This window comes from Streptomyces sp. NPDC026377, assembly GCF_055567715.1.
In genome coordinates this window covers 1-56,960 of the sequence record NZ_JBVHPV010000020.1, presented here as the reverse complement: position 1 = coordinate 56,960, position 56,960 = coordinate 1, and the positions used below count along the sequence as shown (strand labels likewise).

The 56,960-nt window shown below is 69.9% G+C and carries 56 protein-coding genes; 12 read left to right on the top strand and 44 right to left on the bottom strand.

Annotated elements, in window-relative coordinates; genetic code table 11:
• The first annotated feature begins 90 nt into the window (after positions 1–90).
• The 8 genes from ACZ4MU_RS30545 (at position 91) to ACZ4MU_RS30510 (ending at position 8,027) form a co-directional block, all read left to right on the top strand.
• Complete coding sequence (locus ACZ4MU_RS30545; RefSeq protein ID WP_467882845.1) at positions 91–369, top strand: DUF4326 domain-containing protein; 279 nt, start codon at positions 91–93, stop codon at positions 367–369.
• 374 nt (positions 370–743) lie between these two features.
• On the top strand, positions 744–1,484 hold the full coding sequence (locus tag ACZ4MU_RS30540) for a hypothetical protein (RefSeq protein WP_467882704.1): 741 nt from the start codon (positions 744–746) through the stop codon (positions 1,482–1,484).
• A 36-nt stretch (positions 1,485–1,520) separates the two neighbouring features.
• Positions 1,521–1,943, top strand: coding sequence for a hypothetical protein (locus ACZ4MU_RS30535; protein ID WP_467882702.1), 423 nt, complete (start codon positions 1,521–1,523; stop codon positions 1,941–1,943).
• Between the two features lie 29 nt (positions 1,944–1,972).
• Entirely contained in the window at positions 1,973–2,380 is a 408-nt protein-coding gene (locus ACZ4MU_RS30530; RefSeq protein WP_467882700.1) for a RapZ C-terminal domain-containing protein, read from the top strand.
• A gap of 527 nt (positions 2,381–2,907) precedes the next feature.
• The gene (locus ACZ4MU_RS30525) at positions 2,908–4,275 is read left to right on the top strand and encodes a ParB/RepB/Spo0J family partition protein (protein WP_467882698.1); all 1,368 of its coding nucleotides are present in this window, start codon (positions 2,908–2,910) and stop codon (positions 4,273–4,275) included.
• 95 nt (positions 4,276–4,370) lie between these two features.
• Positions 4,371–5,276 carry a ParA family protein gene (locus ACZ4MU_RS30520; protein WP_467882697.1) on the top strand — a complete coding sequence of 302 codons (906 nt, stop codon included), beginning with the start codon at positions 4,371–4,373 and terminating at the stop codon, positions 5,274–5,276.
• 249 nt (positions 5,277–5,525) lie between these two features.
• On the top strand, positions 5,526–7,409 hold the full coding sequence (locus ACZ4MU_RS30515) for a DUF2637 domain-containing protein (protein WP_467882694.1): 1,884 nt from the start codon (positions 5,526–5,528) through the stop codon (positions 7,407–7,409).
• 177 nt (positions 7,410–7,586) lie between these two features.
• Positions 7,587–8,027, top strand: coding sequence for a hypothetical protein (locus ACZ4MU_RS30510; RefSeq protein ID WP_467882692.1), 441 nt, complete (start codon positions 7,587–7,589; stop codon positions 8,025–8,027).
• A gap of 27 nt (positions 8,028–8,054) precedes the next feature.
• Here ACZ4MU_RS30510 and ACZ4MU_RS30505 read toward each other — a convergent pair whose 3' ends face one another.
• From ACZ4MU_RS30505 to ACZ4MU_RS30400, 22 genes are all read right to left on the bottom strand, one after another.
• The gene (locus ACZ4MU_RS30505; RefSeq protein WP_467882689.1) at positions 8,055–11,522 is read right to left on the bottom strand and encodes a LysM peptidoglycan-binding domain-containing protein; all 3,468 of its coding nucleotides are present in this window, start codon (positions 11,520–11,522) and stop codon (positions 8,055–8,057) included.
• The gene (locus ACZ4MU_RS30500) at positions 11,522–11,974 is read right to left on the bottom strand and encodes a TadE/TadG family type IV pilus assembly protein (protein WP_467882686.1); all 453 of its coding nucleotides are present in this window, start codon (positions 11,972–11,974) and stop codon (positions 11,522–11,524) included. The genes ACZ4MU_RS30505 and ACZ4MU_RS30500 overlap by 1 nt, the downstream gene beginning before the upstream one ends.
• Positions 11,971–12,453: a TadE/TadG family type IV pilus assembly protein gene (locus ACZ4MU_RS30495; RefSeq protein WP_467882683.1), complete on the bottom strand. Its 483-nt coding sequence runs from the start codon at positions 12,451–12,453 to the stop codon at positions 11,971–11,973. The genes ACZ4MU_RS30500 and ACZ4MU_RS30495 overlap by 4 nt, the downstream gene beginning before the upstream one ends.
• Positions 12,432–12,857, bottom strand: coding sequence for a TadE/TadG family type IV pilus assembly protein (locus tag ACZ4MU_RS30490; protein ID WP_467882681.1), 426 nt, complete (start codon positions 12,855–12,857; stop codon positions 12,432–12,434). Before ACZ4MU_RS30490 ends, ACZ4MU_RS30495 begins: the two co-directional genes overlap by 22 nt.
• Positions 12,857–13,036 carry a hypothetical protein gene (locus ACZ4MU_RS30485; RefSeq protein ID WP_467882844.1) on the bottom strand — a complete coding sequence of 60 codons (180 nt, stop codon included), beginning with the start codon at positions 13,034–13,036 and terminating at the stop codon, positions 12,857–12,859. The genes ACZ4MU_RS30490 and ACZ4MU_RS30485 overlap by 1 nt, the downstream gene beginning before the upstream one ends.
• A gap of 183 nt (positions 13,037–13,219) precedes the next feature.
• A complete protein-coding gene (locus ACZ4MU_RS30480; RefSeq protein WP_467882679.1) occupies positions 13,220–14,104 on the bottom strand; it encodes a type II secretion system F family protein in 885 nt (294 codons plus the stop codon).
• A complete protein-coding gene (locus ACZ4MU_RS30475; RefSeq protein WP_467882677.1) occupies positions 14,101–15,048 on the bottom strand; it encodes a type II secretion system F family protein in 948 nt (315 codons plus the stop codon). The genes ACZ4MU_RS30480 and ACZ4MU_RS30475 overlap by 4 nt, the downstream gene beginning before the upstream one ends.
• Positions 15,045–16,532 carry a CpaF family protein gene (locus tag ACZ4MU_RS30470; RefSeq protein ID WP_467882675.1) on the bottom strand — a complete coding sequence of 496 codons (1,488 nt, stop codon included), beginning with the start codon at positions 16,530–16,532 and terminating at the stop codon, positions 15,045–15,047. The genes ACZ4MU_RS30475 and ACZ4MU_RS30470 overlap by 4 nt, the downstream gene beginning before the upstream one ends.
• Positions 16,522–17,349 carry a hypothetical protein gene (locus ACZ4MU_RS30465; protein ID WP_467882673.1) on the bottom strand — a complete coding sequence of 276 codons (828 nt, stop codon included), beginning with the start codon at positions 17,347–17,349 and terminating at the stop codon, positions 16,522–16,524. Before ACZ4MU_RS30465 ends, ACZ4MU_RS30470 begins: the two co-directional genes overlap by 11 nt.
• Positions 17,349–17,939 (bottom strand): SAF domain-containing protein, encoded by a 591-nt coding sequence (locus tag ACZ4MU_RS30460; RefSeq protein WP_467882842.1) that lies wholly within the window; start codon positions 17,937–17,939, stop codon positions 17,349–17,351. The genes ACZ4MU_RS30465 and ACZ4MU_RS30460 overlap by 1 nt, the downstream gene beginning before the upstream one ends.
• 138 nt (positions 17,940–18,077) lie before the next feature.
• The gene (locus tag ACZ4MU_RS30455) at positions 18,078–18,977 is read right to left on the bottom strand and encodes an ATP/GTP-binding protein (protein ID WP_467882671.1); all 900 of its coding nucleotides are present in this window, start codon (positions 18,975–18,977) and stop codon (positions 18,078–18,080) included.
• Positions 18,923–19,522 (bottom strand): hypothetical protein, encoded by a 600-nt coding sequence (locus ACZ4MU_RS30450; protein WP_467882668.1) that lies wholly within the window; start codon positions 19,520–19,522, stop codon positions 18,923–18,925. Before ACZ4MU_RS30450 ends, ACZ4MU_RS30455 begins: the two co-directional genes overlap by 55 nt.
• A 321-nt stretch (positions 19,523–19,843) precedes the next feature.
• A complete protein-coding gene (locus tag ACZ4MU_RS30445) occupies positions 19,844–20,758 on the bottom strand; it encodes a replication-relaxation family protein (RefSeq protein ID WP_467882665.1) in 915 nt (304 codons plus the stop codon).
• Positions 20,755–23,370, bottom strand: a complete 2,616-nt coding sequence (locus tag ACZ4MU_RS30440; protein ID WP_467882663.1) for an ATP/GTP-binding protein — start codon at positions 23,368–23,370, stop codon at positions 20,755–20,757. Before ACZ4MU_RS30440 ends, ACZ4MU_RS30445 begins: the two co-directional genes overlap by 4 nt.
• Entirely contained in the window at positions 23,346–23,987 is a 642-nt protein-coding gene (locus ACZ4MU_RS30435) for a hypothetical protein (RefSeq protein WP_467882661.1), read from the bottom strand. Before ACZ4MU_RS30435 ends, ACZ4MU_RS30440 begins: the two co-directional genes overlap by 25 nt.
• Positions 23,984–25,093 (bottom strand): C40 family peptidase, encoded by a 1,110-nt coding sequence (locus ACZ4MU_RS30430; RefSeq protein WP_467882659.1) that lies wholly within the window; start codon positions 25,091–25,093, stop codon positions 23,984–23,986. The genes ACZ4MU_RS30435 and ACZ4MU_RS30430 overlap by 4 nt, the downstream gene beginning before the upstream one ends.
• A gap of 38 nt (positions 25,094–25,131) precedes the next feature.
• The gene (locus tag ACZ4MU_RS30425; protein WP_467882657.1) at positions 25,132–27,867 is read right to left on the bottom strand and encodes a hypothetical protein; all 2,736 of its coding nucleotides are present in this window, start codon (positions 27,865–27,867) and stop codon (positions 25,132–25,134) included.
• A gap of 1 nt (position 27,868) precedes the next feature.
• Positions 27,869–28,207: a hypothetical protein gene (locus ACZ4MU_RS30420; protein WP_467882655.1), complete on the bottom strand. Its 339-nt coding sequence runs from the start codon at positions 28,205–28,207 to the stop codon at positions 27,869–27,871.
• Positions 28,207–30,897: an ATP-binding protein gene (locus ACZ4MU_RS30415; RefSeq protein WP_467882652.1), complete on the bottom strand. Its 2,691-nt coding sequence runs from the start codon at positions 30,895–30,897 to the stop codon at positions 28,207–28,209. Before ACZ4MU_RS30415 ends, ACZ4MU_RS30420 begins: the two co-directional genes overlap by 1 nt.
• Positions 30,894–31,475 carry a hypothetical protein gene (locus ACZ4MU_RS30410; protein WP_467882650.1) on the bottom strand — a complete coding sequence of 194 codons (582 nt, stop codon included), beginning with the start codon at positions 31,473–31,475 and terminating at the stop codon, positions 30,894–30,896. Before ACZ4MU_RS30410 ends, ACZ4MU_RS30415 begins: the two co-directional genes overlap by 4 nt.
• On the bottom strand, positions 31,472–31,813 hold the full coding sequence (locus ACZ4MU_RS30405) for a hypothetical protein (protein WP_467882647.1): 342 nt from the start codon (positions 31,811–31,813) through the stop codon (positions 31,472–31,474). The genes ACZ4MU_RS30410 and ACZ4MU_RS30405 overlap by 4 nt, the downstream gene beginning before the upstream one ends.
• Complete coding sequence (locus ACZ4MU_RS30400) at positions 31,810–32,742, bottom strand: conjugal transfer protein (RefSeq protein WP_467882646.1); 933 nt, start codon at positions 32,740–32,742, stop codon at positions 31,810–31,812. The genes ACZ4MU_RS30405 and ACZ4MU_RS30400 overlap by 4 nt, the downstream gene beginning before the upstream one ends.
• Positions 32,743–33,453: 711 nt before the next feature.
• Between ACZ4MU_RS30400 and ACZ4MU_RS30395 the strand changes: the two genes are divergently transcribed.
• From ACZ4MU_RS30395 to ACZ4MU_RS30385, 3 genes are all read left to right on the top strand, one after another.
• Positions 33,454–34,896: a hypothetical protein gene (locus ACZ4MU_RS30395; protein WP_467882840.1), complete on the top strand. Its 1,443-nt coding sequence runs from the start codon at positions 33,454–33,456 to the stop codon at positions 34,894–34,896.
• Positions 34,893–36,380: a hypothetical protein gene (locus ACZ4MU_RS30390; RefSeq protein WP_467882643.1), complete on the top strand. Its 1,488-nt coding sequence runs from the start codon at positions 34,893–34,895 to the stop codon at positions 36,378–36,380. Before ACZ4MU_RS30395 ends, ACZ4MU_RS30390 begins: the two co-directional genes overlap by 4 nt.
• A gap of 162 nt (positions 36,381–36,542) precedes the next feature.
• On the top strand, positions 36,543–36,743 hold the full coding sequence (locus ACZ4MU_RS30385; protein WP_467882641.1) for a hypothetical protein: 201 nt from the start codon (positions 36,543–36,545) through the stop codon (positions 36,741–36,743).
• 266 nt (positions 36,744–37,009) lie between these two features.
• Here the strand turns inward: ACZ4MU_RS30385 and ACZ4MU_RS30380 are convergent, their stop codons facing one another.
• From ACZ4MU_RS30380 to ACZ4MU_RS30340, 9 genes are all read right to left on the bottom strand, one after another.
• Positions 37,010–37,915 (bottom strand): helix-turn-helix transcriptional regulator, encoded by a 906-nt coding sequence (locus tag ACZ4MU_RS30380; protein WP_467882638.1) that lies wholly within the window; start codon positions 37,913–37,915, stop codon positions 37,010–37,012.
• Between the two features lie 111 nt (positions 37,916–38,026).
• Positions 38,027–38,395 carry a hypothetical protein gene (locus ACZ4MU_RS30375; protein WP_467882636.1) on the bottom strand — a complete coding sequence of 123 codons (369 nt, stop codon included), beginning with the start codon at positions 38,393–38,395 and terminating at the stop codon, positions 38,027–38,029.
• A gap of 47 nt (positions 38,396–38,442) precedes the next feature.
• On the bottom strand, positions 38,443–39,477 hold the full coding sequence (locus ACZ4MU_RS30370; RefSeq protein WP_467882634.1) for a phosphoadenosine phosphosulfate reductase: 1,035 nt from the start codon (positions 39,475–39,477) through the stop codon (positions 38,443–38,445).
• A 234-nt stretch (positions 39,478–39,711) separates the two neighbouring features.
• Entirely contained in the window at positions 39,712–40,113 is a 402-nt protein-coding gene (locus ACZ4MU_RS30365; RefSeq protein WP_467882632.1) for a DUF6248 family natural product biosynthesis protein, read from the bottom strand.
• A complete protein-coding gene (locus ACZ4MU_RS30360) occupies positions 40,110–40,769 on the bottom strand; it encodes a hypothetical protein (RefSeq protein ID WP_467882631.1) in 660 nt (219 codons plus the stop codon). Before ACZ4MU_RS30360 ends, ACZ4MU_RS30365 begins: the two co-directional genes overlap by 4 nt.
• A gap of 61 nt (positions 40,770–40,830) precedes the next feature.
• Entirely contained in the window at positions 40,831–42,051 is a 1,221-nt protein-coding gene (locus ACZ4MU_RS30355) for a hypothetical protein (protein ID WP_467882628.1), read from the bottom strand.
• Positions 42,052–42,118: 67 nt separating this feature from the next.
• Positions 42,119–42,964 (bottom strand): DNA-processing protein DprA, encoded by an 846-nt coding sequence (locus ACZ4MU_RS30350; RefSeq protein ID WP_467882626.1) that lies wholly within the window; start codon positions 42,962–42,964, stop codon positions 42,119–42,121.
• A gap of 77 nt (positions 42,965–43,041) precedes the next feature.
• On the bottom strand, positions 43,042–43,560 hold the full coding sequence (locus ACZ4MU_RS30345; protein ID WP_467882624.1) for a single stranded DNA-binding domain-containing protein: 519 nt from the start codon (positions 43,558–43,560) through the stop codon (positions 43,042–43,044).
• A gap of 140 nt (positions 43,561–43,700) precedes the next feature.
• Entirely contained in the window at positions 43,701–44,657 is a 957-nt protein-coding gene (locus tag ACZ4MU_RS30340) for a hypothetical protein (RefSeq protein ID WP_467882623.1), read from the bottom strand.
• A 388-nt stretch (positions 44,658–45,045) separates the two neighbouring features.
• Between ACZ4MU_RS30340 and ACZ4MU_RS30335 the strand changes: the two genes are divergently transcribed.
• Complete coding sequence (locus tag ACZ4MU_RS30335) at positions 45,046–45,249, top strand: hypothetical protein (RefSeq protein ID WP_467882620.1); 204 nt, start codon at positions 45,046–45,048, stop codon at positions 45,247–45,249.
• A gap of 44 nt (positions 45,250–45,293) precedes the next feature.
• Here the strand turns inward: ACZ4MU_RS30335 and ACZ4MU_RS30330 are convergent, their stop codons facing one another.
• The 13 genes from ACZ4MU_RS30330 to ACZ4MU_RS30270 all read right to left on the bottom strand — a co-directional run bounded on the left by ACZ4MU_RS30330 (position 45,294) and on the right by ACZ4MU_RS30270 (position 56,088).
• Positions 45,294–45,794: a hypothetical protein gene (locus ACZ4MU_RS30330; protein WP_467882618.1), complete on the bottom strand. Its 501-nt coding sequence runs from the start codon at positions 45,792–45,794 to the stop codon at positions 45,294–45,296.
• A gap of 85 nt (positions 45,795–45,879) precedes the next feature.
• A complete protein-coding gene (locus ACZ4MU_RS30325; protein ID WP_467882617.1) occupies positions 45,880–46,257 on the bottom strand; it encodes a hypothetical protein in 378 nt (125 codons plus the stop codon).
• A gap of 126 nt (positions 46,258–46,383) precedes the next feature.
• Positions 46,384–46,707, bottom strand: a complete 324-nt coding sequence (locus tag ACZ4MU_RS30320) for a hypothetical protein (protein ID WP_467882615.1) — start codon at positions 46,705–46,707, stop codon at positions 46,384–46,386.
• A gap of 82 nt (positions 46,708–46,789) precedes the next feature.
• Entirely contained in the window at positions 46,790–48,334 is a 1,545-nt protein-coding gene (locus tag ACZ4MU_RS30315; RefSeq protein WP_467882613.1) for a ParB/RepB/Spo0J family partition protein, read from the bottom strand.
• A gap of 555 nt (positions 48,335–48,889) precedes the next feature.
• Positions 48,890–50,131, bottom strand: a complete 1,242-nt coding sequence (locus ACZ4MU_RS30310; RefSeq protein ID WP_467882611.1) for a DUF3560 domain-containing protein — start codon at positions 50,129–50,131, stop codon at positions 48,890–48,892.
• Positions 50,132–50,502: 371 nt separating this feature from the next.
• Positions 50,503–50,958: a hypothetical protein gene (locus ACZ4MU_RS30305; protein ID WP_467882609.1), complete on the bottom strand. Its 456-nt coding sequence runs from the start codon at positions 50,956–50,958 to the stop codon at positions 50,503–50,505.
• A gap of 13 nt (positions 50,959–50,971) precedes the next feature.
• Positions 50,972–52,162, bottom strand: coding sequence for a hypothetical protein (locus tag ACZ4MU_RS30300; RefSeq protein WP_467882607.1), 1,191 nt, complete (start codon positions 52,160–52,162; stop codon positions 50,972–50,974).
• A gap of 64 nt (positions 52,163–52,226) precedes the next feature.
• Positions 52,227–52,691: a hypothetical protein gene (locus ACZ4MU_RS30295; RefSeq protein ID WP_467882605.1), complete on the bottom strand. Its 465-nt coding sequence runs from the start codon at positions 52,689–52,691 to the stop codon at positions 52,227–52,229.
• A complete protein-coding gene (locus ACZ4MU_RS30290; protein ID WP_467882604.1) occupies positions 52,684–53,376 on the bottom strand; it encodes a hypothetical protein in 693 nt (230 codons plus the stop codon). The genes ACZ4MU_RS30295 and ACZ4MU_RS30290 overlap by 8 nt, the downstream gene beginning before the upstream one ends.
• Before the next feature lie 280 nt (positions 53,377–53,656).
• The gene (locus ACZ4MU_RS30285; protein WP_467882602.1) at positions 53,657–54,661 is read right to left on the bottom strand and encodes a DUF932 domain-containing protein; all 1,005 of its coding nucleotides are present in this window, start codon (positions 54,659–54,661) and stop codon (positions 53,657–53,659) included.
• A gap of 180 nt (positions 54,662–54,841) precedes the next feature.
• A complete protein-coding gene (locus ACZ4MU_RS30280) occupies positions 54,842–55,144 on the bottom strand; it encodes a hypothetical protein (protein ID WP_467882600.1) in 303 nt (100 codons plus the stop codon).
• 2 nt (positions 55,145–55,146) lie between these two features.
• A complete protein-coding gene (locus ACZ4MU_RS30275) occupies positions 55,147–55,659 on the bottom strand; it encodes a hypothetical protein (RefSeq protein WP_467882599.1) in 513 nt (170 codons plus the stop codon).
• Between the two features lie 81 nt (positions 55,660–55,740).
• Positions 55,741–56,088: a hypothetical protein gene (locus ACZ4MU_RS30270; protein WP_467882596.1), complete on the bottom strand. Its 348-nt coding sequence runs from the start codon at positions 56,086–56,088 to the stop codon at positions 55,741–55,743.
• Positions 56,089–56,960: the final 872 nt, after the last annotated feature.

Genomic DNA, 56,960 nt, shown 5'->3' with positions numbered 1-56,960 from the left:
GCGCACAAAAAATTGGCGCGCCGGAAGCGCGATGATCGTCGACCGAAGCAGCCGCTACGAAACCCCTGGCGCGTCTAAAACAGCCCCGTCATCGCACTGGACGGCACCGCCCGGGAACTGGGCGCACCCGCTGTCGCCCGCGAGCACGCCAGCACCTGCTACCGGGCCTGGCTGCACGGCGAGGGCCCCGACACCTACGCCGTCGGCCGAAGGAAGTTCGACTGGCGCCGCATCCTCACCGGACTGAGCCGCCTGCAGGGCCGTGACCTGGCCTGCACCTGCCCACTGCCCAGCGCAGGCGAGCCCGACCACTGCCACGCGACCGTTCTCCTGGAACTGGCCGCACACCCCGAAAGGACCACCACGTGAATGCCTCCCCAACGGCGCCGCCGCCGCGCGGCCACCCTCGTACACCCCCAACGGTCGGTGTTCTGCGACTGCGAGGCATGGCGCGCGGAAGCCGCCCGGATCGTTGCCCCCACCACCACCGTGGCTTCCAGTGAGCAGCACGACAGACGCCCGCACCTGGCGGCCCAACGGGCCCGGCTCGTTCCAAGCACCCGCCCATGTACAAGCGGTCCTCGACCGGCACGGCCGTCTGTGGACCCGCGGCCCCACCCGGTGGACCCGTACCGGAGCACAGTGGATCCGGTGGCGGGTCCTCGTAGCCGAGCACGGCCCGGTAACAGAGACGCCCATCCCCTGAGCACAGCCCACCAGACAGCCCCAAGGAGGGCCTCTCCATGACGGACAGCACCCCCCAGCTCACCCGCTTGCGCACCCGCATGCTCTCCACCGCCTACACCAACGCCGACATCTGGACCCGCGACAGCGCCTACCTCACCGACCAGGCGCTCGCCGCACTCACCCGCAGCGACCCCGGTGCAGCCGAAAGCCTCGCTAAGTCCTTACTGGCCTCGGAGTTCCTCAACGACGCCCGCATCCTGGGCGCAGCTGGAGAAGCCGGCATCGACACCACCGGCTGGGAGGAGCGCCGCGAGAAGATCCGCGCCTACGCCCGCGAGGCCTACGAGCTATCCCCCAAGACCGATCCGGCCGACGAAGCCGGCCGGATCTGGGCATCGCTCTACGACCACTACCCGCAGATCGCGGCTGCCCTGGCCGACTTCCTCCGCGCCATGCCGGACACCTGGCGTGAGGACTTGTTCACCATCCGCTCCCCCGCCGCCATCCCTCAGACGAGGGAACTCCCCGGACCGGAGACCGCGCCGTATGACCCGCAGGACTGGGAGGACTGCCCGGCCTGCGTCGAAGCCCAGGACTCCTGCCGCTACCACCGCGGCATCTACGAGGGAGTGGAGTACCAGCGCGACCTGATCACCACCGCCCTGACCGACCCCACGGCCATGGACCAGCTCCGGCATCGCCACGCCGAACTCGACGCCCAACGCGCCCGGCAGGTGACCTCCTCCGCCACCAGCACCCCGTCGGCCGACCCCGCCACCCCGGCGGCCACGACCTGACGACGGCCGCCGCGAACTATGGCAACGAGAGGAACCATGACCACCAACCTTCCTACCCCGAGCACTCCGGCCTCCGACGCGGCCGCCGCCCTACTGGCCGCCCACCCCAACCTCTCCGCGAAGTCGATGCCCGCCGCCGACGTGAAGGGCCTCGGACCGTCAGCCCTGATCCAGGTCGAAGACAGGACAGCCTTACAGGCCTGGGCACTGGCACTGAACACGGCCGCCCACCGGACCGGCGCCAGCGCCTACGGCATCACCGAGCCAGGACGGCATGCCGGGCTTGCTCTGGTGGCGGATGACATTCATCGACACCATCGTCGACCAGACGCCCATCCGGCTGTGGCCGCTGGAAACGTCCGACTAGCCCCGCGTCCTGGCCACGCTCCTCGCCTCCACCGCACAGGCCACCAACTGCTCGCGCGGGCGGCCCGCTTCCCGCTTCCGGCCGCCCGCTGATCCCCTACCTCCGCGAAGGGACGCTCCACATGTCTGAGCGCAGCATCAAACTCACGTCGTTCGGATACCTCCACCTCGACCAGGACGCGGAAGGCCGCCCGGTCCCGCCACAGGCCGACCGCATCGAGGACGTCCGCGACCGCCTCCGCGATCCGGCTGCCGCCCGCGACATCCTGGACCTCGACGGCCTCAACCCCCGCGTGCAGGACGTCGTCCTGGCCACCCCCGGCGCCCGCGAGCTCCTCGACAACCTCACCGCCTACGCCCAGCTGCCCGCCGGGCCCCGACACATAGCCATCGGGTGCGCGGGTGGACGCCACCGTGCCAGCGGCCTCACCGAACTCCTCGCGCGAAACCTGCGCGAACGAGGCCTGACGGTTGAGGTCGAACACCTCCACGCCCACCTGCCCCGCGTCCTCAACACGCCCCCCGGCTGACCTGAACCAGATGCCAGCCCGACGGACCACGCCTCGAACCGCGCGTGGGACACCGGATACGAAGAAGCCGCCCGCGTCTGGAAGAGGGCCTGCATCGCGTACACCCCCCCCTCCTCGGCTCCGTGGAAGCCGGATAACCGCGGCAGCCACAGGCGGCCGCCTGTGGCTGCCGATAGACCGTGACCATGAGCCCCGCACCCCGGACACACGTCCGGGGTGCGGGGCCGTTCGTGTTTGTTGATCTCTCTGCGAGCCGTAGCCGAACTCCGGCGCGGCCGTCGCTGGCGCCCAGCGCTAGGGAAGTCATCCGGTCGAGTATTCCGACGGAATATCAGTCCTCCCAGGCCGATGCACGGCAGCATGCTGGACGCGAGGACACAACGAGACGAGAGCTAACAAAGCGGGCGTATGGATCGCTCCGAAGTCTCGGATATTCCGACGGAATACCGCCCCGTTGGTGAGGACCGGGTCACCAGCCCGCTAGGGTCACCTGCAGTTAGCACCCTTTCGTCTCAGGAGTACCACTCATGGCCGCTGGAGCCTCCGGGCCCACGATGACCTTCGGCAGGAAGAAGAAGACCCGAAGCATCTGGGACGACCCAGATGCCGTTGAGGTCATCGAAATCTCCCTTGAGCAACTCCACCCCAACCCCTTCAATCCCCGCCTCGTCTACCGGGACGAGGACATCGACGACCTCACCGAATCGATCAAGGCAGAAGGCGGAGTCCTGCAGGACCTGTCGGTTGCTGAGGTCGAAGGGTTCCTCGAGTACTGGCGTGCCCGCCTTGCTGAGACGCAGCCGGAGAAGCTCGACGAGCTGGAAGACAGACTGGGGTCGGTCCCGGCGGGGGACTACGTCACCCTGATCGGACACAACAGGGCGATCTCGCTGGCCCGGGCCGGCCACGACACTGCTCCCTGCAAAGTCACGAACTCGAAAATCCCCAGGGCCCGACTCCTTGGCCTGCCCGAGAACATGCGGCGGATCCCCCTCAACCCCATCGAAGAGGCCTTGGGCTTTCAAGGAGCGCTCGACGACGGGATGCTTCAAGCGGAGGTTGCCGCCCAGACGGGTTGCAAGCAGCCTCACATCTCGCGCCGGATCAAGCTCCTGAAGCTGCCCACTGAAGTACAGAAGGCCGTCATGGACGGACTCGCTGTCAGTGAAGCAGAGATCCTGCTCGATAGGCTCACTACTCGGGAGCAGATGCTACGGGCCTGGCTGGTCATGGAGGAGGAGGGCATCAAGGCCGCCTTCGCCGCCGCCAGGGTTCTGTCACCGCCCACACCCTCCAAGGCCAAGACCAAGCCGGCTCCCCCTGTCCCGCAGCAGCAGAAGCACTCCCCCGACGAGCCAGAACCTGAGGGAGCCCCGGCAACGGGTGCCAATCGTGAAGAGACCAGGCCAAGCAACTCTGAACTCGGCTCCTCCGACCAGCAGACTGAGCGGACCAATCTCGAGGAGCAGAGCGAACCACAACCCGATCCCAGTGCCGAAGCGGCACAACTGCGAGTGCAGGCCTGTCGCACCGTCCTGGAATTGGGTGTGCCCTCGAACCCCCGGGAGACCCTGCGCCTCCTCGCCCCCGCCCTTCTCGCTGCCCCGAGCAAGGCCGCTCGGGAGACGGCCCACGAGTGGCTCCGCTCAAGCGCCAAACCCATTGGGCCTGATGCGGCGAAGCCGGACAAATACTTCGCGGAGGTGTCCGCATCCGGCGAAGCAAAGCTGACCGCTCACGTGGCCCTGGCCGTCGCCCTGGCCGTCGCCGAACAGCGCGCCTCGCTTACCAGCCGCCCCTGGGACGCCCAGGACCGTGACTACCTCGCCCACCTCAAGTCCGCCGTCAACTATCAGCCCACCGAGTGGGAACAGGACCGCCTCGGCGGCAAGTGAGGCAGGCTCGTATTCCGTCGGAATACCGCGCTTACTGAGGCAGCGATATTCCGACGGAATACGAGGGCGCCCCAGCACGACCCTCAGGAGAACCATTGCCAACCTCTAGGACCATCCAGGCACCCGAAGAGCCCCGCATCTTCGCCTGCTCTGTCATCGCCGGTGGCGCTGGCAAGACTCAGGACGTCATCAACCTCGCCGTTGAGGCGGCCGGGCGAGGGCACTCCGTAGCCGTCGCCGACTTCGACCCCCAGCGCACCGCGTCCCACATCCTCGGCTACCAGGACCCACCCGAGGGCCAGCCGACCATCTTCGATGTCCTCCAGGGGAAGAACCGGCTTGAGGAAGCCGTCGTGCCGGCCCGCTACCGCATCGGTGAAGGCGAAGACAACAACGCGTTCCGCCGTATCCCCAACCTTGACCTCATCCTTGGGACGCCTGAGATGGCGGATGCGGAAGTCAACCTTGGCCTCGACCCTGCCGGTGTGCTGTGGCTGCAGAACGTCCTGGACGAGCAGCTGCCCCCAGGCCGCTGGAGCATCCTGTTCTTCGACTGCGGTCCGACACTCGGCATTCTTCTGCTGTCGATCGCTATGGTCGGACCTGAGGTCATCGGATGCGTCGCTGACGAGTTCAAGTACATCATCGGCCTGCAAGACCTCGAAGACACCCTGGACAAGGGGGCGCGCAAGTTCCGCCGCTTCGGCTTCAAGACCGAGGTGCAGCACATCCTCGCCACCAACATCCCCTTGGACGCCCAAGGAAACATCCGTCGCAGCGGCGGAGCTGTCGCAGAAGATGCCATCAAGGCCATCCGCAGCAATCCGGACTGGAACACCAAGCTGCTGCCCATCATCCGCCGCAAGCAGCGCTTCAAGGACACCATCGTCACGCAGCGCCCGCTGCGATTCCTTGATCCCCGCAACGAGGCACTCCAGGACATCGCTGCTGTTGCAGACGCCCTCGGCATCCAACGTCTTAACTCCACGCGGAAGCGATGAGCTTATTCCGACGGAATGCGTGCACACGCGGCGCCTGACCCCTCCGCATGGGGACAGGCGCCGCACCGTTGTCGGCTAAGCCCGACAGCACAGACCTCGAGCTCCTACTGCAGACCGCCGCAGATGGCCCTCAATGATCACTCTTCGCGGACGATCCGCCCAGAGCCGATCCCGAAAGGCCTCAACCCGACCCGCACCGTGGGAGTGTGAGAGCTGCTTAGTTGTGAGGCTTGGATAGGGGAGTGGGAAGTGGCTGCGGGGAAGAGCGAGATACCCCAGCTGACCCGAGCGCATCGGGTCCTGATCGGCGTGGTCATCACCGGCGCCGTCGTCATCGCCGGTATCGGCTTCGCGGGCTCGTACGCGGCCGTCCGTGAGCTGGCCATCCAGAAGGGCTTCGGGAACTTCTCCTACGTCTTCCCGATCGGCATCGACGCGGGTATCTGTGTCCTGCTCGCCCTAGACCTCCTGTTGACGTGGCTCCGGATTCCGTTCCCGCTGCTACGCCAGACCGCATGGCTGCTGACGGCGGCGACGATCGCTTTCAACGGAGCTGCTGCCTGGCCGGACCCGCTGGGCGTGGGCATGCACGGTGTGATCCCGACCTTGTTCATCGTTGCTGTCGAGGCCGCGCGGCACGCGATCGGCCGGATCGCCGACATCACCGCCGACAAGCACATGGATGGCGTCCGTCTCACCCGCTGGCTCCTCTCGCCCGTGCCCACGTTCCTGCTCTGGCGCCGCATGAAACTGTGGGAGCTCCGCTCCTACGAACAAGTCATCAAGCTGGAGCAGGAGCGTCTGGTCTACCAGGCCAGCCTCCGCTCCCGTTTCGGCCGAGCCTGGCGGCGGAAGGCCCCCGTCGAGGCCTTGATGCCGTTGCGGCTCGCCCGGTACGGCGTCCCGCTCGCCGAGACCGCACTCGCTGGTCTCGCCGCCGCAGGCATCGAGGAGCCGCCGATCCAGTTCACCGTCGAGCGGGTCCCCGCAGCGGCCCCGGCAACAGACACCGTCCTCGAGACCGCGGCGCCGCGGGAGCTGGGAGCGGCCGAGCTGGAGAGCGCAGTCCCGAAGCCGGTCCAGGACACCGTCCCAGCCCCTGTGTCCATGCGCCCGGCCGAGCGGCGGGAATCGACTGAGGACGCGGCCGATCAGCTCGCCGAGGCCTACCAGGCGTTCCTCGCTCAGTTCCGGGCCGAGCCGTCCCCGACGCAGTGGTCCGCCTGGCTCCGCGACACCTACGGCATCTCCATGGGATCCGGGACCCCGCTCTCCGAGGACCAGGTGCAGCCCCTGCTCAGGGTCCTGCAGGAACGCTATGCGCTCGTTGACCACGAGCCCGCTGAAAGCGACGGAGCGGAGCCAGCCGACCAGTGGTACGACTACTTCCACAGCGCCTGGCGCAACTACGCGCAGGAGTTCGGCACCTATCCGAATGACGCCGCTCTTGCCGCGTACGTGTACGAGCGGGACGCCATCACCGGAGAGGGGGGCCAGCCGATCACCGGCGAGGACCTGGCAGCCTTCGTAACGAGCTTCGAGGAGCGTGAGGTCGGCAGCAACGCACCCGCCGCCGGAGATGCAGCCGCCGACCCGGACGAGCCGGCTGCCGACGAGGTCCCTCCGTTTGAAGAGGAGCCCGAAGTGGCGCCCGCAGGCGCGGGCGCCCAGGCCGCCAAGGAGCAACGCACCCCGCGGGTGAGCGCCGCCATCGATGACCAGTCTCCGGACGAAGACGCTGTCGCGGGGCGACCTGTCGCCCTCACCACCGTCGACCGCTACTACCTGGCGTGGATGGAGTACCAGGCCGAAACCGGTGCTGAACCGGAGAAGGCCGAGCAGCTGTCCGAGTTCCTGGCCCGCAAAGGCTTTTACGGCCGTGGCGGGAAGCCTGTGAGTGCTTCCACCTTGCGGCGCTACCTGCTGCCGTTCCGGGTCTACAGCCTTTGGGCCGAGCACCGGGTGCGCAGTGACAAGCCGACCTTCGATGTCGTTGCGCAGGAGTGCGCAGCCCATGGGATCACTGCGCAGTACAACAAGCCCATCACCGCCGACTACGTCGCCGAGAATGCCGCCGACTTCGAACGCCGCTGGCAGGCACTCATCGGTCACCATTCCGAAGCGCGCCAGTAGGACCGTCACCATGCGCCGACTGGCTACCCGGTTTGCCGTTCATGCCCAGCAGGCTGTGCATTCAGAAGAAACACCAGGTCAGCACTGCATTGCGCAGACATCGCGATCATTGCGCAGCCGTGCGCACCGCACCCTTGCGCATTGCGCAGCCCACCCGTGAACCGACGAGGAGGACCCATGTACGCCCTGCGCATCGACCCGGACGCCACGGTCACGGACCTGAATCTGCTCGCTGCCAGTGCGCATACCGCGATCCGGGAACACGTCGGATCCGACGCCGTCGACCAGGGGGTCTACCACCGGCGGGCCGTTCTGCACATTCACGGCGACGGCGTGAGGCTCGGATTTCCCCAGAACCTGGCGGCATGGGCCCTGGCCAGTGCCTGGCGCGGTATGCCCCTGTACCCGCTGGCCGGTCCCATCGTCATCACGGGCCGAACCACAAGCGGGGACACGGCGGCACTCGACAACGTTCTTGCGCAGCACGCCAAGGCCGTCGCGAAGACCGTCCGTGACACGCTGACGGAATGGCGTGAACGCCCTCCGGCCTCCAACGAGGCAGCCATCAAGGAACTCCTGGCGTACGCGGTCCGCGACGTCGCCGCCGGTGGGCAGTGACGGGCTGCGCATCCGCAGAACCACCGGCTAGAGGGCCTTGCGCACGGCCGTGCCCGAGCCGTTGAGGAGCTCGTTGATGAGCTGCGTCGTCTCCGTCTCCAGTGAGCAGTCGAGCGCCCGGTTGACCAGCTGCACGCGGGAGACGGCCATGTGCAGCCCCTGCCGGTTCCCGGCCGCATACTCGATCCTGAGCCAGTCCCGATACAGGAGCTCAGCCGTGTCGTCTACGTCGAGACCGGTCGCGACGGCCTGACGCGCGACACTGAGGTCGTGATGCGGGCCCGCAGGCGTGCGGTAGGTGGCCACTGCGTGTGCCACGTCGATGATGCGCGTGACCATTTCCTGCTGGTAGGGCTCAGCCCACGGCAGGGGCCGGCCGCCGAAGGGCCTGCCGCGCACGAGTGTCAGCGCCTTCTCCAGGTCCATCAGGCCGGAGGGACCCAACGGCAGCGCCCGTTCGACGAGCTGCAGGAAGCGACTCCAGTCACAGCGCACCCCGGGGGCGAGCCGGTATGGGTCCTCACCGGAACTACGGCGCGGCACGTAAGGGTTGCCGGCGGGGTCGTTGCCCATGGAGCGACGCAGACCCTGCAAACGGGCGTTGAGGGTGCTCGGCGACCAGGGGCTGACGGGGTCCATGTCGGAGCACAGTACGTCTGCACTCCGGCCGGGCCGGAAGAAGAGCAATGCGGCGAGCTGCGCCATCCGCGGACCGTGGCCGGTGCTGTCCACGCCGGTCACCTCAACCGGGCCCAGCACCCTGATCTCCGGCGCGTGCAGGTCATGCGCCTCGCACTCCTCCGCCTCCGGCGCTTGGCGTTCCTCGAGCGAGGTCTCAGCGGCGTCGGCCTCCGGTGCCTCGTCGTCGGCAGTGGTCTCCGCCGCGGCCGGGGGAAGGGGAGCTGGGGGCGATGGCACTGCCTCGGTGCCCGGGCCGGGATCGTCGCCAGCCGCAGTTGCGGGCGTGGCGGTGGCTAGGAGCCGCAGTCCGGACGGATCGGCGCTCGCGGCCAGCAGCGCCGGGAACATGCCGCTGCCCGCGTCGGATGCCGCCGCCAGCGAAACGCTCGGGACGGCGGCGGCCGCGGCCGCCGCCGGCTCCTTGGGTGCGGTCTGCTCGGGCTGCTGTACGTGGGCGGGTTCGTCCGGGACGTCTTGCCAGGGCCCCTCGGCCGGGTGGGGTGCCTGCCCGGACACCTTCAGTGCCGTGGTGATCTGCAGGTAGGCGGCGTGCTCCAGGCGCTGCACCGTGATGTCGACGCCGGCGTAGTTGAGGTTCTGCGGTTCGTGGAGGGAGGCGTTGAGGATTTCTGCCTCGGGGAAGTTCGTGGCCGCCGTACTCGCGGGGGCGACCAGAGTGACGGGCACCATGCCCGCCTTGTCGATGACATCGGCGAACTGCCAGGCGAGGTCCGCGTCCAGAGCAGACGCACACAGCAGCAGATACGGCTGATGCTCGGTTTCTGGCATCTGGTGCGCCTCCAGCAGCCGTTCGCTCAGATCGCGCAGGGCATGCGCGGCCTGGCGCATGTGGGCGATCCGCGCGGTGGGCAGCAGCTGCGGCAAGTCCTCACCGAACCCGATGGTGACCACCTCCAGTTCGCTGGCCCACGGGCTCATGCCGAGTTCCAGCGCGAGCGAGGTGCACACCTCGGTGATGTGGACGGGGTTGCCGTCCAGCAGCAGCGCGGTCAGCCCGGTGAGGTTGAGCAGCAGGAGATCGCCCGTCTCGGTGCTGCCGATCGTGACCAGCCCCGGATACGGTGCTGGCACCTCGCGGGCGGCGTCCTGGTCAAGGAGGACGGCATCGGAGGGCAGGGTCCACCATCCGCCCTGCCCGGCCACGAAGGGCGCCGCAGGGTCCGCGGTGAGATCCTCGGGCAATACCTCCACCGTGCGGGTTCCGATTCGCGCCGCCCGCAGCGGCGGCAGGACCGCGTCCTCCTCCTGGGCCGCCTGGTGGGCCAGCGTTCGCAGCGCCACGTCCAGGCGGGCAGCGCCGCCCGGCTCGGCTGCCGCCGCCAACTGGGCCTCGGCCGTAGACGTCTCCGACGCGATGGCGATCTTCTCGCCGGGCTTACGGCGGCGGCGCTGCAGCGTACGGCGCAGGGCGAGAGCACCGGTGATGGCGGCCGCCAGCAACGCCCCGGCACCCAGAACGGTACGAAGGTTCAACGGGCTGCTGGCCGGAGCCGTCGCCGGGTTTTCAGACGCCGTGGCGGCGGGGGAGGAGGCAGCAGCGGAGCCGGACGCTTCAGCCGACGCCGACGCCGACGGCGAGGCGGCAGAGGCCGATTCGCTGGTGCTGGGCCGCGGGGTCGCAGAGGCCGTTGCCGACGGCGATGCCTGATCCTGTCCGGGCTGCTCGGCAGGGCGACTGGACGGTCCGTTGGGGGCCAACGACTGGGGTGCGGGCGTGGTGGTCTGGCTCGGCGCGGGCCTCTGCTCAGTGCCCGCGCCCGGCTTCTGGCTGGTCGGGGGAGTGGTCTCCTGGCTGCCCGCCTCATCACCCTGGTCACGGCCCTGGGAGGACTGGGAGGGCTGGGCGCCGGGCACGGTGACCTGCTGCCCCGCATAGATGACGTCCGGGTCGGTGATCGCGGGCAGACCATGCGGCTGTTCCTGGCCCCGGCTGGCCGTGAACAGAACGGGCCATGCGTCGGCGTCGCCGAGTTCCTTCTCTGCGATCTTCGAAAGGTAGTCGCCCGACTGGACCGTGACGACGTGCTCACCCTTCTCGCCGCCAGCCGGCGCAGCCGTACCCAACTGCGTGCGAAGGCCTCCCCCTCCCGTGGACGTGTCGGGCATCTCCAACTGCCAGCCGGGTTGCAGAAAGCTGGTCGCGCGGAACGTCGTGCCGTCGACCATGGTGTGGCCCTCGTTGAGGGCGGCGATCTCCCGCCACCGCTCACCGTCACCCAACTCCCGTTCAGCGATGCCCCACAGGCTCTCCGCCGGCCGTGTCTCGCGCACCGTGTACGACGTACTCAACGCCGCGGTGCTCGCCGAGGACCTGGAATCCTGCTCGGTCCCAGCGTCATGCCGGGCCTGGGGCCGGCCCGAGATGGGGGACGCCGTGGCGGCCGGGGCGGCCTGGGCGTCGGAGGCCAGAGCCGAACTCGTTGGCAGCAGCACCAGGATGCTGCCGATCAGGAGAGCCGCGGCGCGCTGGGAGGCACCGAGCCCTCGCGGGGCGTGCCAGGTCCGGCCCCGCATCTGTGCGATCAGCTCGCGCACGGCGCAGAACGCGAACTGGGCCCACCCGATCCAGCCCACCGCGACGAGCAGCAGCAGGAACGCCGCACCCGTGTCCTGCCGGTCCAGCAGGTGCGCGAAGTCGTCGTGGGTGGAAGCCCAGATGACCGGGGTGACCCAGGCCAGCAGCAGCGGCAGCCCGGCGACAGCGGCGGTCAGCACCACCAGGCTCAGGACTGCTTTGAGGAGCTGGCCCAGGGTGCTCCAGGCCGCTGCGGCGGGGGAGGGGGTGGTGCTCATCAGTTTCCTTCGGGAGCGGTGACGCCATGCAGGAGGGTGGCCTTGCCATGGCCGGTCACCGACAGAGAGCCGATTCCAACCACCGACAAAAACTTCGTGTCGTAGGTGCTGGTGACGACGACGGTGAGGGTCTTGCCGTCGCCGGACATGCTGACCGTGCCGGTGGCGCCAGCGGAGCGCAAGTACGCCTGGGCTGCGGCCTGCGCGTCCTGCGGATTCACCGTGATCGCGGTGCCGTTGATGGCCTCGGCGGGGTCGATGGCCTGCCCGCCTGCCCGCGCGGCTTCACCGGCGACGTAGTCGGCGCGTTCCGTGGCCCGCATTTTGCTGCCGCCGTCGACGGCGACGCCGATGATCCCGATCAGTGCGATGACGCACACGGCGACGAACACGGTGACGCCTCCCTGGTCCTCCGACAGCGTTCCGCGCAGGCCCCTCTGGCGGAAGATCATCCATCCCCCCGCTGCCGGTACTGATCCACTACTGAGGTGGCGGTCGACGTGAGCGTCCTGGTTCCTGGCACGCCCGGGAGCAAGAGATCGGAGAGGCTGACCGTGCAGGTCACGGTCGCGGTGACCGTCCCTACCTGCCCCACCGGCACGCTAAGACCACCCGTGTTGATGGTGACCGTGGTGGACGAGCACTTGATGCCCTGGTCATTCAGGGACTGCGCGGCCGCCGCCTGCGCGGCGCTCTGCGCGGACCCTGCGGTGCGGTGAATGGAGGCCTCCCGTGCCGCGTCCTCGGCCGCGGCGTCGATCTTTGCTCCGGAGGTGACGATGCGGCCGCCGGCGATGGCCATACAGATGAACATGATCAGCGCAGGGAGGACGATGGCGGCCTCGATCGCCGCGCTGCCCTCATCGCTGCGGAGTCTGCGAGCCCACCGGGCCGTGTTTCGCACGTGGTTCACCCTCCCGGAACGGTCCATCTCTCCACGGGGCCGGACGCGGACTGGGTGACGTGAAGACCCGCAACGCCAGGGATCATCGACATGGCGGTGCCGGACACCTGAACCTGCACCCGCTGTCCGTTGCTGCTGACCGAGACGCTGTAGCCGCTCAGGCTGTCCCCCGCGGTGCGGCCCAGCAGGTCTCGTGCCTGGGCCGCACCGGCGGCGGGGCTGGACTGGTAGGCGCGGGCCGCGGTGAGGCCCTCGCGGGCCGCGGTCAGGGCGATCTGCCGGGCGTAGTACCACATAGAGACCTGGATCACGGCAACCGTGGCGAGCAGCACGAACGGAAAGATGATCGCCATCTGGATGGCGGTGTCACCGCGGTCGTCGCGCCATCTTCGACCCTGCCACCAGTCCTTCAGCCGCTCGGGAGCAGACATCACAGTCCGCTGAGCTTGCCGTTGTACTTGGCGATTACGACGGCGATGGTGCCCGCGATCAGGACGGCGCCGGTGACGGCGGCGACCCAGATGATGACGGTGGTGGTGGAGATGTCGCCGCGGTCCGGACGGCGGGTGGCCTCCTCCAGACCCTCCTGCAGACGCGTGCTCAGGCGGATCGCTGCACGGTTGGCGCGTCCGATGACGCGGGAGCCTCGGCTGCCGTGGGCGGGCCGGTGGGAAGCCTTGTCCGGGCTGGCGTAGGGGTGGGTGGTCAGCCGGGTCACAGCACGGCGCGTGCGGGCTGCGGTGTACCTCATGTTCTTGACCTCTCTGGAGCGTTGTACGAGTCGTGGTTGGTCTCAGACGGTCAGCATGCGGATCACTGCGGGGAAGGCCATCAAGAGCATGACCAAGACGGCGAGCAGGGCTCCGGGCGCGGTCATCTTCTCGCTGGCCGTGTTCGCTTCGGCGGCCTGATCGGCCAGCAACTCGGCGTTGAGCGCCGCGGTACGGGCCCGGAGGGCCTTGTAGACGGCGGCGCCGTCGGTGGCTGAGCCGCGCATGATGTCGGCGACGTCATCCAGGACGGGCAGGTCGTACTCGTGGGCGAGTTCCGTGAGCGCTTGATATGGCGGGATCTTCTCCAGCCGGGCCCGGCGCAGCGCGCCTTGAAGATAGAGGAAGGGCCAGCCCTCGCCGACCTCGGCGGCCTTCTCCAGCGCCTCGGCGGGGCCGGCGTCCGCGGCCCGCTTGAGGGCGACCAGGTCGAGATAGGCGGACAGGGCGTGCGCGAACTCCTCCCTCGCCCGCTTGGCCTGGTCGCGCACGGCGAGATCGGGCGTGATGAACAGCAGGCCGGCGATGATGAGCCCGACGACCGAAGGCACGTAGAACGGCAGGCCCACGCCAGCGATGAGCCACGGAATCGTCGCGATCACCGGGCAGAGCAGACCCAGAGCAGCGAACGCGACCTTCTTCAGCATGAACTGGCCGGGCCCCTGCCCGAGCAGGGCCAGGTTCACGGTGGGGACCTTCACGCCCGGGAGCCGCTCGAGGCGGGCCAGCAGCCACCGGCCCCACACCTCGTCGCGGTCCAGCTCCCGCTCGGGCATCGTCAACGTAGCCGGGGTACTGCGCCTGAGGGCCGGGCCCAGCGCGGGCTGGGGCTGCAGGAATTCCCGGATCAGCAAGGCGAAGCCGGCACCGACGGTGCCGCCGGATACAACAACGGGGAGCAGGTTCACGACGCGGCTCCTTCCGGTTCGCGTGCGGTGATCGGCGGGTCCGGCGCGGGCGCGGGCAGCCGGACGGTGCTGGCCGGGTCGGTGACCAGGAAGCGCGGGATGCGCCGGAAGTTACCGAGCTGCCGCATCAGGGCGAGGACGCCGATGAAGGCGGTCGTCAGGAAGGCCAGCACGAGCTGTCCCAGCAGCGTGGAGTACGGCTTGGTGTAGGACGGCACGAAGAACCCGGCCACCACGACGCCCACGGTGATGATGGTCATCCACCGCACGGTCGTCCTGGGCTTGGCGCGGTCCGCCTCGATGGCTCGCTTCTTGGCGACCTCTTCGCGAACGGTGCCCGACAGATCCTCCAGTGCCTGCGCCAGGCCCGGGCCGCGGTCGTTGACCGACAGAATGAGGGCGGCGACCACCTTGTCCGCGGTGACATCGTCCAGTTCCTCGGCGAACGCGCGCAGCGCTCCGTCCGGCCGCCACCCCAGGCGCAGCCGATCGGACAGGTTGATGATCTGCGGGGCGAGTTCGTCCGGCGCCCCCTGACGGCTGGTGATCATCGCCTGCTCCAGGCCCATGCCGAGGCGCAGCAGCCCCGCCAGCCGCTGCGTCCACTCGCTCAGCGCCTCCAGCTGGCCGATGCGGTCCTGTGCCATCTGCGCCGGGCTGATCAGCCAGGGCACGCCGATGACGGCCGCGCCGAGCAGCACACCCCCGACGAAGTTCCCCGAGACCAGCCACACGGCCACGAAGACCACGACGGACGCGACCATGAGGGTCCGCCGCCGCATCCGTGCGTCCTCGCTCTGGTTGTTCCCCCCGCGCAAGCCTGCCTGCCAGCGCTGGAGCAGCGGGGCCCGGCGCGGCGCAGTCGTGCCTACGGCACCCGCCACGACGCCGATCAGGCCGCCGACCACAGCCATCCCGGACAACAGCGCCCACACAAGGATCATCGGCCCGCCCCCACCTTCAGCGGCAGCGGCGCCGACCAGGCACCAGACGGCTCCTGCAGGAGGCTGGAGTCGAAGCCGACGCGGCGCAGGTCATCGATGCAGCCCGGGTCCATCCGCGGCACCGCCCGCAGCTCCCCCCACTCGCGGCCGGGGGAGAAGACCTCATTGGTGGCGGGCCGGCCGTTCTCGCCGATCCCGGTCAGTTCCAGGACGTGGGAGACGTAGCGGTGGCGGCGGCCGCCGATTTGCGTCTCGTCCGTCATGTCGACGTACACGATGAAGTCCAGACCGTTGGCAGTCTGCCGGTAGGCCAGCTGCTCGGAGAGGTTCTCCTGGGCGAGCGCGTACAGCTCGGCGATCCGGTCGAAGATGATGTCCGGGCGCCGGGCGTGGATGGTGCACAGGTTGCCGCCAGAGCCGTTGGTCAACGCCTGCATCATGGCGACGACTTCGGGGCCGCGGACCTCGCCGACCACGATCCGCTCCAGCGACATCCGCAGCGCGGGATGCATGAGGTCCAACAGCGAGACCTCGCCGGCGCCGCGGCCGGTGACGTCCTTCTCCCCGTTGGACTCCCGCCCAATCAGGGACACGACCTGCCTGTGATAGCCGTTTTGGTGGGCGAACAGTTCGTCCTCGGTCTGGATGGTCGCGAACCGGCACTCCGGGTCGAACTCCTTCAGCATCGCCCGCATCAAGGTCGTTTTCCCGGCCTTCTGCTTCCCCGCGATCATGATGTTCTTCTCGGCGCGCACGGCGGCGCCGAGGAACTGGCGCAGGATCGGGTCGATCGTGCCCAGCCGCACCAGGTCGTCAAGATCCGCGTGGGAGACCCGGTGCCGGCGGATGACCGCATAGGTCATCGGCCCAAGCCCCGTGATGGCCTGGAGGCGGGAGCCGTCCTGCAGGGACAGCGCGAGGGTAGGGTTCGCGGTCGAGATGGTGCGCTCGCTATGCCCAGATCCTCGGGCCAGCTCACGCAGCAGCTCCAGCAGTTCTTCTTCCGAGTCCGCGATCGGGCCGACCCGGCGGCGTTCGCCGTCGCCGTAGTCGAGCCACACCTCGTGCGGGCCCTGGATGATGATGTCCTCAACCCGGTCATCGTCCAGGTACGGCTGGAGCCGGCCAGCCCGGAAGAGGAGGTCATACACGGCGCGGCGCAGCGCCTCATCCTCCTGCGGCGTCATCGCCTGGGCATCCGACCACAGCGCGACCGCCTCAGCGATCCAGGTCAGGCAACGCTGCTCTTCACTGGCCCGGTCCATGGCGGGCTTCGTTTTGATCAGTTCCTCGCGCTGCTTGGCGACCTGGGACGCGATGTCCCGGGCCACCCGGTAGTCGACGTTGATCTGCGGAACCGCCGTACCGAGCGCCTGCGAACTGGAGGCAGTACCAGCAACGGCCGGTACTGCGTTGATCTGCTGCCCCCGCTCCTGGGGCACCGGTGCCACCGAGGGGTCGTGGTGCAGAGGCCTAGCGCGCATGGGTTACCTCCCCGCCTGCAGCACGGGCACCGCGGGGATCGAGCCGGGCCCGGCGCATGGCAGCCCGCTGGACCAGCAGCGTGCTGCTGGTGCGGGCGGCCTTCATCAGCGGCGACTTGGGGAAGTGGCGCGGCTGTTCGGCGCCGTCGGACAGCACGCCGGCGTCCTTCGGCGCGTACGGCAGCGTGGCGATCACCGGCACCTGCAGCACGCGCTGTACCTCGCCCGCGGGATACGGACCCTCGTTGATCATCAGCACGCTGACGTCGCCGACGCGCTCCTGCAGCGCGCGCACCCGGCCCTCTGCTGCTTGCAGGCAGCGAAGGGTATTGCGGACGACCACAAACGTGGCGTCGGCCTGGTCGGCCAGTACGCCGGAGGGCCCGTAGGCCCCGCGGCGTCCGAGGTCGATGAGGACGTCGTGGCCGCTCTCGGCCTCGATGCCGCGGAACATCTGCGCGAGGACCTGCCAGACCTGACCCAGGCTCGCCGACTGCGAGGCATCGGTGATGCCGGGAAGCAGCAGCCGGTCGCGCGGGGAGTCCTGCTTGCCGTCCTCACTGCTGAGGTCGATCAGCTGCCGCCAGAAGGCTTCGCTGAACTCGCCCTTGCGGGCGGCGACCGAGAGGTTGCGCAAGCCGTAGCGGTCGCCGAGCGTGCCCTGCAGCAGCCCGTGCAGCACGGCTCCGCCATCTGGGTCGCACTCGGCCAGGATCATCCGTCGGCCCGCCGGAAGCGGCCACGACAGCAGCAGTGCCAGGGCGCTCGTGGTCACTCCGGGCGCGCCGCTGCACCCGGCGAGGGCGATGACGGCCATCAGCTACCGTCCGGGGCAGCGAGGACCAGGCGCAGGGTGCCGGTCGCCTCCCACGCGGCGGCCTTGGGGCCCTCGGTGGCGGAGGTGGCCACGTCGACGACCACGATCCCGGTGCCGGGGGCGGCGCCGGAGGCTCGCACGACCCGACCGTCGATGGTCCGCGGCGCGGCGTCGGACGTCTTGCCGGTGTCCGTCGTTCCCTGGGCCGGGACGTGCACCAGCTGCACCTTCTGTCCCGGCACGAGAGCGGTGGCCGGGATCTGCTTGGGTTCCAGGCCGATCGGCACCAGTTGCTCGCCGGCCTTCACCAGGTTTTCCTTCGTCACCTGCGACGGGGCGAGCAGGGAGCCGGGCTTGAGCTCCACGGCTGCCCGCTTGCCCACCACCGATTTCAGGCTGTCGGCGCGTACCGCCTTGACGGCCGGGTCCAGGGCGACGGAGGCCTTGCCCAGGTCGTTCTCGGTGAGGACCTGGCCGACCTGCACATCGCGAACCACGGTGACCACGTCCGTGCGGTTGCCGACCTGCAGGAGCAGGACGGCAACTCCGGCGCCACCGGCGGCGATCAGCGCCACAGACAAGGCGATGATCCCCGGCCGCCGTCTGCGCGCCGACACCCGCGGCGGGGCCACCGGCCCGGCAGCCCGTCCCTGCTGGGGAACTCCGTTCGAGCGGACGGTATCTGCACGTTCTTGGGTCTTGCTCACCGTTCTGTCCTTCCGGCTGCGTTACCTGACGACCTGTACTTCGCCGACCGCCACCTGCACGTCGGTCTGCCTGACCTCGGTGAGCTGGCCGGCCTGTCCGCCGCCCTGCCAGTTGATCGTCCACGTCGAGGTCGCGGTCACCGGGAACTTGCCACTCTGTGCACGGGCTGAGGTTTTGGAGTACAGGTGTCCGCACGTGGGGGACTGGGCCATGCCCTGGGAGGAGGCGTAGGGCGTGCCGGGGCCGTTGCAGGTCACGGTAGAGCCGTCGCCCATCGCCCACACGATCCTCGACACCTTCGCGGTCGCGGTGACGGTGACCCCGCCTGCCGTGGCCGACGCGGTGTTCGGTCCATAGGTCGTGGCGCTCTGGTTGACCCACATCCACATCGGGACGCCCACCGTGTATTTCCCGGCCGCGCGCGGGCTGGCGATGTCCGGACCGAGCAGGGTCATGGAGTCCACGGCACGCTGAGCCAGCACCCGCGGATCGACCTGCGGTGCCGGAGGCTGCCCCAGGGGCGCGACAACGAAGCCGTCCGGGTTGTCCTGGCCGCCGTCCGTGCACCCGTAGAAGTACACGTCGTTCTTCGTGGGGTCGGCGCCCTTCCACCCCGGCCACGCGGCGGGAGGCTTCGGATCGACCTTCTGGTACGTGCACTCCGCCTTGCTGTCGCCCTTCCCGCCGCCGCCTTGTGAGCCACCCGCCTGCCCGCCGCTGCCGCCGGTTTCTTCACCAACACCGACATCGACGCAGAACTTGATGACCTGGCACTTGCCCGCACCGACGTCCGGATCATCGTCGGCTTGCGCGATCCCTGCTGAGGCCAGTGCAAAGAGGCCGATCAGTGCAGCGAGGCGGCGGGCTAGCAGGCTTGCTCTTGAGCGGTCAGCTTTGTGACCATCCACGTCTTCCCCCACTTTTCAAGCGTTGCGGTGCTGACGTATTTGATGAGCCGCGTCGTGGGCAGCGGGACCGGCTTCTTCGAGACCTTGTCGATCAGGATCCAGTGCGTCGTGTCGATGCAGTCCGTGACCGTGGCCGTGGGGATCTTGGCGTCGCTCACCTTCACGACCTTTGGACTGATCACCGGCTTTCCCGTGGTGACCTGCCCGGCCTTCCGCATGACCTCGAGGTCGTGCTCGATATCGAACAGCGCGCGCAAGGTGGTGTTCTTCTTCAGATCGGTGCCTGCGTCGGAGGCCTTGCTGTAGGCCTCGACCTGCGCGTCCCAGGAACTGTTGTACGCCGCAAGGGCAGCGGCGCCCTCCGCGCCCGCAGCGGCGCTGACGGACGGCGAGACAGCAGCGGGAGTAGTGCTGGGCGTCGACGACGGCGCGTCCGAGTCGCTGTCGCTGCAGCTGGCCAGCGTCAGCAGGGCGCCGGCAACGAGCAGAGCGGTTACGTGCCTCCGGGCGCGAACCGCAGCGCTGAGGCCCGATGAACGTGGTCGTGCAGCTGTCACGTTGACTCCCCGTGCGACGCGATGCGATGGGCCGGTGCAGCCGGCCTTCGGCATCCGTGGGCCTGCAACCGCGGCCCGTTCCAGCCAAGGCGGTCCGTTTGCGTGACCGCAAGATTACGCATATGCCAGCCCCATTCCCAGCTTGATATTGAAGTCCCCTCGTACAACTCGGGGCGTATCTGGTCACTTCCGCCATTGGATGTCGACTTGTAGCTCCGTGCCTTTGCTGCGCCGGGTCGGATCGACTGTGCACGTCCGCTGCGCGCACGAAGGAGATACCGACGCGTCGGTTCTTCGGGGTGGTGACGCCGGCGATGGGTGTCACAGCTGGGTCCACGGCCGTGAACCACCGCCCGTCAGTGGTACCCAGACCTCACTCGTGGGCCCCTGCTCTTCGAGGTCGTCCAGGATCGCGGCGCCCATCGGCACCTGTCGGGCCAGCGCGTCCACCAATGGGTGCTGGGCGGCCATGGCCTGCAGGTCACTGATCCGGTGGTCCAGGACGTACCGGGAGGCGCCGGTCAGGACGAACAACACCCTGGGGAACAGGGGGTACCAGCGCAGCCACACCGCCCCGAGAGCGGCTTGCGGCCGTGAGCGGGGCCGGCCGACGGGCTGCGGCTCGTAGGACCACAGCCGGGCGTACTCGATCAGCTTGGAGGCGAGCCGCTCACTGCCCATGGTCGCCCGGTCGACTTCGACGAACGCCCGCAGCTTGGTGCGCTCCTCACCCTCGATGAGGGTGTAGTGCATGACCGCGTCTGCGATGACCCGTTCGCCGTCGCTCAGCGGGTGGGCGACCTCCGGTGTCCAGTCCAGGTGGCCGTGCTCGTCGCCCCGCTCACGGGCGTCGGCGACGAACGCGAGGTGGGTGCGGAGCACCGTCAGAGTGTGGGGCGTCTTCAGGGAGGCTGCTGTGGCTGAGCTGATGGGGTAGGCGGGACGGCCGCGCAGGGCGGGGAAGTCCCGGGTCAGCCGGGCACCTTCGCTCGTCAGGTACCAGGCGCGGGACCGGTTGGACTGCGGCAGCACGGTGTAGTCCACCAGGCCGTCGCGGCGCAGCTGGTTCAGCGGCGCGGAGACGGTCTGCCGTGCTGCGCCGGGCCGCAGCAGGTCGTGGAGCTGATGCGTAGTGGCCATCCGGTGCTGGCCGAGCACGGCCAGGAGCTGATGCGGCAGCGGTTCGACCGGGCTGGGCTTATGGGCGGAGGGCCTGGTCTCGAAGGCGGTGCTCACTTGTAGCCCTTCTTCTGTAGATGGACGGCTGACGTGGAGGAGTGCTGGGTGAGGAAGTCGTGGACGCGGGGGAGCTGGTTTTCAGCCCGGTCGGTGAGCTGGTCCAGCGGGGCGGCGCCTGCGGTGGCTCGGGCGGCGCGCTCCAGTGCGGCGGCCTGGCCTGGGCGGGCGTAGTCGGCGAACACCTCGTCGAGGTGGGGGCCGGTGATCCGGACGGGACCGACACGGCGGCCCTCCACGGTCAGCGACATGTAGTGATCGAAGCGGTCCAGGGCGGCCACGACGTCCGGGCCGGGGCGGTCGCCCCACTCCGCGGTGATCGGGGCGATGGCGGACTGCGAGCCCGCAGTCGACGCCAAGCTCGAGGCGTTCTGCACCAGCGACAGCCTCACTGGCATGGGAAGGCGGCCCAGCAGCTGGGTCATCCCGTGGACGTGAACACGGTATTTGCGGAAGTCCTCGAACATCGCGGCGATCGTCTCGGGGGCGGCGCCGGTGAGGGTGATCAGCTCGTCGAAGTAGGCGCGGAATGGCACCCGCTGGTCTTCGGGGGTGTCGCGGCGCGAGCGGACCGCCCGCAGCAGATCCCGGGCCAGCAGCGCGGTGATGAGCCGGTCGGTGGGCCCGTTCCCGCCCGGGCACACCCACACGATCATCCGTGAGTCCATTGCGGCCCGGATGTTGTAGACGCCGGCGGGCTGTCCGAGGAAGGCCCGGGTGACGGGGTTGGCAGCGAGGCGGGCGATCGGGTTGAGGACGACGGCGAACGCGTCGGTGGGGAGCGTCGGGAACACTGTCCGCCACCACGAGCGGGTCTCCTCGTCCAGGCGCGTCTCCACCGCGGTGAGCGCCGCCGTACGGAAGACCGGGTCGGTCAGCAGAGACCGCAGGTGAAAGACGGTGGTCTGATCCTCGGGCCGCCCGGCCTGGCAGGCGGCCTGGTTGACAGCCACCAGCACCGCAAGCGCCGCGGTGAAGATGGTCAGCGCACGAGGGGCGCTGGCGTCGTCCCAGCCGAGAACGGACGCGTAAGCGTCGGCGGTCGCCTCGACTACTTCGTGCGCGACCTGGCCCTGGTGCATGCCGATCGGGTTCCAGCAACCGAGCTGCGGAGATGGGCCGTTGGCGTTGAGGTCGATGAGCGCGATCCGCTCCATGAGGTGGTCGTGGGCGAGGAACGGCAGGGCACGCGGCCACGAGTCGCGGTGCGGGTCGACGAACATCAGCCCGCCGGCAGCATGCGCCCAGCCGATCGCCTGGGCGAGGGCGCGCTCTGTCTTGCCGCCGCCCGCCTTGCCCACCCCGACCTCGAACAGCGTCTCTTTGGCGTAGGTGGCGACCAGGCGCCGGCGGCCGTCCGGGCTGCGGTAGATCCCCTGCAGCAACAGCTCGGGATCCCCGTGCGTGAACGTCGGCAGGTCGCCGGCAAGCAGCGGCATGCGGCAGTGCGCCGTGGGCGGCTTGAGCAGGCCGGTCAGCTCTTCCAGGCGGGCCCAGTTCGGACGGGGGGGCTGGCATTGCCCCAGAGCCCAGCGGCGTTCGAAGCCGCGGCGGCTGGGCCAGCGGTCCGCCCCGAACCGCCAGGGGCCTACCCGCCAGCCTCGCATCGCCCAGCGCGAACCGCCGCCGAACACATCCAGGGCGGCCTGGAGCTGCGCAAGCCTGGCCTGGGCGCGGCCCTCGGTGTTGGACGCGCACATCACCAGCAGCTGCACCCGCACCAGGTGGTCGTCCTCGGCGAGTTTGCCCAGTGCCTCCTGCGGGTCCACCCGGCGTGGGACGGGCGGCATGACCAGTCGGCGCCCGCCTGCGCCCTTGCCGGTTGCCAGTTGCTGCAGTTGCCAGGTGAGCGAGTCCTCGATGCTGGTGGCGTCCTGCCGTACCCACCGGGCGGCGCGCTGGGCCTCTTGTCGCTCCGCGCGACGTGCGTTGCTCATCAGCTGCCACCGGCGTGCCCGCAGTTCCCACTTGGGGGCGCGCTGGATGTCGAGCCGGATTTCGGCGAGATCCCCCAGTTCGGCCCGCAGGTCCGAGACGGCGTCGACCAGCGGCTGCAACGGGTCGGGGTCCAACGGGACCTCGCGCAGGGGTGCGGTCGGCTTACCCCGCAGGATGAACTCCGCCCGCACCACGTGGGTGCGGGGCTTGTCGGCGAGGGGACGAGCCCGGTTCACGGTGACAGCCGGACCGAACGGCGTGATCGACAGCAGGCGTTCGCCGCCTGCTGGTCCTTCGATGCGGTAGCGCAGCGGGCTGGAGCCGTCGGCGCGCAGTCTGACCTGCACCGCCTTCGACCGGCGCGGCGCCCACCACGGCATGCTCGTCGAGGCCCGGGCGAGCTGAACGCCTCGGCGGAAGATCTCCTCCAGACCAGGGTCGAAGTGCCGCGAGGGTACGAGCTCCAGTGCCATGCGTTCAGCTGAGGCCTTGCGTGCCAGGCGGCGCACCACTGCCTCGCCCCCGGCCCAGACCGCGACGGCGGCGAGAGCCGCAGCCCACCAGTAGGTGATCAACCAGCCTGCGGCATGGACGATGCCGAGGACGAGGCTGAGCAACTGCCCGGATGCCAATGCGGAGCTCTGCCCGGTTACGAACGGGGCTGCGGAGTCCACGTGGACGCCTCCTTCTGTGTGGTGCTACGGGCGAAGTGCCAGTCGGTAATACGGCCGTCGGCGAAGGTGCCGCCGCGGTCGGTGCCGGCCCACACCAGGTGCACCACGGCCTTGTCCGGGCTGCCATCGCGACGCGCGATCACCGCCTGGATCCGGAACCGGGCGCTGGCGAACGCTGGTGCGAGGCCCGGCGAGGCGGGGAAAAGCGCAGGCCACTGCGCGCGGCCGATCCCGGTAGCGTCGGCGCGCAGGAGGGCGCGTCCTGCGGCCAGCAGTTCGCGTGCATCGCTGTCGGGAAGATCGGAGGGCCACGCGGCCTCCAACGCCCGCTGGACGGCCGTGTCGCTGGCCGTGCCGTCGCCGTGCGGCGGCAGTGCGAACTCATCGGCCGCCGGTGTCAACGGGGTGGGCGCCGAAGCCGGCGCACCGCGGGCCGGCGCGTCCGTAGTCGCAGAAGAGGCCTGAGGTGAGGGATCTGTGGTGGCGGGAGCAGCGGGGGATGCCGCCGGTGCCAGTGGCTGCTGACCCTGAGGAAGGCCGAGCAGGGCGACGCCGGCGACGGCGAGCACGGCTGTGCTCAGCACCAGCAGACGAGAAGAACGCGGTGTGGCGGTCACAGCAGCCGGGCACCTCCCGCGTAGCCGGACATGGCGGTGACCGCGTCCAGGCGTACCACGGTCCCCGGGCGGGCCGCGTTGACCATCTGCCCGCCGCCCACATAGATCCCGACGTGGTAGATCGTCGCGTCGCGGCCGGGAGCGTAGGCGTAGAAGACCAGGTCCCCGGGGCGCAGTGCGCTGGTGCCCAGGCTTGCGGAGATCCGCTTGCCCACCGCGGCCTGTCCGGCTGCGGTGCGTGGAAGGCGCATCCCCACCCTGGCATAGGCATACAGGGTGAGCCCGGAGCAGTCGAAGCCCTTGATGCCGGTGCCGCTTTTGCCGCTGGGAGTGCAGCAGATCCCGTAGGTGGGGCCGCCGGCATCGCCGCCGCCCCAGGAGTACGGCACCCCCTTCTGGGCGAGTGCGGCCTCGATGACGGTGCGGACCGTGCCGGTCAGGTGGTTCGTCGCTGGGCCGGTGGCGGCCGCGGTGTACTGGTCGATCCAGCCCAGCACCTCGCTCACGTACGTGGTGGAGTGGTTGTACTGCAAGATTGCCGCCTGGAGCTGTGAGCGCTGCGTCAGATCGCGCCCGTTGCCACAGAGATAGAGCGCGGCACCGAAGGCGGCGTCGTCTGCGTTGTGCGGATCAGCCGTCCCGTCGCCATTGGCGTCCTTGCCTGTCGACTCCCAGGTGGAGGGCAGGAACTGGAAGGGCCCGACGGCGCGCTCGCCGCCTGCGGTGCCATCCCACCTGCCGCCATCGGTATCGGGAACGGGGGTGATGTTGCCGCCCTGCCCGGAGCCGTTGAGGAGTACCCCGTAGATCTTCGGGCGGATGTCGCCGTTGTCGGCGATGTTCCTGCCCATAGCGTGGTTGGACTCGATCTTGGCGATCCCGGCGAGGACGGGCCAGCGCATGCCCTGACACTTCGGCGCGTCCTTCCCGACCTGCTGGACGGCCCTCTTGTAGGCGGCCAACATCCGGGGAGGGATGTCAGCGGCGCTGCCCCCTTCGGTGATCCCGCCGTCATCCTGCGCACCCGTCCTCAGCGCGACGTAGGCGCTGAGCGCCTGTCCCGTCGGTACGGCACAGCACACTGCGGCGAACATCAGCAGCGCCACCAGACATCCCCACCGCCGGACGCGGCGTCCAGAACGTGTCACTCCTGCTCACCGCCATCGTCCTGCGGCGGCTGCGCCCGCTGCTGACGCAGGCGGTCGGCTTCGGGAGCGGTCCTGCGCATCAGCTCCCGCATCCGGGCCCGCGCCTCCTGGCGCGCCTGGCCGCTGGCGCTCCCGCCGCCGGGAAGTACGGACTGGTGCAGACCGGGACGGGAGCGGGGCCCAGGACTGTCCGGGCGTGACGGCTGCGCTGAGGCAGGTGCGGTTGTGGAAGGGGCACCCGTTGCTTGGGCGGTCCCTCCGGCGGGGGCCGGAGGGACCGGGGGACGGCCGGTGGACGCTGGCCGTGCCGGGGTTACCGGGCGGGAGGTGACGGTCGATGTGCCTGCGGTGGGCAGGCGGCGGCTGGGGAAGGGGCCGGGGCCGCCGCGGTCGTTGGTGTTCTCCCCTACGACATGGGAGGCGTGCCGTGCGATGTCGTGCCAGGCACGGCCGTCTTCGCGCACGGTATTGCCCCACACCCGCACCTGCTGGCGGGCCTCCTGCGAGTAGCGCGAGCCGGCCGACCGCGCGCGGCGCACATCGGCCGGCAGCCCAACGGTCGCCCCGTACGCGGCCCGGCCGCCTCGATGGAGGATGCGGTAACCGCGGAAACGGACCAGCCGATTATGTGCCCGCGTGGAGAGCAGGGTGCGGTCGGTGTGCTGGTCGTGCAGCACCTTGCCGCTGTTGCGGTCGATGATCTGGCCGTCGGCGTCGCGGTAGCGGTCCGGTGGTCCGCCCGGCCGACGCGGACCCGTGCCGCCCGACCCATCGCTCCCGTCACCCGACGGGCCGCCACCGTGCGCATCTCCATCCGCGGTGGGTTTGCGCCACTGGGCCAGCTGCTCTTTGTCTGGCCGTCGTCCGATCAGCAGCCAGTGCCCGCCCCTGGCGCCGAGCCGCGCGCCGAGCCCGCCGATGGCGGCTGCTGCGGTGAGGGGGGCGAGTCCGCGTCCGGCTTCGGCCGTGGCATCGGCCAGCAGGCCGCTGGTGTCCACTGGCATCCCCGTACCGTCGGCCAGGGAGCTGAGTGCGCCGAGAAGGCGCTGGCGGGTGCCGAGCATCCCGTACCGGCCGCCGCCTGTTCCGGTGAACAGGCGCAGTCCGCCGCCGTAGCCGCCCAGGGCTGCGGGGGAGTTCATGGCGAGCGCGGCCCCGAGTTCGGAGGTGTCGCCGGGCAGGTGGGTGCCGCCGATCTTGGCGTAGCGCATCCGCATCGCCATCCGGCGCCCGAAGGAGGAGACGCCGCTGAGCAGGCGGCGGTGTCCGGCGGCCCCGGCGATGGCCAGGACGTCGATGAGCAGGATCCGCTCCACCATCAGGTCCGGGCCATGGGTGACGGTGGCATCGACGGCGATCCCGAAGAACGGGATGAACGCACAGATGCCGACGACGGCCAGGACCGCGATGCCCCACAGGGAGAGCCACTTCCAGACGCTCTGCCGCGGGGGTCCTGGCAGCATGGCGGCGACGAAGGTGACGCCGCCGACGGCCGCTGCGGCCGCGCAGATGCCCTGAGTGCCCAGCAGCACCACCGCACTGGAGAGCAGCATGCCGCAGACGAACAGTGCGGCAACCAGGAGCAGTCCAGCGCCGCCCACCCGCCACCAGGTGGGCTTTTCCGCGTAAGCCGCGCAGGCCTTGCCGACCGGCCCGGCCTTCTTCAGATCGGCGAGGAACGCCGCGAATTCCTGGTCGTCTTCGCCCAGGACCGGGTGCGGTGAATCCAGCAGGTCACCCGCCGCGGTCAGCGACGGCAAGGCGTCGGCGCTGGGGGCTGGGCTGCCTTGTCCGGCCAGGCAGTACTGCTTGGCCGGGCCCTTGATCAGGCTGCACGGCCCGCCCGGCACATCGTCTTTGGGCTTGTAGCCGCCGCTGACCCACTTCAGGTGCACGGCGTAGGCCTGGCGGTCGGCGGCTTTGCCGGGGTCGAGGATGCGCCCGTACTGCAGCAGCATGTACGGCTTGACGACCAAAGCGTTGGTGAGCGAGTCCTGCAGCGGGCGGGCTACCGCCGCCGCTGCGGAGGACTGGTGGCCCGGCTGGGCGAGGCACGTGCGTTCGGCGTTGCCGGCCATGGCATCGCAGGGGCCGCGGCTGGCGAGTTTGCCACCCCAGTCGTAGGCGGCCATGCTCTGCTGCGCCACTTCCGTGCCGACCTGCTGGGCCTGCCCCAGGGGCCCGGACTGGGCGAGCAGGGTGTCCGGGCGGATGAGTGCCGAGGCAGCGATCGCCCCGATCAGCAGGGTGAGGAAGATTTCCCCCAAGCCCCGGCCGACCCGGCCGCGCACCAGCATGAACGCGGCGAAGACGAACGCCCAGGCCAGCAAGAGCCCTTTCACACCGAGTGTGTCGACGACGACCTGGTTGTAGGTGTCCGCTGCCTTCTGTGCGGGGTGGGAAAGGATCATGAGTAGCGGAAAGCGGAAGGCCATCTCGACGGCCCACCCGGCCAGGCCTACCAGCAGCCGGATCAGGGTGAACAGGCCGGACAGGGCGAAGGCGAGGGCCTGACTCTTGAAGGCGACGATGGAGCCGCCGGAGGCGTTCAGGTCGTACCCGTCGATGGGTACTCCCTCGGAGGAGGCGATGTTCAGCGGGGCCAGCAGGTCGCCGGTCTCGCCGCTGCCGCTGGCGGCGTAGACGACTTGGGTGTTCACCAGGAGAAACACGCCGGTGAGCACGACGACGAAACCGGCGGAACGCAGAGCCGCGCGATCGGGACGGAACACGTCAGCGCCGCCTTTGCCCAGCGGTGCCGCGCAGCCGCCACACCACGAGAGCACCCAGGCCTGCACTGGCCGGCAGCAGCCTCCACACCCCGCCGGCCGCGTCATGCTGGCCGGAGGCGGAGCTCGCGGCGCCGCGCTCGCAGGACGCCTTGGCCGGGCCCGCGATCTGGGTGCAGGGGTGCGCAGTGTCAGCGGCAAAGGCCCATCCCGTGTGCGGCCACCACGCGTCCGGCACGCCCGCCCCCAGGGCGAGCACGACCGCGGCAACCACGACGACGATCACGGCCAGGACGCTCACAGCGGCTGCGCGCCGCGAGCGGTCCCAGGAAGAAGTAGTCATCAGAGGTGTTCCCTTTGACGGGCCTGCACGGCTTCACCGGCCAGCGGCTCCGGTACGGAGGGTGGGGCAGAGCCCGCGCGGCGTCCTGGTGTGGTGGTGATGGAGGCGGCGATGCGCGGGATGCGGGGGATGGAGACCTTGATGCGGCCGGTGTTCTGCCGGGGGCAGGTCAGCAGGAACTCGCCCTCCCGGCCCTTCTGACCGACGGGGGAGAGGCCGGTGGTCACCAGCCGCAGCAGTTCGCCGTCGGCCGGGTCGAGGCCGACGAACTCCAGGCCTCGGCGGGCGCGTTCGCGGTCGGCGGTGCGGGCGAGCGCGCGGTAGGCCATCAGTCCGCGGTCGGGTCCGAGTTCCTCGGAGTCGTGGGAGGCAGCCAGGAGTCCGGCACCGTGCTTGCGGCCATCGTGGAGGATCTCGTGGACGAGGGCCGTGCCCTCGGCGGACGAGGTGAGCCAGTACAGCTCGTCCATCACCACTGCGGTGAACCGCTCGGGGTCCTCGAAAGCGGTCTGCCGGGCGAGCGCGGCGATCAGGTAGAGCACGGCGCGCCCGATCAGTGCCTCCAGCGGCTGCTGGTGCAGGACCTCTGGCTTGTCGAACGCGGCCTTGGGCGGCAGCTTCAGCCCTGTCGTGGTGATCACGATCATGTCGGAGGCGCTGGAGGCGTCCAGCCGGACCGGCGGCAGCGTCGGGTCGAAGACCATCCGGGCCAGGGGGTTGGTGGCGACGACCCTGATGAGGCCGGCGAGGGTGGCGGCGGCGTCCTGCCGCTTGCCCGCCTCGCGCGTGGCCATGTCCTCGAGGACTTCAAGGACACGGTGCATGGACGGCTGCGCGCCGGCGGCGGCCTGTTCGACGGCGTGGTGCAGGACCTCGCCGTTGGTGCTCATCGGGCCGATGCCGAGCTGCAGCGTGAGGTAGGACAGGGCGTAGTGGCGGCCCTCGGGACCGTCGAACATGCGCAGTGGGTCGATGGACACCTCGGCTTGTGCGGCGTCGATGATCTGTACGCGGCCCTTGGCGGCGGTGCGGGCGAAGGTGGCCCATTCGCGGACGGGGGTGCGGTCGATGCAGATCGCGCAGCCGCCGCGCGCCCACACCGCCTCGGCGATCAGCTTCTGCAGGACGCTCTTGCCGGCGCCGAGGTCTCCGACGATGCCCATGGAGGCGGAGGCGTCGACCTTGGGCGCATCCGCCACGTTGATCATGACGGGGCGGGTGGTACCGCAGTCCAGGTCGATCCCGAGGAACATGCCGTTGGGGTCGCCGACCTCTGCGGCGGTGAAGGCCCCGCCCAGCGCCCAGTCTTCTGAGACCTGGTGCTGGGTGAACTCCCGTACCACCCCGGGCCGGACGGTGCCGGGCAGGCCCAGGGTGAACAGGGCCTCCTGCAGGCCGGCCGGGCGCACGGCGCGGTAGTCGGCGCCGCCGAGCAGCGCGGCCAGGGCGCGGGCCCGGGCGTCGCAGACGGCGGCGGTCGGCCCCCACACCGTCAGCACGGTCACCGACTGCACCTCCACCTCGACCGACGTGCGGGACAGCCGGGTGTCGAGCTCGCCCAGATCACGGGCGGCCTCGGTCAGGGAGGCGGGCATGCCGGTGGGGCGGGCGTCGTACTGGTCGGCCTGGTCGATCAGCTCGTTCTTCTTGCGCCGTACCTGGTCGCGGGCCTTCTCCGCGGGCACCAAGGTCAGGTCGACGGTGTAGTCGACCGGGAAGTCGAGCATCTCCAGCTGGGCGAAGAGGTCAGCGGCGTCCTGGCTGACCGTGGGCGGGCACTCGGCCAGCGCCAACTGCGCCTGGTAGCCCACCCCCGTCTCGCCCTCAACCTGCAGCCAGCGCCGCCCGAGCGGCGAGCCGGCGTTCACTCGCCACCAGGCCTTGCGGCCCGACCGCGACAGACGGCCCGCGCTGTTGAGGTCGTCGACGTCATCGAGTTCGGGGTAGATGCCGCCTTCCTGCAGGCGGACCTGCCCGAGGTTGGCGTAGCTGGGGGAGCGCAGCACTCCGTCACGGAGCCGTCCGCCGTACAACTCGCTGGTCTCGGCCTCCGCCAGCAGCGGCTCGGCCATGCCGCGGTGCAGGGCGTGCTGGATCATCCACACGATCTCCGCCGGACGGGCCGGGCGGAAAGCGATGCCGCCGGCGAGCGCGGCCTCCACCCGCGAGGCCTGCTCGCGATACGCCTTCACCTCGCGCCCGGCCACTGGCGCCGGCCGCATGCCCAGCATGGGTGCGACCTCGGCCCACGCAGCACCGAGCGAAGCCGACACCTGCAGGCCGCCTGTGTCGGTCTGCAGGGGCACGGCCAGCCACAGGGTGCGTCGGTGCATCTCCTGGTCATCCAGCAGGTCGAGGGTGGCCTCGACGTTTTCCACCCACGGGTGGCGGCTCGCACCGGGTGCCTGCTCGGCCGGCTCGATGCCCTCGATCATCCTGAGGGCGACCTCGCCCGGGTCGACCTGGGCGCACAGACCGTACAGGCGCGGGACCCCGGACAGCGAGCGCACCAAGTGGGTGATCTTTGCCAGTTGCTCGTCGCGGACGGCGGCGGGCACGTAGGTGCCCTGGACGGTCTCCTCACGACGTCCCTGCGCGTCGGCGCCTGGGTGCAGGCGGTAGATCGCCCACACGCCGCCCTGCGTCGACCACACCAGGTGCCCGGCGATGTGACGGATGGGAACCCTCACTGCGCACCCCCTTGCTGGGCGAGCGCGAGCAGCTGCTGCACACCCGACACCGGCCCTGCCGCTGCTGCGGGAGCAACCGCCGGTGTGCGGCGGGGTACGGTCGAGCGGTCTGTGGCCGGGCTGGGGCGCGGCGCCCGGGCTGGACGCCGCTGCACCGCGCGGGAGGGTGCGGCCTGCGCAGCGGGGACGGGGGCGGGCGTGTCCTCGATGGTGAAGCCGCCGAGCAGCGGCTGCGCAGCACGGTCGCGTGCGGCGCGCCCACCGATCCGCCCACCGCGGGGCTGCCAGCCGAGCAGCACCCAACCGAGTGCGGCCTGTATCGGGGCACGGCCCCGCATCTTCGGACGCCGCACCATCCAGATGACCAGGACCCACCCGACAATGGGGACCGGCCCCATCCACGACCACCAGCTGATCGTCTTGACCAGGAGGAAGCCGCCGCCGACGGCGACCACGATCTGCGCCGGCGTGTAGGGGCCGAGCGGGATCTTCCAGTCGGCGACCTTGCCCAGCACCCACGGATGGCGGCGGGCGGCAGTGTAGAAGCGGCCCACCCGTGCCGTGGCTGCCGCGCTCACAACCAGCCTCCGACGCCCGGCGCGTGGTCGAGGGAGACGGGGAGTTCGGACCGGACGATCCCGGGAGCGGCGGGCGCGCCCTTGGACGGGTTCTTCACCTCGTCGGTGAACATGTTCGCCAAGTCGTTGCGCGCGTTGTAGAGACCAAGCGCGATGATCAACAGCAGCAAGGCGCCGATCCCGGCCTTGAGGCTGAACCGCTGGATCATGATGACGACGACGAGGCAGATCAGCCCGGCCTGCAGGCCCTTGGTCGCCCATTGCTGGAACATGGAGATCCACGAGTTGCCGAGGTCGTCCAGCTGCCCGGCGAGCACCAGGCCGTGCACGGTGCTCATCGGGCACCCCCGTCCTGGGCAGCCCCGGACTCCAGGGCGGCCACTTCCCACCTGGTTGACCGGGCCTTGAGCGTGAGCCCGTACGCCAGCGGCCACCGGCCGCCTGCGTCCCGGGCTTCCACCCGGGCCGTGACCCGCACCGTCGTGCCGTCCGCCGCCACCTGTTCCGCAGCCGCAGCTTCCTCGACGGCCAGCACCTGCTTTACGGAGACCGACGTGTACGGGGCGGGGGCGACGGCGGTGAGCTTGACTCCGGGAGCGAGGTAGCGGTCGACCTCGCCAGCTCCCGTCAGGTAGGCGGTGAGGAACTCCCCCACGGCGGACGACAGATGTCCCGCGGGGACGGTCACGGCGTACGGCGACTTCGGTACCTCAGCCCGGACCGGGCCGGCCACCACGCTGGGGGCACCGGTCACTGTGAACGAGGAGCCCGTGCTGTCGGCGGCCACCGGCACGGCGTAGTACCGCACCGATCCGCCTGCGTACTGCGCCGCCACCGTGACTGACCACGAGCCGGTGCCGCGCTGCGCACTGCGCACCGCCGTCACGGAGCTCGGCGCCGATTGCGCACCGGCAGCCGGGGCGGGCAGCTCGACATCCGGCGCCATCGACTGCGCAAGCCGCGCCTGCGCAGTCGTCTCGTCGTTCGCGTCGCTGCGCAACCACGCGCCGACGAACACCTGCGCATAGCCGCCCGGGTCGGTAGCGGATGTCACGGTGCGCGCGGCGGCGGGCTTGGTCGCGGGGCCGGCCGCGACCGTGGTCGGGGTGGAGACGACGGCGAGGCAGAGGGCGATGGGGCCGGCCGCGATGACGGTCCACACCGCCACGCGTGAGAGGCGTACGCGGCGGCGCATCGCCTCCAGCCGTGCGCCGGCCGCCATCGGAGCAGCGGCCTCGCTCTGTGAGGCCTGCTTGCCAGGGGACATGGTCAAACTCCCAGGTCAGGGGCGGATGTTTCTGACCTTGAGAAAACCCGTCGACCCCGACCCGACCACCGACCACGAACCCCCGACCATGGTCACGATGGGGACACGAAGTCCGTGGTTGGGGTCATGGTCGGCCCGACCATGACCCCGACCACGGGTCAGCCGGGAGCCGACGACAGGCCATCTCGTCCGGCGCTGTTCCCCGGACCGGCGACCGCTGCGCGATCACCTGCCGCCCGGCCACAGGACCCGGACACCGATGCGCAGACGGAAGCCGGCCGGGCCGCGACAGAACCTCCGCAGTGCGCCAGACAGATCTGCGCTGCGCAAGAGAAGATCCGGAAGTCGGGGCGGACTGCGCAGCCGCCCCGGCATAACTCGACTGCGCAGGATCCCCGAGCCAGTTGCGCAGCCCCATTTGCGCAACGCCCGTGGGTGCCTGCGCAGTCGGCTGCGCAATCACTGACCACCCGGGCTAAAGGCTCATGGTCGGCCCGACCATGAGCCCGACCATGGCAGCTAGACGGCTCCGTTGCCGGATCGTGATCGATGGTCGGGGCTCGTGGCCGCCAGCATGGTCGGGGTCGGCCGGTGAGCTGACGCCATGGACCACACGCACGCCTCCACACCCAGGATCTCCGGCCGCCCCACCGCGACGAGCCCGGTGCGCCGCCATGGCCACTGCGCGCGGCAGGCGTCGGGGACATGGCGGTGAGCCGCTTCGGGGCGGGGATCCGCCGGGGCGTGATGGCGGCCGATCAGTTCACCCAGATCGCCAACGCGCTGTTCCGTGACTCCGGACTGTCGTTCAAAGCCAAGGGGCTCTTCGGGTACGTCTCTACGCACAGGAACGGCTGGCAGGTGACGGTCGCCGACCTCGTCCGCCTGGGCCCGGACGGACGCGAAACGGTACGCACCGGCCTGCAGGAGCTCGAGGCACGCGGCTACCTGATCCGTGAACGCCTGCGCCGCCCGGACGGCACCCTCGGCGAGATCGTCTACTGCATCACCGACCGGCCGGCCACCGTGGACATCGCGCTGATCGAAGCCGACGTGATGACCACGTCCCCCGAGGCCGAGCCAGTCGGCGGCCTCCCGGCGGGGATCCGCCGGGGCGTGATGGCGGCCGATCAGTTCACCCAGATCGCCAATGGGCTCTTCCGCGACCGCCAGCTGTCCTTCAAGGCCAAGGGCCTGTTCGGACTGCTCTCCACGCACCGGGACGGCTGGCGGATGACGGTTGCCGACATCGCCCGCCGTGGCCGCGACGGTGACTCAGCCGTCAAGAGCGGGCTGAAGGAGCTGGAGAAGCACGGCTTCCTGGTGCGGGAACGCGAGCGCGGCCCAGACGGCACCCTCGGTGCGGCGGCGTATTTCCTCACCGACCTGCCCGCTCTGCAAAGCAGCAGATCACAACCAGAGTCGGGTTTTCCACCAGTGGATGACCCTACGTTGGCTGATCGGTCCACTAAGAACACCAACAGAAAGAAGACCACTCAGCAGAACACCAGACCCCTCCGTCCGTGCCGCGGCGAAGCGACGCGCACACCGAGACGGACGGACCGACCGGACACGCCGACGCCCCCGCCGGCCGCGCCGGCGACGGCCGAGATGCACGCGGGAATCCGGCTGCTGCTCGAACTGGGGGCAACCCGCCCAGAGCTGCTGCTGACCGGGCAGGCGCTGACCGACCAAGGCCGCGTCGTCACTGTGATGCTGGAATCCGGCTGGAGCCGCGATCAGCTGCGGCACGTCATCGCCGACCGGCCCCTGCCCCATCCGGTTCGGACCACAGTCGGTGCGATCATCGCAGCCCGCCTGCGCACGGCCCAGGCTTACCCGCCGCCCGCCATCGCCGCCGACCACCACGACCAGCCCGTATGGGACGCCCCGCCGCCGCAGCCGGTGGCCGAACCCGCCGCCGCCCGCACGGTTGGCCAGGCCCTGACCTACCGGGCTCTTACCGAATGCGCCGGCTGCGGCGTTCCCGGAACCGCCCCCGGCGAGGACCTCTGCCCAGCCTGCCTCGGCTGGCCGCTCTGCCGCACCTGCCCCGGCCCCACACCCCGCCGCGCCCGCCCCGACGGGGACGGCCGCTGCACCACGTGCGCCTCCGCCCTGACAGACCACCACCTGGAAGGAAGCACCTCGTGACGGACACGCTCCACACACCGACGCCACCGACCGCGGCTGCGCACCACGAGCGCCCCTTCACCCGTGATCCGGGGCGGTGGGAGAAGGAACGCTCCCGCGCCCTGAAGACCGGGCACGTCCGCGACCACACCTGCTCGGCCGCCTGCGAGCCCGTACTCGTCCACGAACGCACCCTCTGGGGATGGCTCGCCTGGACCGTCCCCGGCGACGGCAGCCCGCCTGAGATCCCCCAGCAGATCGGGGTGCTCACCCCGGCCGCGACGCGCACGCAGCGCATGGCTCTGCGCTGGCTGACCCGGCGCTCCGCCCAGCGCATCGCCCTGGGCACCGTCCCCGGATCGCTGCGGCTCACCGCCGCGGCTGTCGCGCTCGTCAGTCTGGTCGCCGGCCTGTTCGCCATCCGCCGCGGAGTCCCGGTCGACGTCGCCCTGCCGGCGATGCTCCTCGCCCCGCTGCTCGCCGAGCACCTGCCCGACCGGCTGGACAGCCGGGCCCGCGAGCACGTCCGCGTGGTCGAAGGCGACGTCGCCTGCCGCTATCTCCAGCGCCTCGCCGTCCTGCACACCTCCCTCGTCCAGGCCGCCGCCGGCAGCGACCGCTACGAACTGCGCCGCTCGGCCGAGGTCGGCCAGTGCTTGCTGTGGGATGCCGCAGGCCTGCTCCAGACCCGGGACTGCCGCTCGGCCTCAGCCGACCTCATCGCCCGCGAACGGCTGATGCTCCAACTCGCCGACCAGGTCGCTCAGATCCTCAAGCGCAGCGAAGAGGGCGGCACAGCCGATGCGAACCAGGCCTCCGACCCCGGCCGGTCCCGGGGCCCGTACCCGCCTGGCCGCCGCCCGACAACCCATCCGGCAGTTCGCCACGCACCGAACGCACCGCTGCAGAAGGGAACTCTCCCCATGACCCAGCCCGAATCCGCCCAGGCTGCCCCCACGGACGTCTACCTCCTGTTCGCGCACGAGCCCTACTACCCGGCCGCCGCTCAGGAGATCAACACCACCGTCGTGGCCGCAGCCTCCCTGCTGCACCCCCGCGTACGGCAGCCCGACGGCGCCCGCATCCACGGCCGCCTCGTCCACGGCCGCCGGCCCGGCGAGATCGTGCCGCTGTCCACGCTCACCCACGAACTCGACGGAGGAGCGCGCTGGCCGGAGGTCGGCGACTGGGAGGCAGCCACCGAAGACCTGCTGCAGCTCATCCGCGACCACGACTGCGACGCCCTCAGCCTGGGCCTGCCGGAGATCGCCCGGGCTCTGGTGTGCGCCGGCCCGCACAGCGAGGTCCGCACCGTCGACCCCACGTCCGGGGCACACCGGGTGTACGGGCCCGTTGACCGGATCGGGGTCCTTGCCTTGGTCGGCCAGCACCTGGCCGGGGCGGAAGCAGGAGCGCCCCGGTGGCCCGGTGACGGTGTGGCCTCGTCGCAGTTCAGGGCCTCGCTGCTCTGTGAGGGACGTAAGCGGCGGTCCCGCCTCACATAGGGTGACCTTGTGCCTCAGAGTCCTGATCAGCCGCTTCTGCCGTCTCGTCATCAAGTCGGCAGCCTTCGTGACTTCCTCCATGGAAGGACATACTCGGCTGCCTCAGTCACCATCCGGCTCGACGGAGCACCGTCTCATGCTGCGGGCTCGCCTCTGGATGACGTGGGCAAGGTCTCGAATGCCCTGTATGAGGTTGTCGACGGTCTTGCCAGGCGGGTGCTGGACGCGGTTTATTCCGGGCAGTCGAACGCTGAGGCGCGTGACGCATGGGTCGCGCTCTTGCTGATCGCCCAGAACTGGCGGGACTCACCTGGTCTGCCAGCAGACCTGAAGACCATGATTGATAAGGCCCCTCCACTCTGACAGGCGCTGGTAACGGGTGGATCGTCACCAATCGCAGGTCATTCCCTTTTGCCTTTGCTGCCAGGAGAGGGTCGGAGACGGGTTCTGATCCCGGGAACGGCGATGGCCGGTTCCGCGAAGCCGTGCGGCTTCGCGGGGGAGAGGTGGCTGGCCCCTCCATACCGGCCATCGTGCGGCGTCTGGCCCGCCGGGAGTTCGTCGATCCCTTAAACCAGAGGCCGCAGTCTTAAGGTATCCCGCCTGTGACGAGGTTCGGCTCGCTGCAGTCAGGAGGGTGAGGAGCGGCGGGATGCCAGGTCCTGGAGGCGGGAGCGTTTCCAGCGCTGCTGACGGGGGCGGCCGCCGCTGCCGCGCCGGTACTCGTATCCGTCGGGCTGCTCGAGGTCGGGCAGGAGCCCGTGCCCGAGTGCGCTGATGAAGCTGTCGGCGCTGCCGTATCCGAGGATCCGGGCCGCTTCTGCGGCGCCGACAAGGTCCTCGTTCTTGTCCTGGTCGGCCGGCGGCAGCACGCCGCGCTGGCGGGCGACAGCGACGACGGTCGCCCGCCGCCACTTCTTGCGGCCCGGGCCGCGGCTGCCTTCCTCCTTGTGCAGGGCGTCCGGCTCGGGCAGCTCGGGGATGCGCCCCTGGTAGAGGGCGCTGGAGAAGGAAGCCGGGCTTCCGTAGCCGAGCAGCGCAGCGACCTGGGCTGTACCGAGCAGCTCGTCAGGGTCGCCGTCCGCCGACACCTCAGGCCGCGCTGTCGCCGGGGCGGAACTGCGCCGGCCCTTGCCGGGGCGGCTGGCGGCCCAGGCCACGATCGTGCCGCGGCGCCACATCGGGCTGTCGGCGTTCTCGTCGGGCTCCGGGAAGTATCCGGGCCGGTCGCGGAAGTAGCCGTCGATGGTCGACGTGCGGGTGTAGCCGAGGAGCTGGGCCACCTCCCGTTTGGTCAGCAACTCATTCTGGTCGGCCTCGAGTACCGCGGACGGTAGCGCGCGCTTCTTCGGGACACGCTGCGAGAAGAACGCCGCGACCTCGTCGTGGCGCCAGAACCGCTTGCGGCCCTCGGTGTGCGCGACTGCGGGGAAGCCACTGTCCGGGTTGTTGCTCCAGTCGCTGATCCGGGGCTTGCTCGTGCCGAACTCGGACACGATCTGCGCGGTGTCCACGAGCCGGTCGGCGGAAGGCATCAGGGCCCCTTTGGAAAGAATCAGCACGGCGGTGCCGGCACTCAGACGAGCGCGACATGTTCGATAATGCCAAAGGGGATGGTTTGCTGTCCAGCCTGACGCCAAATCTGCCTACAGCACTTCTTCGCCCAGCAGGCACACCCCGAAACGGGCCGCACGCTTCTCCAGCGCCGTGTAGGCCATCGCGGCCGGCGCGGCATCCCACGTCATGAAAGCGAGAGCGGAGACTGCCTCGCTGCGCGCCATTCCCTCATCCCACGGCACGCACGCAGCGGCGCACCGCTGGGCGAGCTCGGCGTCGGACAGGCTCGTGACCTCGCGGTTCACGCCGGCCTGGACGTCAACGACGCCCTCGCACCAGGCACGGTGGCCTCTGGACAGCAAGTCGTGCAGCGTGTCCGGGTCGCTCGCATGCTGGGCCTGAGCAGCGAGTTCGAGCAGCAGGGCGGTGGGGCTTGTCTCCATGGTCATCTCCTCCATTCACTGTAGGGGGTGCCCGCTGCGCCGAGGAGCGCAGCGGGCGGTGGTCATCGGTTGTGCACGGTGCAGCCGTCGCACATTGCACGGCCGGCGCGGCGGGCCAGGTCGGGTTCCTTGCGGGGCTTGTGCTTCAGCGCCGCCCGTACCTGTTTCTCGAGGGCGGTGAACTGCGGGCCGTCGTCCGGACAGACGACGCCCGGGTCGGGCGCGCCGCACTGCTGGGCGTGCCGGATCAGGTCGGTGATGCGCCAGTCCGCGCGGAAGCTGTCGCCCCGGACCTGTTCGACCTCGGCGTACAGGTCGGCCAGCCGCGGCCGCCGACCGATGGAAAGCAGTACGTCGTGGCGGGAGGCGAATACGCACAGCGAGCAGGAACAGCGGGAGGTTCCAGCCCAGTCGCCGGCGCCGGGCACCGAATCGTATGTCCAGGAGTACGGCACCGGCGCATCGGCGTGCCACTCCTTGACGGAGGCAGTCGACCAGTCCTTGACGGGCAGCCACTCGTCCACCATCCGCGCCCCGTTGACCTGCACCGTACGGAAGGCCGGCCGCTTCTTGCGGTCAGGGCCCTCGTCGCTGCGCAGGCCCATGATCTTTAGAATCCGCACCGGTCGGCCGAGCTCGCGCCTGCGGCGGTCGACCATCGGGGTCCAGGCGGCGGACACCACGCTCTCCTTGGCGCTCTTGCGGCAGTACGGGCTGCCTTTGCGCGGGAAGCGCCCATACAGCGCGATCTCCGTCAGCAGACTGTGCGGCAACCGGATCCCGTCTGGGCCCGGCATCGTGCGGGTGACCTCCAGGTGCCGGTCGGCGGGCACCCCGAATGCGGCGCTCTGCAGGGCCGCGAGCTCGGAAACCCCCGGGTGGCGGGTGCCGTCGAACACGACGGACGGCCACTCCAAGACCCCCAGGCTGGCGTGGTACGAGATGACTCGGTCGGCCACGCCGGCGGTGCGGGCGGCTTCCATGAACACGGCCATCATGACCGCGCTGTCCTTCCCGCCGGACAGCTGGGGCGCGAGCAGATCGTATGAGCTCAGATCGGGTGTGGTGGGCGGGTGGCTGCTGGGGCGCGAAGACATGTCAACTCCAGTGAGACGGGCAGCAGACGGGGGACTCAGGGCAGACGGCGCCGCGGGAGCGCAGGTGGGCGATGGGCCGGGGCAGAGATTGATCGTGAAGATCACGGCGTCTCACCGCCGGTGGCCTCCTTCGGCAGACCGGCGTCGGCGAAGAGCGACATCTGCCCGTCCGGTGCTGGCGCGGGCACGGACTTCGTGGGGCGCGTCGTCGACCGCCGGGCGATCGGCTGCACCTCAGGGGCCGTCGACGGCTCCGGCCTCCTCGGCGTCGGGCGCGTGCGTGCAGGGGCAGATCCAGCGGCAGGGCCGCTGGCCAGGTCCGTGCACGATGAGGGCGACGACGAAGCCGCCGCGGTCGGTGATGGTGCCTGCATGCCTGTCGACGCGCGGGCCGGTGCGGCTGATGCACTGGTTGTGGTGGCCGGTCAGGCAGGGATGGCAGATGCCTGCTTCGCAGGAGCACCACCGGTGGAAGCCGTGGGGGTAGGCGTGATCGATCTTGCGCAGCCCCTTGGTCCAGGCGTTCGCACGGACCCAGGCACCCTCCTCCACAGTCATGGGGGAGGAGGCGGTGGAGGGGACGGGGTCGATGATGCCCATGATCGATGCGCCTACGTAGCGCAGCCAGGTCGTCATGTGTCGTCTCCGAACAGGGTTGGGGTGGTGAGGAGTTCGTTCATCCAGGCGAGGAGGCGGGGGAGGTTGGTTTCGGGGCCGAAGGTGAGGTAGGTGCCGTCGGCGCTGGTGCAGCCGAAGGCCTGCGCGATGCGCAGCCGCCGGCGTGAGTTGACGCGGCCCATGTGGACGGCCAGGCCGTGCTCGCGGGCTTCGAGGGCGAGGCGGTGGGCGGCCGGCGAGGTCTTCCACTCGGTGCTGCCAGCCAGGAACAGCACGTCGATCAAGTACCAGGGGATGAGGCCGTGCTCGCTGCCGTCCTGGGCGGCGAAGGCGGCCGGGATGCCCAAGGTGCGGATCTGCTGCAGCCAGGGCAGCGATTCGGTCAGGGTCGCCTTGGCGTCCATCGGGACGTCGGGGGCTACGGCCCACAGGCACCGGTCGGGGCCGTAGCGGCCGAGAGTCGCCTTGAGCCAGGCGAACCAGGCTTCGGCGCCGGGCCAGCCTTTGCCGAACTTGCCGTTGTCGCAGGCATAGAGGCAGCCGGGCGGGATCACGTTGCCCTGGGCCGGAGTCGTCATGCAGGCCAGAAGCCCGGCCCGCATGGCGGCCCGTACGCCATCACCGGACGGCGTGGCCAGGTACAGCACGGCGAAGACGGCGAAGAGAGGGGTCACGGGGCAGAGCCAGGGGCGTTCGCATGAGGCGTCCTTCCGGCATTGGCGGGCGGGCAGTGGTTCAGGTGAGCGGGAGCTGGGCGGCGGAGCCGGAGATCAGGGAGTCCCATGCCGGCTCGAAGTTCTGGTCCTGTTTGTTGATCACGTGGGCGGGGGCGGTGGTGAAGAGCTCCTCCGCCATCGGCCATCCGTCCGTGCGCGGGCGGGTCCAGGCCCGGGCGCGCCCGTACACGGGGTCGTGCTCGACCTCGATTCCGCGCCGCTCGGACATGGTGTTCAGCCGTCGGGCGAGCTGGAGCGGACGCCCGAGGTCGATTTGCTGGGTGGAACGCATCACCGGGCGGTGCTTTCCGTCGGCGGCCAGGAGGAACAGGCGGCGTACGTGGTAGAGCGCCCAGGGCCCGTCGAGTTCGCGCTCGAAGGCCTCAAGACAGGCGCGGTCCCGCGGCTGGGCGGGGTCGAAGAGTTCCAGGAGGGTGTGCTTGCCGTACAGCTTCGCCCTGGGGTTGAGGCTCATCGCCGTGTACTCCAGGCGCAGTACCTCTCCGGCGATGTCCGGGTGGGTTCGCATGCGTTCCAGGTGGGCGGGCAGTGCGCCCATGGAGACGGGGAAGCAGCAGAAGGTGCAGTACGACTTCGGCCAGTGCACGCCGAACCGCTTCCAGAGGTAGTCCTCGCACTGCTGACGGCCCCAGCCCCAGTCGATGAGCGGGTACACCCCCATCCGGCCGGGGATCTTTGAGGCGATGATGTCGGTGGAGCGGCGGCCTTGTTCGTCGGCGTTGAAACCCATGATCTGGCGGAACGGACGGCCACCCATGGCGGGGGCGATCCACCGGTCGCCGACGTCGCCCTTCGCGCGCAGGCTGCACTTGCGGGTGCCGGCCTGTTGCGGGACGGTCCCCACAGACTCCAGCTCGTCCCAGAGCGTCCACGGCCCGCGGGCGAAGAGCCTCTCAGGGTGGCGGGAGTCGTCCAGGACGGTGATCCCGTCGGCCTTCAGGTGCCCGGACCGCGCCAGCTGAACGAACCGCACGCCGTGCTCGCGCAGCAGCGGCAGCATGAACTTCTCGACCAGGAGCCGGGTCTCGGGCCACTCGCTGCCGGTGGCCATGTACAGGACGGCGGTGCGCTGAAGGTCGATGCCGTGGCCGGCGGGGTCGGTGAGCATCCGGGCGAGGTAGGCGGTCGAGTCGGCACCCAGCCCCCAGTTGATGACGGTGTCCAGGTCGTCAGTGGTGCTCAGGCCGGGCAGCGACAGCGTGTACGCGGTACGGGGCATGGCCTCCATCACTCCTTCCGCGGGCCGTGCCCGGCCATCGGCCGGGCACGGAAGAGCGGCTGAGGGGTCAGCGCAGCTCGGCGAGCGCGTGCGCGGGGTCGGGGACCAGGACGGCGCGCTGCTCGACGAGCAGGCGGACGTTGCCGTCGGCGCGCACGTCGCTGGTAAGGGGCGGGACGAGCACCAGCCGGTTCAGGTCGGCCGCGGTCTCGGCGGTGTGCATCGCCGCGGCGGTGTGGTCCTGGGCCTCGATGAGAACCACGGCCCGCACGAGCGCCGCGAGCAGGGCGGCGCTGGCCCGCAGGGTTGCCCCGCTGGCCGGGATGCCAGGCGGGAACAGGCTGACCACTGCGCCGCCGCTGGCGGCGATGGAGCTCAGCAGTTGGGCGTGGTCGTGCGGATGGGCGCGATCCAGGCCGCGCGGCAGGACGGCGAGCGTCGCGCGCCCGGTTTGGGCGGCGGCCCGGTGGGCGGCGGCGTCGACGCCGTACGCGAGCGTGGCGGTGACCGTGTGCCCGGCCTCGGCGACGGCGCTGGCGAATGCTTTCGTGCGGGTGAGGGCCTCGGCGGTGGCGGACCGGTTACCAGTCACGGCCACGGCGCGGGCGGCCAGCAGGGGCAGCTGTTCGTATCCGCGCACCCACAGCCCGAGCGGGCAGCCGGCGCCGAGGTCGGCCAGGGCGGCGGGCCACACGTCGTCCGACGGGATGACGAACTGGCACGTCAGCTGGGCTTTGGCGAGTTCTTCGCGCGGCTTGTACTGGGCCAGGCGGGCGCTGGCGTCGTGGTCGACGCTGTACTGCCAGACCTCCTCGGCACTGTGATGGGCGAGATGGGCGGCGACCTGGTGGGGCGAGAAGTGGGCGGCGAGCGCGGCGCGGGCGGCGCGCTCGGACAGGGCGGTGCTGGGCACGGCGTACCTCCAGGAGAGGACGGCGGCCGGCGGGCATGCCGGTGCCGCGATGGGCGGTGCGGGATCGTGTGGCGTGATCAGCAGCCGGTGCGGCTGGGCGCGGTGACCACGTCCCAGAAGCGGCGCGGGGGCGATTGCCACCAGTCGGCGGCCGGGGCGGCGGGAGCTGTGGCCGGGCGGCGTTCGGCTCGGGGAGCGGGCTCGGGAAAAGCGGGAGCAGGAGGCGCCGGGGCGGGGGCGCGTCCGGCGAGGACGGCGGGCAAGGTGTCGTCGATGTAGGCGACGTGGTGGGCGAGGTCCACGCCGACTTGGGCAGAATCGAGGTGGAGCTGACCCGCGCGCAGGGCCAGATCCCCGGTGGCGATCACGTGCACGGCGTCGGTGAGGCACTCGGCGACGTGCCGGGCGAGCGGCCCGGTGACGGTGCAGACGACCGGCACCGGCTCGCCGTCGCGCCACTGTCCTTGGGTGCGGTCGTACTCGCGGGGGACCTGCATCACGGTGAAACGGGCGGCGGGTGTGCCGCGTTCGGTGTGGCGCAGCTGCACGGTCCCGTGCACGCGGCCACGGATGACAGCGGTGGTCTCTCCGCTCATGGAGGCACTCCTCGATACGACGAACGGTGTGGCGGTGTCCGGAAGCCACCCAAGCGAGTTCCATAATACCTATAATGGGGGCGGGTGTCATCCCCTTTTCCCACCGTGGAGGCACCCGCCCCTTCGAGACCGGCTTCGGCCTACGGCTCGCGCAGCAACGGCCGCCTCAACCCGGAGGCGGGCCGGGGGGTTCGGCAGGGCCCCGGCCCCTCGCAGCAGGCTGCCGCGGCGGGGTTATCCCACTGACAGGTCGGGCAGCGCCAGAGAACGCCAGCCTCGAACGCTGCCTCGCGGATTGCCTGATCCTGATGGTCATCGGCTGCATCGAGCAGCCTGGTCAGCAGATCCCGCTTGGGAGTGCCGTCGGCGCTGTCATCCACCACGTCATCTTCGACTTCCACGCGCAGCGGCACGGTGCCGTCGGGACGGACCAGTCGGTCTGCCGCAGTGTCGCAGTGCACGGAGACCCGGACGGCGCCGACCTCATGGTCGAGATAGGCAAACACCAGGACGCCATCGACCTCGACGCACGGGAGGTCATTGCTGTCGGTCTGCGGGTGAAAGGCGGCGTTCCGATTCGCCCGCTCGCTCGCATCCGCATCGGGAAAGCGGTAGCTGAGCGGCACGATGCGGGTCCGGCCGCGCCTGGCGATGTCCTGGGCGTAGAGGTTGTATCCCTCGTCCGGCTGGTCGTCGCGCTCGGGCCCGTAGTAGAGCCGCACGGCCTCGCGGTCGTCGGTGGGCGGCTGCTCGGGGACGCCTTCCTCACCAACGAGGTTGTCCCAGACCCCACGCACGTACGTGGCGAGATCGGCCAGCGCGGAGTCCTCATCACCATGGAGTGTCACCACGTCCTCGTGGCGGTCCCAGCGGCGCAGCACCCATGCCTGGCCCGCCGAGCGCGGGCTGATGAGGCTTACCGCTTCGGGGAAGGAAGGCTGCTGGCCAGCATGTTCGGCGAGCATGGCATCACGTGCGCGGTTGAGCATGTCCTGCTGGTGCTCGGAAAGATCGCTGGGGTCGATTTCCTCCCACAGCTCCACAGCCGTCTTCACGAGGCATTCGATGTCCAGCGGGTTGAAGAGTGCAGCAATCACAGGGGCCTCCTTGAAAAGGGGCAGCGAAGGGGCAGCAGTGTTGATCAGGATTCGCACTGGCGATCGCCCCTGCTCATCGCGAGAAGAGCAGGGTGATCGTCGGGGTTCTTTGGCAGGCGTGGCCGGTGGGTGAAGGGGCTACAGGTACCTGGGTGATCGGCGCCCAACTTGCAGTCGAACGGGATCGGTCGCCTACGGGCCCTGCGGCAGACGTGGGGACTCATGACGTGCCCCACGGGGAACAACCCGGGATTCGTGAACCCGACGGTCTAGGCTGGCCGTTACGTGCCTTACCTCGTGAGTTCCGGCGGATCAGTGCTTCAGAAATCGCGAACTGACGGGGGATGAGCATCGGGCAGTTCTTCGCGGTGTAGGGCTGGCACTCCGGGTGAAGCCCAGGTTCGGGGGAGTAGGCCTGCTGCTCGTCGGCGGGCCGGACCATGACGAAGAAGCGCTCTTCAAGGGGCTGGGAGCAGATTTGGCACAGGCGCTGGAGGAAAGCGCGCCGGGCACGGTCGGCGTCAAGGCTGCCGAATACGGCGTGACCGTTGTGGATCAGCGATACGTACGGCACGACCAGTCCGCCGGCTAGCGGCCGGGCGAGGCAGCGCACCGGTATGGCCCGAGACGTCATGGTCAGCGCTCCTTCGGCCCGGTTGGTTGTGCGGGCCCGGCATCGGACAGGGCTGCGACGGGGTAGATGAGGCGGGTATGCAGGTGGTCCGGCGTTGCGGGGTCTTCGTTGTAGCTCGCGATGCAGGCGGGGCAGGTCGCCTGGCGTGGGGCTGCGGTCACGGTGCCGGTGTCGCCGCACCGGGTCGGCTGTGCCTCCAGGAAGACGGTGTCGCTGGAAGGCCGCGGGGCGAGGGCTTTGCTGATGCAGGCCGCCTGCTCGGGTACGGGCGGGGCGGAGCGGACGGCGTCGCTGAGCTGTTGCAGCCGGTCGGCTAGCTGCTGCTGCGCCCCGTACAAGGCGATGCCGTTACTGCCGGTGCTCACGGCGACGGCGATCTCGCCGGGTTCGACCACGGCGTCGTCGATGTCGGTGCCGGGGTAGAGCAGTACCGCCGGGCTGGTGGCGTCGGCCCATTCAAGACGGCTGCTCGACGCCGTCGTCTCCGCCGCCGCCATGAACATCTGCGGTGCTCTCCTTGGTGGCTGCGAAGGGTGTGCCTGCGGTGTCCGGGGCGACAATGTCGCCCCGGACACCGCAGAGGAGGGGTTATGCGTCGGCCGGGGGGTCGGTGAGTTCGATGCAGGCGGCCGGGACCTTGGGGATGCGGTACCGCGTCTGGTCCTTGGGGATGGTGAAGCGGGTGTTGTGCGGGTCGCGGCGCAGCAGGTCGGTGGAGTCCTCGTCCAGCACGAAGTCGAAGCGGCTGCCGGTGGTATTGGGCTGGCCCACAGTGCCGGTCAAGCGGCGCAGGCAGGCCGGGCGGATCGTGGTGCTGATCCGTGCGGTGCGCCCGGGGAGAATGACCGGGCGCTGGGCGGCGTCGAGTTCGACCAGCCGGGCGGCAGCCGTCTCCTGGACGGCGGTGAGGGCGTCGGCGTCGGCCAGGGCAGCGACGTAGGCGCGGATCTCGGCAAGGGTGGGCATGGCGGGTTCCTCCGTGTTCCGTGGATGAGCCGGGCGCGGGTGGTGCCCGGTGGCAGAGATCGGCCGCCGGACGGCGGCCGGGAAGACGGGCGCCGGATGTGCGGTGCCCATGGGGGTGCGCGCCGGTCAGCCGAGGGGGTAGAGGACCAGCGCGGCAACGGCGCTGTCAGGGGTCTGGGGGAAGAGCCTGCGCAGTTCGGGATCACTGGCGAGTTCGCTCTCCAGCGGGTAGACCTCGCCGCGCAGCCCATCGGCCTTGGGGGCGTAGCGGGCGCGCTCGTACGTGCCGAACGGCGAGTAGCCGTTGCCCTCGGGGTCGGCGCAGAGCACGACAAGGGTGCTTCCGGGAAGGCGTGCCCAGTCGTTGCTGACGAGGCGGCGCAGGATGGCCAGGGTGAGCGGCTGGTCGTGCTGACCGGCTGCCGCTTCGGGGAGAGGGGAGGGGGACATGGAAGGCTCCGATGGGTCGCGCCTGTGTGTGTGGGGGCGGGGCGGCCGGGCCCGTTGGTGCCCGGCCGCCGCCCGCTCTGGATCAGGTGTCGTCGCCGGGGCGGTTGGTGGGCGCGTCCCGGTGGGCGGCGACTGCCTGTTCCTCTACCTCGGACAGGCGGTAGGAGCCTTTGTCGTCCTGGCCGAGCTTTTCCAGGAGCAGCAGGTAGGCGGTTTGCTGGGGGGTGGGGTCCTCCCACAGGAAGCGGACCTGCATGCAAGCGTCGTTCCAGCCCTTCGGCTCGCGCATGTCGCGCTCAAAGGCGGCGGCGACGTGCGCGAACAAGACCTGCGGCAGCCGGGCCTTGGAGAGGGTGACCAGATCCGAGAGGCGCACCCCCTCGAATGGCGTCTCCGGCAGCTTCGCGCCAAGCAGCCTGGCGACGTCCTCGGCCTCCTGCCGCTGCGCCCACTTGCCATAGAAACGGGGCAGATCCAGCAGTACCGAGGCCGCGAACCGCCACGCCTCCTCTGGCAGAGCCTTGCTGGAGCGCACCAGCCGGGAGATGAACTCCTGCCGGGGACCGGCGGCGGCTTTCCAGGCCCGGTTGCACGCCGTGGCGCGGGCTCGCTCGGCGGCTGCCTCTTCGTCCTCGGCGCTCTTCTGCGGCTTCGGCTTCGGGCGCACCTTGTGGCCGTACTCGGCCGGGTCGGCGCAGTACCAGACCGGCCGGTTCTCGTCGTCGAGCCGGGCACTGTGGCCAGGGCATCCCTTGTGGTTGCCCTCCTCCAGTGGCCTGCCCAGCGGCGTGGTCAGCTCCGACAACGGGTGAGCGGCGTCTTTCTCCCCGTACGCCAGTTGTGCGGGCAGCAGGGGGATGTCCGCCTTCTCCAGGGCCGCGACGGCCTCCTTGCGGGCGGTGCGGTCGTCCTGTTCTGCCTTGAGCAGCGCGAGTTCCTGGTCCCAGTGGCCGCGCCCGCCGCCCTCCTCCGCCTCGTCGCGGGCCAGCGCCCTGAGGAGGCGGTCCTGGGCGCGGGGCACGTCCTCGACCTCGGCGAGCTGGGCGATCTGTTCGAGGTCCATGCCCGAGGCGGAGGCCCGGCGAAGGGTGGCGTCGTCGAGCTGCTGGGCCCGGCCGAGCCGCTTACCCGCGCCGCGCTTGAGGCCCAGGGCGCGCGCGGCCTTCTTCTGCTCGACCTCGTCCATCCCGATCAGCGACAGTTCGGCGGCCTTCAGGGTGTCCTTGGGGGACATGCCCTGGCGCTGGTGGTTCTCGATCAGGGACAGGAACTGCGTCCAGGCGTCCCGGCCGACCAGGTCGGCGCGGACGTACGCCTTGATCTGCCGCTTGGCGTGGCCTTCCGCCTCGGCAGTGGCGTTGGCGATCTGCGCGGCCTGGGTGCGCCGCCAGCCCTTGAACGCGCCGTACGTGCCGTCCGGGCGGGGGCGGACGCTGACCGGGTCCTGGACACCGACGGCCTTGACGGAGTTGATCAGGTCGGTGTCGGGCTCGGTGTCGTGCTCGCGGGCGTTGAATTCGTCGCGCACGATCGCGTCCGGGTCGAGCAGGACGGCGGTCAGGCTCTCCTCGTCGGTGTCGACCGGGACGGATTCGGCCGTCTGGTCGGCGGTGGTGGCTGTGGCCATGTCTGGCCTCCTTGTGCTGGTTGACGGACGTTCAGCGGTGCCGGGAGGGAGCCGCTCTCTCGACATGTTCCATAATACGTTATCTGGGAAGAGGGGCAACAGAATTTCTCCGCGCTCCTCCACCCGCAAAGGGGACAGGTCAGGGGCTCCGGCGGCGACGGGCCGCGTGTACGGAGCAGGCGTACACAGCGCGCGTCCCGCCCCCGATGCGGGGGATGGATGTCACCTGCTCGGTGCACGGCAGACCGCAGTCGACGCACCTGCGGTCATCATCAGCCGCGGCGGCCAGCGCGGGCGGCGGGGGCGATACAGATCGGGACATGACGGAGCCTCTTCTCCTTCGGGACGGGGGCGCTGTAGGCACACTGCGTAAACGGGGTGTCGGCGGTTACGACGGTCCGCCGCTGGTGGCCTCGCGGCGCTGCCGTTCGGCGAGCGCGCGAGCACCCGGCTGCGACTCGGCCGTCACTCGCCAGCCGCAGGAGCAGGACGCAAGGTGCGCCCCGAGGGAGGCAGGCAGCGGGCCGCACGCACGGAGCTGGACGTGCCATGCGCTCAGGTGTCGAGCCGGTCCTGCGCGCTTGCGGGATCGGTTCCGTCTGGCTGCGCCTTCTCCTCCGCCTGGGCCAGCACCGCCCGCATCTCGTCGGCGCTCACGCGGCCGGTGACCTTGTCGTAAGGGAGCTTCCCGTTCCAGGAGCACTGGCGGTTGGCCTTTGACACGATCGGTCCGGCTTCGGGCCCGCCCGGCACGGTGACCGTCTTCTTGTTGACTCGCAGGACCTCCAGCAGGCGGCTGCCGGAGCGCACGAAGTCGCCCGGCTCGAAGTCACCCGGCCCCCACAGCTTCACGCCCTCGGCCTCGGCCTGCGCGATGACCCGCTCCCAGTCGCCGATCTCGTCGCACAGATCGGCATGGTCGGCATCGAGCCGGATGAGGGCCGCGATCAGGGCTTCAACGGTCAGCTTGCCCGCTTCCGCGTCCTCGACGGTCCGGGCCTGCTGGCGCTCCACTGCGCGCCGGTCTGCCCGCAGGCGCTCAAGGCGGCGCAGCGTCACCCGCGGGTTCCTTCTGTGCTGTTCGTAGTGCTCGGCCGTGACCGCGCGGTCTGCGCAGCGGTCGGCCTCCGTCTGCTCCTGGGCGGACATGCCGAACAGGCGGTGCGCGCGCTCCAGGTCGCGCATGTGGCGCTTGGCCGAGTAGTGGTCGACCTTCACTGGCTCGCCCGCGTACCCGCGTGTGATCTCGCGCCCGCGCTCCCACTTTGCGTCCGACGACGTCTGGTAGCGCTCGGCCCGCGCTCCGTAGTATTCCGCTCGTCCGGCCGCCCGGTCGGCGCGGTCCTCCTCGGCCTCGGCGAAGGCCCGGCGCTGGGTCTCGTCGATCTCGACCGTCACCTGGTGGCCGGCCTCCCGCAGGGCCTCGGCCGCCTGGCTGATCAGGTACAGGTCGGCGCGGCGGTCTCGGGAGCCGCGCAGGTAGACCCCGATCGAGGGAGAGGCCCGGAAGCGGAACGGCCGGAGCAGCTCGTACGCGCCGTCGCCCTTCACCGAGCCGGACAAGAGGGTTCCTTCAGCGCGGGTGTGGGTGAGGGTCAGGGAGGCTTTCGCCGGGCACCCCTGCGCTTCGAGGTTGGCGACCAGATCGGCCGACGGATACAGGACAGCGCTCCAGCAGGTCGGATCGGTGCAGGTGTACCAGGTGCCGGTGAAGCGCTGTGTGGGGGACTGGTCGCCGGTGTGCAGCGTCATGGGGCCGTGCTGGCGGCACTCGGGGGTGCTGGGCGCATCGGTCACGTGGGTGTCCTCTCTCGGTGCGGATGTAGTGGCGCCGGAGGGGTGCAGCCCTCCCGTGGCGCGTGCGGCCCGGTGGGCCGCGGTCGCGGTGCACTCCACGGAAGCTGTCCCGGCCCTTCGCTTCAGGTTCCATAATACCTATATAGAAGGGTGGGGCAACCGCTTTTCGTGCGCTGCCCCATCCCGAAGCGAGCAGATCAGGGCCTGATCGGCAGGTCGTTATCAGCGTCCGCATCCCCTCGGTGCTCACCCGCGCGACGAGGGCCTCCACGGATCGAGGGCCGGCTGCGCGCGGTGATGGAGGGGGAGTCCGCGCGCAGGGGCACATGGTGACTGGCGGCAGGCCTCTTCGAGGGCGGCCCACCCGGGGGTCAGGAGAGTTCTTCCGGGGTGGGCACGGGCAGGCCCGCGCAGTACTCGACACCGGGTTCGGGGCTGAGTGGGTCGCCGGTGACGGGGTCGGTGCAGTAGGCGGAAAACACTTCGGCGGCGGTGAGCGCAGTGAGCCAGCCGTCCTGCACTCGCCATCCCCGCACTCGCTGTGCCGTGTCCTGAGTGGCCGACGTGCGGACGACCAGTCCGCCGCCGGTCACTGACGTGAAGGCCTGACTGAGCACTTTGGCGAGGGCCCATGTGTCGGCTGGGGTGTGGCGGAGGGTCAATTCCGTTCCGCGCCGGATGACATCGATTCGTGCGATCGCGACGCTGGCCAGGCCGTCGCTGCACACGATGTGCTGCTGGCCCGCGCCCAGCACAGCGAGCAGCCTCGCCACGGCAGTGGTCGCCCGGCGCAGACCCGGTTCCTCATGGCCGGTGATGGAGCGCATAACGGAACCTCTTTCATCGCGGCGAGTCGGTGAACTGGACCCGGACCTCGTGGGCAGCAACGGTCACCGTGCGGCCGGGGCGGGCCAGCAAAGAGGCGTAGGCCTGCAAGTCCTGATCGTGGTGCTCGGCTTCATGGTCCGGGGCGGGCAGACGGGTGCCGGGCCGGATCGATCCCCAGGGCTCAAGCAGACGCGAGACCGTAACCGCACCCTGCGGGGCGGGGCAGATGAGAAAACCCGGGGTCTCGGCGTAGTCGACACACGTTTGGCCGTAGGGCATGTGCCCGGCCACGGCGAGCTCGACGGCCAGCGCGCGCACGTGATCCACCTCGACGAGTTCCCCGGACATGCCCGCGAGTTCCAGGGACGGCGTCTGGGCGCGGCGGGCAGCGTCGTTCTCGCGCTCTGCGCTCTCGGCGGCCCCCTGCGCCCAGTGCGCATCGTCGTAGGTGTGCAGGCGCGCACCGGTGTACTCGTCCAACAGATCCCACCCGTGACGGTGAAGAGCGGGCGCGAGGCGAAAACGCATGGCGGCCTGCTCAGCGGGCGGCTGCGGCGCGAAGTACACGTAGCCGCTGCCGTACGGCTCCGTCGTTGCCATACCGCCCCGCCGCAGGGCGTCCGCGATGAACGGCGCCATCGCACATGAGGGCCCGGCGGGAGTGCGCCACCAGGCGACGGCGCACCGGACGGTCAGTCCCATCGCGCGGTGAACGATCCGCTCGCCCACGGCGACCCTGCCGTGCGTACTGGCCGGGATACCCGACAGGATTGTCTCCGCGCGCTCCAAGGTGGAGGCGAGCGGGGCGTGGTGCTTTCGCAGTTCGGCCAGGGCTGCTAGGTGCTTGGGGGTCAGCCGCTGACCGATCTGGGTGGCCGTGTGCCGCACGGCGGCCTGTTCGGGGGTCTCTCCTTTTGTGGGGCGACGCCAGACGGACACCGTGATCGATGCGGCAATGCCGTAGCAGGCGGCCTCCCTCGGCAACTCTGCACGGATGACCAGCCGCGTGCCCTGATGATTGGGGACAAGCTCCACGGCGCGTCCGTCCGGGAAGACGATCTGCGCGCGGCCGCCCACATCACTTTGCTCGGCATGCCCCGTACCGAGATGTTCGGCGACCGCCTGGGCGAACAACGAAAGCCCAGCGGGGGTAGACAGATCCATCGCGGGTTCCTTCTGGTCATCGAGAGCGAAAAGTTCCATGGCGATCCCTTCAGATGGCGCGCCTTCGGCGCGGTCGGTGAAGCCGTACCGGTGAGGCCCTCGGTCAGATGACGGGGCGGCGGCAGCCCTGCTCGTCGAGGCGGTGCACGCCGGGCGCGGGCTCTCGGAAGTGGCACCAGGTGCGCCCCATAGAGTCCTCGGCGGGGTAGAAGTGCAGCACCCGGGCACGGCCGCCTCCGCCTGGCGTGTTGTAGGCGGCGGCGTACCAGTAGCCGTTGATGTTGAACGGAACGGCGTCCGCGGGCCACTCGTGCGGGACCGGGGCCCAGTGCGCTCGGCGGGCGTGGTGCACACGGCGGTCTGTGGTCAGGTCGACCCCCATGAAGTGGTCCCGCTCCACCGGGTGCCGCTCGCCGAACTCGTCGGCCTGCTCCCAGCAGGCGTCGCAGTGTCCGAACCACATGCACGGCAGGAGGTACAGGGCGCGGTTACGCATCTCGGTGATGCTGCCGTGGTAGGTGACGCGGCTACCGATGAACAACCGGGGCGCGGAGGCGGTCTCAGGCATGGGCGGCCTGCCAGGCCTTTGTGTTCCACTCGCGGGTCAGTTCGTCGGCGTACGCGACGTCACGCGCGGCCTCGGAGTCCAGCGCGGCCACGACCCGGACGCTGCCCCGGATCTGGTCCGCGCGGCGTTGGGCAGCGGCGGCCTGCTCCTGGCGCTCGGCCTCCTCCTCCGGCACGCGCCGCACGAGGAAGATCCGGTCGTCGCTGGTGAACATCACGAGATAGCGGCAGAAGTCCTCGATCCGCGAGGGGCGGGCCGGGCCAGTCGTGGTGTCGGCCAGCTGAGCGCGGGCCTCCGCCAGCAGATTCGCCACTTCCTCTGTCGCCTTCACGCCCGTGTCCCGCTGGTGCTGATTGCGGCCGTAGTAGACGCGGGCCTTGTCGCCCACGGGGGCGAACTCCACCGGGGCGTAGATGCTGATCATCCGGCGGGCGTAGGCGTCGCGCTGGTCGCGCTCGGCCTGGGCGGCGCGCGCGGTGTCGGTCACCTTGCCCTGCGTCCAGCTCAGCGCGGAAGCGGCGCACGACGTGCCGTAGTACACGACGTCTTCGGCGGTCCCGTCCTCGTTCCCGTCGGCGTCCAGTGGCATGAGCGCGACGGTGCGCTTGAGTCCGCGGCGGCCGCAGCAACCGCACGTGTCGTAGTCGTCGACGATGCCTTTGATCGTCCACTTCGGGAGGGGCATGATGGCCTTCTTCGGGACGGTGGATGGGCGGTGGGTGTCGAGCTGCCGGGCTTCCGCCGGCGCGGACCCGGGCGCAGGGAGGGACGGACGTCTCGGCGCGCGGTCTGCTCCGCAGACGCGACGCGCTGCCGCTACGCGGCAGGGGCCGGCGGCAGCGCTCCGCGCCTTTGTGCGGGGTTGAGCGCTCCGCGCTCGGGGGCGGGTGCGGCCACTGCTTGCCGGGTGGGGGCCGGGTGGGCACCCGTGGGGGAGTTGGGGTGCCCACCCGGCGTTCAGGGGATCAGACCGTGGTGAGGGCGAATGCCCTCTCCATCAGGTCGTTCGCCGCTCCGCTGATGACCCGCTCGGCGCGGGCGTCCGCCTTCTCGGCGTCGGTCTTGCCCCTGGTCGGGGCCACGTGGTTGGCGTACTCGGTGAGCGCGTTGTATCCGGCCCACCGCGTGCCCCGGATACCGGCCTGGGTGTCGGCGTGCTCAAACAGGTTCGAGATCGCCCCCCACCGCTGAAGCTGGTTGGTCTTGGCGCGGGCGTGGTCGCTGTCCTTGACCGGCCACAACTCGTCCACCACCGACTTCAGCTCGCTGAGCGTCATCTCGGCGTCGATCATGCGCTGTGCGGCCTGCTCGAACTCCTCGGCGTACCGGAACGTCAGACCGAGGGCGGAACGGGCCTGCGCGATACGAGCCTTGGCTCCTGCGGTGTGCCGCACCACGAACGAGGACCGGGCCCCGTGGATGGCTGCACGCATGGTGTTCGCGCACACCACCCGGACCGGCGTCACCACGATGCGGAACGCGCTGCCTCCGTCGTGGCTGTTGAAGGCTGCGATGTACAGATCCACATCGTCGTTCCCGCCGATCGTGAGCCCCTGCGGCATTTTCATGGTCAGGAACACCTGACGGCCGTTCTTGAGCGATCCGGCGGTCTCGAAGTGCGCGCCGGACTCGTCGGCCAGAAGGTTGAGGAACTCGGCGTGTTCCTCGTTCTGCACCGGGTGGTAGTCGCTGCCGACCACTCCGAGCGTCTGCGTGCGGCCGGTCTTCGGGTGCGTGCGCGCGGTCGCGAAGTGCTGCGGTACCTCAAGCGGTGTGGCTCCCCCGGCCGTGAGCTCGGTCGCCGTCAGGGGGAGGAGTCGCACGTTCCAGCCGGACAGAGACGCGATACGCATAGCCTCTTCGGCGGTCATCGCGCCGTCCGTGACGACTCCGAGCTTGTGCCAGGCGCTCGTGTTGGCGGACGCGAAAGCGGCGGTGCCATCGGTGAACTGCTCGATCTCGTGAGCCACTTGGGGCTTCCCTTCTGGTGACGAACCTTCGGCGTGCCCGGTAGGGGGCCAACCCTTCCGAACTGGTTCCATAATACCGCACTCTGGGGGTGGGGCAACCTCTTAAATCCCCGGTGCGCCCACCCCCGGGGCGCCCTGCTGACCTGCGGTCACGACTGCGGCGGGCTTATGCCGGGCACGTCACTCTGCCTGCTCCGCAAGGGCGGTGACGCCGTAGTAGACATACTCCGGCACGTGGAACACCTTGGTCTCGACCGGGTAGTACTGTGGGCGCTCGGTGACCATCCGGAACATCCGCCACCCGTCGACCGCGTCTGTCTCCGACCACTCCAGAACCTTGCCGAAGCCTGCGAGCGTGTCCCCCACCGCGAGGTACTGCACCTGTGCGCGGTAACGCATGGTTCCGGTCCGGTCGCGGCCCTGTTCCTCGACCACATGGGCGCGGGGGTGGGCCGTTAGCTGCTTGGCGATCTCCTGACTCATGATCAGTTCCCTTCCGCGTGGGCATACCGCTGCCAGTGCTGCGGCAGTGCCGTGACGCTCCACGTGTGTACTCCGGTCAGTGCGGTGACAAACGCGCCGTTCCTGTACTCGCTGAGGCGGTAGAGCACGGACTCTTGTCCTCGGCGGTCCAGCTCTCGCTCAATGCGCGTCACCCAGTAGCGGCCGTGGCAGCACTCCTGCGACCCGTGATAGCTGACCAACTGCCCGATACTGGGGCCGCTGTCCGCGTGCATGACGGCGGACAGGTCAGACAGGGCCGTACCAAACGTGTGGGGCGGCAACGGCACGTCGGCCAGCGCGGGCCCGGTGTGCCCGGTCCGTACGCCTGAGATCCATCCCACCTCGAACAGGGGCCGGGCCAACTTGCGCACGTCGTGTGGGAAATCGGTGCTCTCGGGGAGTTGTTCCAGTGCCGCCCGGAAAGCGGCCTCCATCTGCTCTTGTTCACCCTCGGTCGCCGGAGCGGCGCGGTGGGCGGGCTCGATGCTCGTCATGCGCACAGTGATTTTCCCTCCGGTTGGTATAGGTGCTTGGGGTGTCCGGGGGACCGGTAAACCGGCCCCCGGAATTTCCCCCTACTTCAGTCCGCGTGTCCGCAGAAATTCACTGATGCGGAATGCGACGGCTCGCACCGAAAGGGATTCCCCTCGGAACGTTCCGAGGATGCGGGGCCCGATTTCGCTGTCGTGGATGATGTGGAACTCAAACCCTTGAGCGACCGGCAGAAGAATTCGGATGGGACCGGCCGTGGTCTCGAACCGAATTGACGTGGTGTTGTCGTCCTGGTTGTGCTCGATGACTGCGTCACGGAGAAGTTCCGGACGGGGGAGGAAATTGGCGATCCGGCGGGCCTTTGCGGCTTGAGGGGTCGTGATCTCGTCGCTACTGGGAGACACCTTGCCCCCGCTGATGACGATTTCCACGTTTACGCCTTCCTGTTGACGAACGTTCGGCGGTGCCGGGGTAGGGGGGCCACCCCTTCCGACATGTTCCATAATACCGCACACCTATCTGTTGCACCACCTCATGCGCAAACTCCTGCGCCATCTCTTGCGGTATTCCCTGCCCTCGACCAGCGGCCGGCTCCCCAATATCCCAGCTCAGATGGCCTCTTACGCATGGTCGGGGGAGCTGACATCCCCTCTGCTGCCGCTCTCCCTGCCCGAATGAGAAGAAGGGTGGGGGCGGGCTAGGGCGGCGCGGCGGCTTCGGGGATCGGGGCCGGGGTTCTCAGGCTGCGCGTCGGCGGGGGCCTCCGCGCTCGGCGCTGCGCGCCCGAACCGCACTCGGGCGGGTCATCTACGGTGGGTCCGAACCCCGTGTCTGCGGAGGGACCGCGAAACGCTATACGGAAAAAACAGGTTGAGGCTATGATGGGCGAATGGCTGATGTGAGTTTCTATGGACATGGGTACTGCGGCGACTGCGACACGGAATGGGAATTCGAAGCAGTACCAGATGGGACCACCCTCCAATCCGATCACGAATGCGACCCGGAGTAAGACAGGCAGTCCGCGAGGCCACAGCCCAGGACCGCGCTTCGAGCTGTGGCTTCACCCCAGACACTGGTGAAGGGACCGGCCAGGTTCCTGACGATCAGCCAGCCCCCCAACCCCCTAGCCAGACAAAGGAATTCGCGAAGCGAATTACGTTAGGCCGAATCGCGGAGCGATTCCGGCCTCGCCCAACGGAGTTGGGCGGATATTTCGGCGGAGCCGGAATGCAGAATTGCGGAGCAATTCCTGTTTTCCGCCGCGTAGCGGCGGCGCGTCGCGTCTGCGGAGCAGACCGCGCGC

Bases quoted from the DNA above. Each gene is read 5' to 3' on its own strand.
- ACZ4MU_RS30540 (WP_467882704.1), top strand. From the start codon at position 744: ATGACGGACAGCACCCCCCAGCTCACCCGCTTGCGCACCCGCATGCTC.
- ACZ4MU_RS30535 (WP_467882702.1), top strand. From the start codon at position 1,521: ATGACCACCAACCTTCCTACCCCGAGCACTCCGGCCTCCGACGCGGCC.
- ACZ4MU_RS30530 (WP_467882700.1), top strand. From the start codon at position 1,973: ATGTCTGAGCGCAGCATCAAACTCACGTCGTTCGGATACCTCCACCTC.
- ACZ4MU_RS30525 (WP_467882698.1), top strand. From the start codon at position 2,908: ATGGCCGCTGGAGCCTCCGGGCCCACGATGACCTTCGGCAGGAAGAAG.
- ACZ4MU_RS30510 (WP_467882692.1), top strand. From the start codon at position 7,587: ATGTACGCCCTGCGCATCGACCCGGACGCCACGGTCACGGACCTGAAT.
- ACZ4MU_RS30505 (WP_467882689.1), bottom strand. From the start codon at position 11,522: ATGAGCACCACCCCCTCCCCCGCCGCAGCGGCCTGGAGCACCCTGGGC.
- ACZ4MU_RS30500 (WP_467882686.1), bottom strand. From the start codon at position 11,974: ATGATCTTCCGCCAGAGGGGCCTGCGCGGAACGCTGTCGGAGGACCAG.
- ACZ4MU_RS30495 (WP_467882683.1), bottom strand. From the start codon at position 12,453: ATGGACCGTTCCGGGAGGGTGAACCACGTGCGAAACACGGCCCGGTGG.
- ACZ4MU_RS30490 (WP_467882681.1), bottom strand. From the start codon at position 12,857: ATGTCTGCTCCCGAGCGGCTGAAGGACTGGTGGCAGGGTCGAAGATGG.
- ACZ4MU_RS30475 (WP_467882677.1), bottom strand. From the start codon at position 15,048: ATGATCCTTGTGTGGGCGCTGTTGTCCGGGATGGCTGTGGTCGGCGGC.
- ACZ4MU_RS30470 (WP_467882675.1), bottom strand. From the start codon at position 16,532: ATGCGCGCTAGGCCTCTGCACCACGACCCCTCGGTGGCACCGGTGCCC.
- ACZ4MU_RS30465 (WP_467882673.1), bottom strand. From the start codon at position 17,349: ATGGCCGTCATCGCCCTCGCCGGGTGCAGCGGCGCGCCCGGAGTGACC.
- ACZ4MU_RS30420 (WP_467882655.1), bottom strand. From the start codon at position 28,207: ATGACTACTTCTTCCTGGGACCGCTCGCGGCGCGCAGCCGCTGTGAGC.
- ACZ4MU_RS30405 (WP_467882647.1), bottom strand. From the start codon at position 31,813: ATGAGCACCGTGCACGGCCTGGTGCTCGCCGGGCAGCTGGACGACCTC.
- ACZ4MU_RS30400 (WP_467882646.1), bottom strand. From the start codon at position 32,742: ATGTCCCCTGGCAAGCAGGCCTCACAGAGCGAGGCCGCTGCTCCGATG.
- ACZ4MU_RS30380 (WP_467882638.1), bottom strand. From the start codon at position 37,915: ATGCCTTCCGCCGACCGGCTCGTGGACACCGCGCAGATCGTGTCCGAG.
- ACZ4MU_RS30375 (WP_467882636.1), bottom strand. From the start codon at position 38,395: ATGGAGGAGATGACCATGGAGACAAGCCCCACCGCCCTGCTGCTCGAA.
- ACZ4MU_RS30370 (WP_467882634.1), bottom strand. From the start codon at position 39,477: ATGTCTTCGCGCCCCAGCAGCCACCCGCCCACCACACCCGATCTGAGC.
- ACZ4MU_RS30365 (WP_467882632.1), bottom strand. From the start codon at position 40,113: ATGACGACCTGGCTGCGCTACGTAGGCGCATCGATCATGGGCATCATC.
- ACZ4MU_RS30355 (WP_467882628.1), bottom strand. From the start codon at position 42,051: ATGCCCCGTACCGCGTACACGCTGTCGCTGCCCGGCCTGAGCACCACT.
- ACZ4MU_RS30345 (WP_467882624.1), bottom strand. From the start codon at position 43,560: ATGAGCGGAGAGACCACCGCTGTCATCCGTGGCCGCGTGCACGGGACC.
- ACZ4MU_RS30330 (WP_467882618.1), bottom strand. From the start codon at position 45,794: ATGTTCATGGCGGCGGCGGAGACGACGGCGTCGAGCAGCCGTCTTGAA.
- ACZ4MU_RS30325 (WP_467882617.1), bottom strand. From the start codon at position 46,257: ATGCCCACCCTTGCCGAGATCCGCGCCTACGTCGCTGCCCTGGCCGAC.
- ACZ4MU_RS30320 (WP_467882615.1), bottom strand. From the start codon at position 46,707: ATGTCCCCCTCCCCTCTCCCCGAAGCGGCAGCCGGTCAGCACGACCAG.
- ACZ4MU_RS30315 (WP_467882613.1), bottom strand. From the start codon at position 48,334: ATGGCCACAGCCACCACCGCCGACCAGACGGCCGAATCCGTCCCGGTC.
- ACZ4MU_RS30305 (WP_467882609.1), bottom strand. From the start codon at position 50,958: ATGCGCTCCATCACCGGCCATGAGGAACCGGGTCTGCGCCGGGCGACC.
- ACZ4MU_RS30300 (WP_467882607.1), bottom strand. From the start codon at position 52,162: ATGGAACTTTTCGCTCTCGATGACCAGAAGGAACCCGCGATGGATCTG.
- ACZ4MU_RS30295 (WP_467882605.1), bottom strand. From the start codon at position 52,691: ATGCCTGAGACCGCCTCCGCGCCCCGGTTGTTCATCGGTAGCCGCGTC.
- ACZ4MU_RS30290 (WP_467882604.1), bottom strand. From the start codon at position 53,376: ATGCCCCTCCCGAAGTGGACGATCAAAGGCATCGTCGACGACTACGAC.
- ACZ4MU_RS30280 (WP_467882600.1), bottom strand. From the start codon at position 55,144: ATGAGTCAGGAGATCGCCAAGCAGCTAACGGCCCACCCCCGCGCCCAT.
- ACZ4MU_RS30275 (WP_467882599.1), bottom strand. From the start codon at position 55,659: ATGACGAGCATCGAGCCCGCCCACCGCGCCGCTCCGGCGACCGAGGGT.